Here is a 55,099-nt window from a genome sequence, read left to right on the forward strand (position 1 = left end):
CCGCCCGCCACTCCCGCCGGGGGCCCCGGGTCCCCCACCCCCAACCCCGCGGGGGGGGCGCGGGGGCGGCGGGGGGGGGGGGGGGCGGCGGCCCCCCCCCCCCCCCCCCACCGCCTCACTCAACACCGCCTGACTCAGCCGAGGAGCATGCGCATCTCGGTGATCTCGGCCTGCTGACCGTCGATCACCTTCTGCGCCAACGCTTTCACCTCGGCGTTGCTGCCCTGCCGCAACGCTGTCTTCGCCATCGCGAGCGCGCCCTCGTGATGCTTGACCATCATTTCCAGCCACTGCTTGTCGAACGCGGCGCCCTTGGCTTGGCCGAGTTTCGCGAGATCGTCCTCGGTCATCATGCCGGACATCGAGCCGTGCGCGGAGTGCTCACCCGACGGCGCCACTCCCCAGCCCTTCAGCAATCCGTTCAGCTGCTGGATTTCCGGGTCCTGCGCCTGCTTGATGCGGGCGGCGAGAACGACGACCTTCGCGTCGCGGGTGCGGCCGTCGACGAGTTTCGCCATCGCGAGCGCCTGTTCGTGGTGCGGGATCATCCCTTGCGCGAACGTGACGTCGGCCTGGTTGTGCCCGGCCTGCTGGGGATCCGGTGCCTTCATCGTGGACATGTCGTGCCCGCTGGAAGCGGTGTCGGAACCGGCGCAGCCGGCGAGCACGACGAAGGAGGCCAGGGCGGCGAGGGCCGCCCCGACCAGTTTCCTGCTGGTCATGGTTCTTCCTCAAGTCGTTTCGGGTAGGGCGAGACGTGCTCGCCTGTCACACCCGCGACACGCAGAGGAAGGACAAGTGCCGGAGAACCGGTCTCCAGCGCGGCGGATCACGACCCGGAGCCGAGCCACCGCTCTGCCGCGACTTCCCGGTCCGCACCATCCGCCCTGTCCGGACGAGCAGCCAGGTGACGATCAACAACACGGCCGCGGCGAGCACCGCGAGACACAGATGCAGTCCACTGTGTTCAGTAGGTGCGCCGTCGTCGTGCGAAGGAGTGTCCGCACAACACGGATCCGCCATCGCGACCGCGGCGGTCTCGTGCCCCGCGCCGTGACCGGCCCCGGCGATGACGTGATGCATCCCGACCAGTCCCAGCGCCACCACGCACAACAACAGCCACCGCAGGGCGGCCGGGTACGAGGACTGGGTCACGGCTCCACCGTAGCCGAACCGCTCACGCCCATGAGATCGTCACCGGGTGACGCTGTCCGACGACGACATCCGCGCTGTCCGCGCCCGCGCGCAACTGCTCAGCGCCCCGGCCACGGACGTGCTCGACGTGGCGCGGTCCGTCGCCGCGATCCAGGCACAGTCGAGCCCCGCCGCCAGGCTCGCGATCCGGGCCCGCAGCCGGGGCCTGACCGAGTCGGACGTCGACGTGTCCCGCGAGGTGACGCGCACCTGGCTGATGCGCAAGACCCTCCACCTCGTGCCGTCGGCGGATCTCCGTTGGCTGAACCGGCTGTTCGGTCCGCGCAACGCCCAGGCGGGGCAGGGACGCCGACGGCAACTGGACCTCACCGACGAACTCTGCGAAAGCGCGCTGAAACGCCTCCAGGACCTCTTGCCGGGCAAGGCGCTCACCCGGCGAGAGATCGTCGACGGCTTGGCCGCCGACGGCATCGTGCTCGACGCTAAGTCCCAGGCACCGGCCCATCTCCTGGCGTACGCGGCCAACCGCGGGCTGCTCTGCCGAGGCCAGGACGACGGCGCGGAGCCGACGTACGTACTACTCGACGAGTGGACCACTGAGGAACACACCCCGGACGAGCCGCACGCGGAACTCGCCCATCGCTACCTGACCGCGTATGGCATCGCGACTGGCGAGGACTTCGGTGCCTGGTCCGGACTGCCGCTCGGGCTCTGCCGCGAGGCCTTCGGCAAGCTCGATCTCGTTCCCGCCGGCAGCGGCTTCGCCCTCGCCGAGACCGAGCTTTCCGCTCCCCCGTGTCCCCCGCGCCTGCTCGGCGCCTTCGACACCTTTCTGCTGGGCTACCGCGACCGTGATCTGCTCCTCGATCCGGCCGAGGCGAAACGCGTCAACTCCGGCGGCGGGATGATCGCGCCGACCGTGCTGGTCGACGGCAGGATCGCCGGAACCTGGCACACCAAGCGGACCGCGAAGCAGATGAAGGTCGTCATCGAACCCTTCGCCACGCTTTCGCGGACCGCCATCACCGGGCTGGAGTCCGAAGTGGACGATTACGGCCGGTTCCTCGGGGAAGCGGCCGTGCTCGTCATTTGAGGGACCGGAAGAATTCCCGCACGTCCGCGACCAGGATTTCGGGCTCTTCCATCGCCGCGAAGTGACCACCGCGATCGACGTCGGTCCACCGCACGATCGTGTGCGCCTCCTCCGAGTACCGCCGGATCCCGACGTCGTGCGCGAAGATCAGCGCCGCCGTCGGCACGCCGGAGTTCTTCTCGACGGCTCCCCAGGTCTCCGCCTGCGCGTAGCCGACGTACGCGGACGAAGCCGCCGTGCCGGTGAGCCAGGTGAACATGACGTTGGTCAGCAACCTGTCCCGGCCGATGATCTCCTCGGGCAGCGTCGGGCGCGGATGCGTCCACTCACGGAACTTGTCCATGATCCACGCCAGTTGTGCGACCGGGGAATCCACGAGCCCGTAACCAAGGGTCTGCGGCCGTGTCGACTGGATCGCGATGTACCCGAACTCCTCCTGCATGAAAGCCCCGATCCGCCGGATGCGGTCGCGTTCGATGTCGGTGAGAGAAGCGAGTTCCTCCTCCGAAAGCGACATCGGGGGCATCGGCGTCAGGCCGCCGTTGACGTGCACGCCGATCACCTTGTCCGGCGCGCTCCGGCCCACCGCCGGCGACACGTCGGCACCGAGGTCGCCGCCTTGGACGCCGTAGCGCTCGTACCCGAGCCGCCGCATCAGCTCCGCCCAGGCGCGGCCGATCCTCGGCATGGTCCAGCCGGAATCCGAGACGGGGCCGGAGAACCCGAAGCCGGGCAGCGACGGGATCACGAGGTGGAACGCGTCCGCCGCGTCGCCACCGTGTGCCTTCGGGTCGGTGAGCGGACCGATGACGTCCAGGAACTCCGCCACCGAACCCGGCCAGCCGTGCGTGAGGATCAGCGGGGTCGCGTCGGGCTCGGGCGAGCGGACGTGCAGGAAGTGAATCCGCTGTCCGTCGATGACCGTGGTGAACTGCGGAAAGCGGTTGATCTCACTTTCGGCGGCACGCCAGTCGTAACCGTCGCACCAGTATTCGGCGAGTCCGCGCAGCCAGGACACCGGCACTCCGGTGTCCCACCCGTCCCCGGGGAGCGGAGCGGGCCAGCGCGCGCTGCCGAGCTTCGCGCGCAGTTCGTCCAGCTGCTCCTGGGGGACGTCGAGGCGGAAGGGGCGGATCTCGGTGTTTTCCATGAAGCCCACGCTACGAGGCATTGCGGACAGTTTCTGTCCTCGATCCGAGAAGTGTCCCGAATAGGGGAAGATGCGCTGGTGACGGACAAGTACTTGGCCTACGGCAGGCTCATCCGCGACGGGAAGATCCTGTTCATCCGGCGGCGTCCGGGGTCCTTCCTCGGCGGCCACTGGGAACTGCCGGGCGGCACCGTCGAGCCGGGTGAACAGCCGCGGCAGACCGTGGTCCGCGAGTTCGCCGAGGAGACCGGGCTGACCGTCCGGGTCACCGGCGAACGCGGCACCCACGGCTGGGACGACGTCGAGGGCAGGCCGATGCGGATCCACGCCGCCGTGTACGAGCTCGCCGAAGGGGAACCGGGCGAAGTCGTGCTCAATCCCGAGGAACACGACGCCTTCGCCTGGTACACCCGGGAAGAAGCCGCCGGACTCGACCTCGCCGACCACTTCCGCCAGGCACTCGAGGGCTGATCCCGGGACCAGTCCCGAGTGGACCTTCCTACGCTCTCCGACATGCGTCGACGCCTTCTCCTGCCCCTCGCCGCACTCGCTCTCGTGGCGGGCTGCGGTTCGCCCTCCCCCGCCGAGCCCCCGAAGCCCGCGGACGGCACCGATCTCTCCGCCTGCGCCGACGGTCTCTGCGAGGTGAGCGCACCGGTGGGCGCGAAAGTGGCGCTCCCCGCCCGGACCAACGTCGAATCCGTGAGCGTGCTGTCCGTGGACGGCGAAACCGTCATGCTGATCGCCAGGGGCATCGGGAAGCGGCAGGGCGACTCCTGCGCCGGAAAATGCGAGGCCTCGGGGACGGGCAAGGACTTCAAAGCCAAGCTATGGACGGGCAGCGAGCTGGTCTACAACGACCTTGCGATCAAACTTCTCGGCGTGGGCGACGGTGCCGCCGTCCTCAAGTTCACTCCGCAGTGACCTGGTCCGCTCCGCCCAGCGAACGGCGGGTGTGGTGAGCATGCCCGCGAGCAGGAACAGCCCGCCCAGCACCACCCAGCCCGCCGCGCCGCCCACCAGGATCAGGCCGGTCAGCAGGACCGGGCCGAGCATGCGGGCCACAGCGGTCCCTGCCCCGAAGAGCCCCTGGTACTGGCCTTGCTTGCCGTCGGGAGCGAGCCCGAAGCCGATCTCCCACGAGCCCGCCGCCTGGGCCATCTCCCCCACCACCTGCAACGCGGCCCCCGCGAGCAGGACCAGTGCCGCCGCCCACGCGGAACTGCTCAGGGCGGAGAACGAGAAGATCAAGCAGGAGAGGAAAAGCAGCAAGCCCGCGTACCGGGCGTAGCGCGAGGCACTGCGCAGGCCGGTCACGCCGCGCGCCACGCGGACCTGGAAGACCACCACACTCGCCGTGTTGAGCACCAGCATCGCCGAGACCAGCCAGCCGGGAGCGGCGGTCTTCGTCGAGATCCACAGCGGCAGGACCAGGCTGAACAGCGGCATGTAGAGCAACATGATCATGTTGAGCAACGCCAACAGCGCGTACGGGCGGTCGCGGAGCACGGCCACGGACGGCTCGCCGGTCTTCGCCGGCACCGGTGCCACCGAAGCGACCTCGCGGAGGACGAGAGCCGCGGCGACGAAAGCCAGCGCGTCGATGACGAAGACGGTCAGGAAGGCTTCTCGCGTGCCGAGCGCCAGCGCGATCCCGCCGAGCGCAGCGCCGGTCGCGATCCCCGCGTTGGACATCGCCTGCAGCCGGGCCCGGAACGTCGTGCGCTCGGCCGGGTCGATCAGAGCGGCGAGCAACGCCTGCCTCGCCGCGCCGAGCCCGCATTGGAAGCAGGCGTAGACGCAGGCCGCGAGCACGAACGCGACGACCGAATCGACGAAGAGGAACGCCGTGACCGACGCGGCGGTGCCGAGTCCCAGGAAGACGGCCGTCCCCTTCGGCCCGCGACGGTCGGCCAGATGCCCCAGCGCGACTCCGGCCACCGAGCCCGCCGCCCAGCCCACAGTGAGGCCGAGGCCGACCTGCGCGGGCGAAAGCCCGACGATCAGCGTGAAGTACAGGGCCGAGCTGACGTAGTAGGCGCCGTCGCCGACGGAGCTGATCAGCTGGGCCAAGGCCAGTCTCTTCGTGGACTCCATGGACTCAAGTTAGGCGTCGGATTGGCCACATCCCAGTTCCAATATCCGACATTCTGGTTGGGCCAATATAGGCTCAGGCCGTGCCGTTCCACATCAGCCTCGACGGTCATACCGACCTGGCCGCGCGGATCTACCGTCAGCTCCGCGACGGCATCCTCGACGGGCGCCTGCGCCCCGGGGAACGCCTGCCGCCGACCAGGGAACTGGCCCTCGAACTCGACGTCTCGCGCAACACCGTCGCCGTCGCCTACGAACGGCTCACCGCGGAAGGCTTCCTCAGCAGCCATGTCGGACGCGGGACGTTCGTCAGCGCCGATCCAGTGGCTCGCTCGGAGCGTGCCGCGCCGGCGGGCACCGGAGTACGGCCTATCGAGCGTTGGCGTTCGCTTCCGGCTCCGCTCGGCGCCGACCGGTCCGCCCCCGCCTTCGACTTCCGCGTCGGCGTCCCGGATCCGGCCCTGTTCCCGCTGCGGACCTGGCGACGGCTGGTCAGCCAGGCCCTGCGGCCCTCGTTGCTGCCGCCGTCGGGGTACGCCGACCCGGCCGGTCTCGAAGCGCTACGAGTGGCGATCGCCCGGCACATCGGCGCCGCCCGGTCAGTACAGGCCGGCGGTGAGGACGTCCTGGTCACCCAGGGGGCGCAGCAGGCCCTCGACCTGATCGGCCGGGTCCTGATCGAACCCGGCACGCGGGTCGCCGTCGAAGACCCCGGCTATCCCCCGGCTGAGCGGCTCTTCACCGCTCTCGGCGCCCGGGTCGCGAAGGTGCCGGTGGACGACGAAGGCCTCGACGTCACCGCGCTCGCCAAGGGCACCCGCCTGATCTATACGACGCCATCGCACCAGTTCCCACTCGGCACGCCGATGTCCCTAGCCAGGAGGACGGCGCTGCTGGCGTGGGCGGAGCGGAACGACGCGGTGATCGTCGAGGACGATTACGACAGCGAGTACCGCTTCTCGGAGCGGCCGCTCGAACCGCTCCAGAGCCTGGACCGCGGCGGCAGGGTGCTCTACGTCGGATCGTTCTCGAAGACCCTGCTTCCCTTGCTGCGACTGGGTTTCCTCGTCGCACCGGCGTCACTGCGCCCGGCGTTGCGGCAGGCGAAGCAACTGATGGACTGGCACGGCGACCTCGTCACCCAAGCGGCATTGGCGAGCTTCATCGACGAAGGCCTGCTCTCTCGCCACGTGCGCAAGGCCACCCGGGAGTATTCGGCGCGGCGGGACCGGATCCTGGCCTTCGCGCGCGACGGGTCGCGAGGTGTGCTGGAAGTCGTCCCGTCGAGCGCGGGACTCCATCTGTGCGCGTTGATGAATCCACAAGCGACGGTCACTGTGGACGATGTCGTCGCGAAGGCTTCGCGGGCTGGGGTGGCCGTCGAAAGCTTGTCCTCGTATGGGGGAACGCGCGACGGGCTGGTGGTCGGGTACGGGCTGGTCGGGGTCGATCGGATCGATGAGGGGCTCTCGCGGCTCGGGGAGTGCTTCCGTTGAGGGGTACGGCAAATATGGCGCGACCGAGTCCAGCGCTGAGCAGACCCTCGCCATCGGCTTCACAGCAGGGACTTCACGACGCGGCCTGAACCGACCCACAGGGAGCCGACCGCGACCGTCCACAAAGGACGATTCTTCCTGTTGAAGCGTCCGATTTGAGCACTTTGTGCGACTTTACGGAGGGGTCGTGCGTGGCAATGAGGATTCTATTTGGGCCGAAAGGCGAATGCGACATGTCGCGAAAGCCACTTTCGGGACATCTGATGTCGCGAAAGTGGCTTTCGCGACGTGCCCGGCCCTGCGTCACCGTGGTGCCCCGAATGTGGCATTGGGGACGCTGGATGTCCCCAATGCCACATTGGGGGCACCATTCCTGCCAGGACATCTTTGCCTTTCGGCCCAATAACCCTCATCGCCACTCACGAGACCTGGACCTGCTCGGTTCCGGATCCTTCACGTACTTAGAGGAGGCGTGAAGGTCGAGTTTCCTCGGCTGAGCCGAGGGAAGGGGTCCTTCACGCGGAGCCGCTGTGACTGCCGGTGCGACTGGGGCGCGCGCGGCGATCGCCAAGCCCCGCGACCAACCCGCAGCCAGAACCCAGTAGGTACCTAAGACATCCTTGACCCTAACCCGACCCACCACTCGCGCCCCCTTCACGAAGCCGCGCAAAACGGACACTGCCACCACAGCAAAAGTCCCTTAAGGACGGTCAGGAAGGACCAGGTGCTCCCTGACGACTCCGGCACGCCACCTTTGCCTCACCCCTCAAAACAGGTCGCCGGGATGCCGTGACAGGGAACTTCACGCCACTTTTCGCCCTGAACCGCCCTTTCACGACCCCCGCCCGCCACGGGGCGCCGGAAACTGTCGTACCCCGGTGGTCTCCTCTTCCCAGGCGACAGCGGGCCCCGGCCGGGGCCCGCGCGCGGAAGCTGAGGAGGAAGTCCCATGGCCGGAGAAACGGTGCTCACGGTGATCGGCAACCTGACGACCGACCCGGAGCTGAGGTTCACCCCGTCGGGAGCGGCGGTCGCGAACTTCACGGTCGCGTCGACGCCGCGCGTGCTGGACCGCGAGAGCGGGGAATGGCGCGACGGCGAGCCGCTGTTCCTGCGCTGCTCACTGTGGAAGCAGGCCGCGGAGAACCTGGCCGAATCACTCACCCGCGGCACCAGGGTGATCGTGCAGGGCAGGCTGAAACAGCGCTCGTTCGAGACCAAGGAAGGCGAGAAACGAACGGTGGTGGAACTCGATGTCGACGAGATCGGCCCGTCTCTGCGCTACGCCACGGCGAAGGTGAACAAGGCGGGCCGGAGTTCGGGCGGTACCCCGTCGGACGGCGCGTGGGAGCGACCGCCGGTGACCGCCGGCAGTCCGGAGCCGCCCTTCTGACCCGGCGGTTTCCCTCTCGGGAGGGAGCGATCTCCCCCGCCCGCGCCATGCGGTCGCGCACCTCCGGCTCGGATGCTGGAGGTCGTGAACACGACCACGATCGTCACCGAACTCGGCCTGGACCCGGCCGACGAGCGGCACGCGGAGTTCGCCGCCGGACTCCGCACCGGGTTGTCCCGGGTCGAAGACAGACTTCAGGAGGTGTTGCGCAGCCCCGGTTATCCGGAGCTCACCGAAGCCGCCACCCATCTCGTCCGCGCGGGCGGGAAACGGCTCCGGCCGTTGATGGCGCTGGCCGGAGCGGCGTTCGGCGAGCGCCATCAACGGGCGGAGCGGGACGACGCGATCTCGGCGGCCGTGCTCGTCGAACTCGTCCACGTCGCGACGCTCTACCACGACGACGTCATGGACGAGGCGCCGATGCGACATGGCGTGACGAGTGCGAATTCCTTGTGGGGAAACAAGAAGGCCGTCTTGATCGGCGACTACGTGCTCGCTTGCGCGGCGCGGGTCGGCGCCGGGCTCGGCGACTACGCGTTGCGCTCGCAGGCAAAGACGTTCGGCAGGCTCGTCCGCGGTCAGTTCCTCGAGACGACGGGGCCGTTCGAAGACTGTGGACAGCACGCGCCCTACGAGCATCACATCCAGGTGATGGCCGACAAGTCCGCGTCGCTGATCGCGATGGCGGGACGGCTCGGTGCCCAGGTGTCGGGTGCGGATGAGCGGACGATCGAAACGTTGGGCCAGTACGGCGAACTGATCGGTGTCGCGTTCCAGATCTCCGACGACGTCCTCGACATCGCCGCGTCCACAGCCGACCTCGGCAAGTCCGCGGGCACGGATCTCCGCGAAGGGATCGTCACCCTGCCGATGCTTCACGCGCTCGACGACCGAGGGCCCGGTGCCGCCCGCTTGCGCGAGCTCATCGGGCACGGGCCGGTTCCCGATCCGGCGCTCCGTGAAGAGGCGCTCGGGCTCCTGCGCGAGTCCGCCGGTGTCGATCGCGCCCTCGCCGAAGCCCACGGATTCGCCGCCAAGGCCAGGGACCTCGCGCTCAGCCTCCCGGAGCACCCCGCCAGGGCGCTGCTCGTCGGTCTTTCGGCGTTCGTGGTCGACCGCGGCGAATAGGCCCACGGTGGATGCGGCCGGGGTTAGGGTGGCGGAATGGCCACCGAAACCCTGGAAAATGTCGAAGGCCGCGACATCGGCTCCGGAGTCTCGATCATCCGCGAGCGGACCGATGTCGACGGTTCCGGACCGAGGCTGCACCAGCACCCGTACCGCGAGACGTTCGTCGTCATCCGCGGCCGGGCCAGGTTCACCATCGGGGACGCCGAACGCGAAGGCGGGGCGGGCGACGTCCTGGTGGTGCCCGCGGAAACCCCGCACAAGTTCGCCGTGATCGGACCGGGAACCTACGAAGCCGTCCACATCCACGAGAGCGACCGGTTCATCACCGAGTGGCTCGAATAAATTCTGTCGGCCGCAAGAAAACCCTTTCCCAGGCTAGAATCCCGACGATGTGCCCGTGGCCGGCGGGCACCCGAGGCGACGGGAACCGGGAACTGTGACCGACGTGGCGGACCGCAGCGGTGACGAAACCCGCCGGGTGGACAGATTCGATCAGCGACGTGCGCAGCTGGCGATGTCGGCGCTCGTCACGTTGTCCGAACTGGGCTACGCCCGCACGAGCCTGCGGGAGATCGCGCAGAACTCCGAGTTCTCCCACGGGGTACTGCACTACTACTTCCGGAACAAGGCCGAGCTGATCACCTACTGCGTCAAGCAGTACAAGGCCGAATGCGTCACCAGGTACGACCGGATAGTCGAGACTTCGGAAACGGCAGAAGAGCTGAAGCTGGCCTTCAGCGCCGCGACGGCGGGCACACTGTGCGAGAACGCCCGGCTGCATCGGCTCTGGTACGACCTGCGCAACCAGAGCCTGTTCGAGAAGATGTTCCAGACCGACGTGCTCGCCATCGACGAGACACTCGAACTGATGATCTGGCGGGTCGTGGCCCGGTACGCGGAACTGCTGGGCAAGCCGCTGGATCTCGCGCCGTCGACGACGTATGCGCTCTTCGACGGCCTGTTCCAGCAAGGCCTGCTGAAACACCTCGCCGGCCGGGAAGACGCGGCGAGGTGCCTTCAGGATTCTGTCGGGCAGGTACTGGCGCGGCTTTTCACCACTTGACGGTCGGATACCAGAGGACGCCGGTCCGGCCGAGCACGCGCAGATCCCAGTACAGCAGCGTGAACGTGCCGGCGACCAGCAGCGCGGCCCCGGTCACCACGGCGATCCTGGTGGGTTTCGCGAGCATCCACCGCTGCAGCCGCCCGCCCGTGCCGTTTGTGAGCAGAAGGAACAACAACGCCATCACCACGATGTTGCCGACGGATTGGAGGGCGAACGCGGCGGCGCCGTAGAAGACGTTGTGGCTTTCGGCCGCGCTGCGGAACATCATCCGGAACAGCGGGAACGGCCTGCCGATCAGGAACCCGCCGATGAGCGCGCCCATCAGGACGAGCGGCGCGTGCGGGAACCGGCGGGTGAGGCCGGCGATCGGGTTGCGGACGATACCGACGGAAGCCAGGCCCAGCACGATGAACACGATCCCGATCACGCCGTAGACGATCATCGACTGGATGTTCCGCGGCGTGAGCCCGCTCGGCGACGAAGCGGTCGAGAACTGCGGCATCCGCGTGCCGACGAGCGCGACGATGACGCCGTACACCACCGAGACCGTCAGCATCCCCGCCGCGATCCAGCCCAGCGGCTTCAGGGTGTTGACGAACTTCGGCCGTCCGGCGGTCTCTCCGCCGACAAGCGGGGCGACGGCACCGAAGGCGGCGATGTTGCACGCGGTGAACGTTCCGGCGAGTCCCGAAACGAACGCGAAGAGCGTCCCGGCGAGGACTCCGCCGATCGGGGTCTCCTTCGCGTTGTGCCCGAGGAGGGTGTTGGCCACGCTGTCCCCGATCACACTGTCCACAAAGGGCGCGGACCAGAGCACCGTCAGGGCGAAACCGGCGAGGACGGACCAGAGCACCACCCGCCACCGGTGTTCCGGATACGGTCCGGAGCCGAGGAAATTCGCTTGTGGGGTAACGGGAACGCGTTCGGTGACGGACATTCGTTCCTCCAGCGGCAGACGGCTTCCCCCTGTCGCTCATCGTTGTTCCGCCATCGGGAGGGCGCCACCTCCAAAGTGCCGATCTGTCCTTGGGCCGTCCGGCTCCGGGTATCCCGGGTTTCACCGGTCCGGCGGGTGTTTCCGAGGGATCCGATAGGCTAGGTGCACACGGTGGCCCGGAACGGATCTTCGCCTCTCGGCATCTGCCGCCGAACTCCGCCAATTGCCGTACTGGCGCCGGTCGGTGATGCCTCGAGAGGAATCGTCGGCGGCCTTGATCCGAAACGGAGCCGTGATTCCATGAGTGGTCCGATTCCCAGCGCCGACGCGGTCCGGACGGCGTTGACCCGCCTGAGGACACGAACCGGCCTGAGCGCGGCCAGGCTGCGTTCGACCGAGGTCGGGGTGCGGGCGCTCTTCGACCTTCCCGTCGTCAAACAGGCCACGTCCGCCGACGGCCTGGAGCCGGAGGCGGCGGACAAGGTCATCCGGCGGCTCGCCGGCCAGCTGCCCCTGACCGAACTCGCTATCGTCGACGCCGCGCTTTCCCTCGGCCTGCTCGCGAAACGCCTGCCCGGCCGCCGGGAGATCGCCTCGCTCTACGCCGCCGACGTCGGGGAACGCCGCGAGCGTCTGGTGGACCTGTGGAGCCGGATCCACGAATGGCTCGGGGCGCCACCCCCGGACACCTCGATGACGGTCCGCGGCCTGCGCACGACGCAGGAGGCAGACGCCATCGAGAAGCTCGCCGAACTGTGCGTCCGAGAATCGTGGCCGGATCCGATCCCGGCGGAGGTGGGCAGGTCCCGCGACGGCAGGGCGGGGACGACGATCACGGTGATCGGTTCCGCCGTGACGGACCAGCTCTACGTCACCGACCACATCCCCGAGTCCGGGGCGTCGGCGGCACTGGAGACCTACGAGACCCATCCCGGCGGGAAGGGCCTCGTCCACGCCGTGGCGAGCGCGCGGATGGGCATGAACGTGCACCTCATGACCGCGCTCGGCGACGACGCGCCGGGCCGGGAGCTGACCGGCTACATGGATCGCGAAGGGCTGAACACGGATCTGGTCAAGATCACGCCGAACGCGAGCTCACCGGTCGTCGCGGTGTTCATGACCCCGTCCGGACGGGGCAGGTACCTCTCGTGGATGAACCAGAAGCTGGTCCGCCTGGTCCCCACCGATTTTCACACCGCGAGACCGCGGAGCGCGCTCGAATCGTCGGACGCGGTCGTGATCACCTTCGAACAACCGCTCGACACGACCCGTGCCGCCTTGCGCGCGGTGGGCGAACTGGAGAACGAACCTCTCGTCGTCGTCAGGCCGGCGCCTCCGGTCAAGGATCCGAAAGCGCTTTACGCTCATTTCAAGGACATCGACTTCTTGATCGGTACTCGCTGGGAACTGCAGAAGCTCATGCCGGGCGTCAAGGGAGAGCCGAGTACCGAAGAGCTGGCGAAGGGTTTGCGGGACCTGGGTGCCCGCGGGGTCTGCGTCACCGAGGAATTCGGCTGTGTCTTCCGCTCGGAACGCGCCGACCTGGACATCGCCCGGTTCCCGGCCCGGCTGCGGGACACGCCGGGCGCTCGTGAAGCGTTCAGCGCGGCCTTGATCCACCGGATCCTGACGAAGGGGCGAAAGCCCGACAGCGCCGATCTCGAATGGGCCACCGCTGCCATGAGCGCGTCACAGTCGTTCGGCGGCGTCGCCGATTCGATGCCGGACGTCCACAAAGTCGAGCGGATCGTCGAGGCGCAAGTGGAGCGTGACCGGATAACCCCGAAAAGGTGAAAGCTCCGGATTCTCGTGGGATCATCGTCAGACGCGTGCCGCCGGGGCGAAACGGCGGCATGGCTACCTGCTCAGGCTACTGAATCCTGCGGAGGACGATGGACTTCGACGAGGTCGCGGACGCGCTCTACGCCGGCGATCCGGCCGAGTTCGTATCGGTGCGCAACCAGCGGGCGAAAGAGGCCAAAGCGGCGGGCGAGGCCGCGTTGGCCGAACGTATCCGCGCGCTCCGGAAACCCACGCTGGCGGCCACGATCCTCAATCGCCGCGCGGGGTCTCCCGAGCTGGCGGAACTCGCCCGGCTGGGTGACGATCTGCGAAAGGCGCATTCGGCACTGGCGGGCGCGGAACTGCGCAAGCTCACCCGGCGGCGTCAGGAACTGGTGAACCGGATCCTGCAGGACGAGCGCTCGATGAGCGAGCCTGTCACCCGCGAAGTCGAAGCGACGCTCGAAGCCGTCGTGGCCGATCCCGAGGTGGCGGCCCTCGCCCTGGCCGGGCGGCTGAGCAGTGGCGCCGGCAGTGCCGGCGACCAGTGGCTGACCAGCGGTTTCATCCCGCCGCCGAATCGGGAACCCGTGCCGGACCGGGAAAAGCCTGCCACCGTGTCGCATTTGGACGATCGACGGAAGGCGAAACGGGAGGCCGCTGAGAAGGCCGAGCAGGAGCGGATCGACAAGGCCAGGGAAGAGGCCGAACGCGAACAGAAACGGGTGGCCGAGTTCAACCGGCTCCGGCGCGAAGCGGCCGATCTCGTGAAGGCCTGCAAGCAGGCGGAAATCGAACTCGCCCGAGCCGAACGCCGGACCGAGAAGGCGACGGAGAAGGCGAACGACCTCCGGCGGCGCCTCGCCGACGCCGAACTCGAGGAGGAGGCGGCGAACGACGAGACAGCCGCCGCCCAGACCACCTTGAACGATCTGCGCACCGAGGCCGGTCGGATCGACGAGGCCCTCGAACAGTTCTAGGCGGGCTGGCGAACCCGCGTGGCCGCCACCCGGCGTCCGTAAGCCGTCTTCCCGCCCGGCTTGTACACCGACAGCACGGTCATCGTCAGGTACATCGTCGTGGACACGATGATCGGGTAGAACCCGTCCACGCGACGACCGGCCGGCACGAGCATACCGTCCATAGTGGACTCGGCCGCCGCCGCCAGCTCCCGGAGCCCCGGCAACAAAGAGAACAACGTCAGTCCGGCGGCGATCAGGGTCAGCAGCAGTTTGACCGCGACCCACTTGTACCGGATCAGCCCCCATTTCGTGCCGAGACTGAGCACGATCCCGCTGATCAGGGCGGTCAGGCTCACCGGCAGCAGGAGGTAGCCGCCGATCTGCTCCATCATCAGGATGGCCGCGTGCTGGCGCCGGGCGTCGTCGGTGAACACCGAGGTGAAGGTCAGGACCGTGTTCACCATGGTGATCCCGAGCCAGCCGAGTGACGAGACGACATGGACGACGAGGACGAGCTTCCGCCACCGCGGGGTGAGCGTCATCGGCGGTCGCCGCGCCGTGGAGGTACTCATGCGCCCAGTGTTTCGACGGACTGTGCTCCCGTCGTCCGTCGTGGAGCGGCACCTGGTCTACGTAGCGCGGAGTACGAGCCCCCGGAGGTACGCGGCCTGCCCGGCGTGCTGGAGGTCGTCGGACAGCACGCTGACCAGGCGAACCCCGAGGGTGACGGGTGGATCCCACGCGTCGTCGACGATACGGTCAAGGTCGGCTTCGGCGAGGCCGGCGACCCAAGCCGCCGTCGCCTCGTGCACCGCGTCGTAGTAGCCGGTCAGCAGCTCGGCGGAGCCGACCCGGACGGCGTCGACGTCCTCGGGGCGATGGCCGTACCCGATGTCGGCCGCCGGGAGCGGCAGGGCGAACCGGTCCAGCCAGCCCTGCGACGTCCAGAGCTGCTCGGTGCCCATGAGGTCGGCGACGTGATCGTCCTGGACCCGGGTCAGATGCCAGACCAGCCAGGCGATCGTGTTCGCGCCCGGTGCCGGGCTCGCGACCAGCTGCTCGGCGCTCAAGCCCTCGACGGCCGCGTGCACGACCTCTTGGACACGGCCGAAGCCGTCGGCCATCACCTCGGCCAGTTTCATCGATTCCCCTTCCGGCGTCTCCCGCCCACGATGCCACCACGAGGTGACCCCTGCCTTACAACCTTGACTTATATAAGCCCAGGCCGTGATAGTTGCCGGATGCACGCGTTCGACGTCCTCGGGGATCCGGTGCGCCGCCGGATCCTGGAACTGCTGACGGGCGGGGAACTGAGTTCCGGTGACGTGACCGCGGTGGTGCGCGCCGAATTCGGGATCTCGCAACCCGCGGTCTCCCAGCATCTGCGCGTCCTGCGCGAAAACGGCTTCACCACCGTCCGCGCCGAGGGCACGCGCCGGCTGTACTCGGTGGATCCGGGCCCGCTCAAGGAGATCGACGGCTGGCTGGAGCAGTACCGGCGGTTCTGGACCGGGCCGCTCGACGCGCTCGCCACCGAGATCGCGCGCGGCCGCCGCGAACGGCGGAAGGCCGCCGAGGACTAGGCTCCGCCCATGCGCAAGCAGTGGGGGCGCGCCTTGGTGATCGCCGTCGCGAGTGTCGTCATCGTGCTGGGCCTCGTTTTCGCGGTCACGACGCGGCGCGGGGAAACCGACGCTACTCAGTGGCTCTCGGCCGGGCAGCGCCCGCCGACGACACTGATGACACCGACGACGCCCAATACGCAGTACTACTCCACCCCCGCGCCCACGACGCGGCCGACGTTGACCGTCGACAGCGGCTGCCGCGTCGGCCAGGGGCCCGCCACACTCGACCCGGTCCCCGCGGCCACCACCCGCCGGGTGAACGCCGCCTGGGACCGCGTCGAACGCTGGCTCAAGGCCAAGGCACCGACGACGGCGGCGAGCCTCCGGCCACCCGCGACGCTCGAGCGGATCGCCGAGGCGCAACGACAGGCGGGCGTCGCCTTCCCCGCCGAACTCGTCGCCTTCTTGCTGCGGCACGACGGCGTCTCGGGCATCGGCGACAGCTTCGCCCTCCCCCCGTTCCACCATCCGGCCTCCGCGGAAACCGTCGCGCGCGAAGCGAAGGTCCTGTGCGAAGTGCTGATCTCGAGCGGATCGGACGGCAACGTCGGCGACTGGTGGCACGGACGTTTCGTGCCCGTCGCCATCGACGGCGGCGGCAACGGCCTGTTCCTCGATCAGCGCACCGGGACCGGGCGGCTCGGCGAATGGGACCACGAGGGCTCGGTGAGCTTCGACAGCTGGCCCGCCACCCTGACCGAACTGCTGGAGCAGACCGCGACAGCGCTCGAGACCGGCGGGACGATCATCGGCGGCTACCGGCCGGTCGTCACCGGAAACCGGGCGCTGGACTGGGACTTCCCGCGCTGAGGTGCGCGGGCGCGTCGACTGTCGGACCCCGCCCCTAGAATCGTCCGGGTGGCAGCCCCCGACATCGGTACCTCGGAAGCCCTCGAGACGCTGAATCGCGTTTTCGGCTACGACGACTTCCGCGGCGATCAGCACGCGATCGTCGAACACGTCATCGCAGGCGGTGACGCGCTCGTCCTCATGCCCACCGGCGGCGGCAAGTCGCTGTGCTATCAGATCCCCGCGCTGGTGCGGCCCGGGGTCGGCGTGGTGATCTCACCGCTGATCGCGTTGATGCAGGACCAGGTCGACGCGCTGCGCAACGTCGGCGTACGCGCGGGTTTCCTCAACTCGACGCAGGACTACGCCGAGCGGAACCGGGTCGAGGCCGCGTTCCTCGCCGGTGAGCTGGACCTGCTGTACCTGGCACCGGAACGGCTTTCGGTCGAGGCGACCGTCCGGTTGCTCGACCGCGGCAAGATCTCGCTGTTCGCGATCGACGAGGCGCACTGCGTCTCCCAGTGGGGTCACGATTTCCGGCCCGACTACCTGATGCTGTCCGCGGTGCACGAACGCTGGCCGGACGTGCCGAGGATCGCGCTCACCGCGACGGCCACCAAGACGACGCACGCCGAGATCGCGTCCCGGCTCAACCTCGAAGACGCGCGGCACTTCGTCGCGAGCTTCGACCGGCCGAACATCCAGTACCGGATCGTCGGCAAGAACTCACCGCAGCGCCAGCTGCTGGAACTGCTGCGCACCGAGCACAAGGGCGACGCGGGGATCGTCTACTGCCTGTCGAGGAATTCCGTGGAGAAGACCGCGGACTTCCTGGTGGAGAACGGGATTCCGGCGGTGCCCTACCACGCCGGGCTGGACGCGCGGACACGCGCGAAACACCAGTCGCGGTTCCTGCGCGAAGACGGGCTGACAGTCGTCGCGACGATCGCGTTCGGCATGGGCATCGACAAACCGGACGTACGGTTCGTCGCCCACCTGGACCTGCCGAAGTCCGTCGAGGGCTATTACCAGGAGACAGGGCGCGCCGGCCGTGACGGGCTGCCGTCGACGGCGTGGCTGGCGTACGGCCTCCAGGACGTCGTCCAGCAGCGCAAGATGATCGACATGTCGGAGGGCTCCGAGGCGCACAAGCGGCAGCTGAGCGCCCACCTCAACGCGATGCTGGGACTGTGCGAGACGGTCGAATGCCGCCGGGTGCAGGTGCTGAGCTATTTCGGGCAGAAGAGCGAGCCGTGCGGCAACTGCGACACGTGCCTGGCGCCGCCGGAGACCTGGGACGGCACGGTTCCGGCGCAGAAGATCCTGTCCACCATCGTCCGGCTGCAGAACGAGCGTCGGCAGAAGTTCGGCGCCGGGCAGATCGTCGACATCCTGCTCGGCAAGACGACACCGAAGGTGACCCAGCACGGGCACGATTCGCTGAAGGTGTTCGGGATCGGCACGGAGCTGAAGGAGCCCGAGTGGCGGGGTGTGGTCCGGCAGCTGCTGGCGCAGGGGCTCGCCGCGGTCGAGGGCGACTACGGGTCGCTCGTGCTCACCGAAGGCAGCTCGGAGGTGCTCAGCGGGCAGCGGAAGGTCCAGCTGCGGCGTGAGCCGGAGCGGGCGGCCAAGGCCGCGGCCCGGTCGAGTGCGAAGAAGGCGGCTGTCGCCGACATGCCCGCCGAGGCGGCGCCGGTGTTCGAACTGCTGCGCTCGTGGCGAGCCGCGGCGGCGAAGGAGCAGGGAGTGCCCGCGTACGTGATCTTCCACGACGCGACCCTGCGCCAGATCGCCACCAAACGGCCCGCCACGCTGCAGGAGCTGGGTACGGTCAGCGGCGTCGGCGAGAACAAGCTCGCGAAGTACGGCGAGCAGATCCTCGAGACGCTGGCCGAGGCCTAGGACTCGTAAGGGCGGCGCGGCGGCCGACCGGTCATCCCGTCGACCTTGCGCACCGCGCCGTCGATCTTGCCGTGGTACTTGCCCTTGGTCTTGTGGTCGACGAAGGTCGCGGCCTTGTTCACGGCCTTGGAGACCTTCTCGGGGTTCTTGCGCACGTAGGCGCGCACGGCCCCGGCGGTGCCGGCCAGGGCGGTCAACTTCCGCAGTAGAGCCACGATGGTCCCTTTCCTCGGGGTCGTCTGGTTGCCTGCTCAACGACCGGTGGTGGCCTCTGGGTTCCCCGGAGCGCGCCAAATCACTCATTTCGGATACCGGATGCCGGAAAACGGGGCGCGCGAGCGGGGTCAAGGCCGCTAAGTTCGGGCTCATGCGGGATCTTTCGCTGCTTCCCAAGGCCCATCTGCACGTCCACCTCGAAAGCACCATCCGTCCGGACACGCTCCGTGACATCGGGGAGGCGAACGGCATCGCCGTACCCGCGGAACAACCCGTGTTCGACGGGTTCCGCGCGTTCGGTGACTACAACGGGCTGCTGCGCTCCTGTCTGCGCAAGCCCGAGGACTTCGAACGGGTGGCGCGCGAGTTCTGCGAAGACCAGGTCGCGGACGGCGTCCGCTACGCCGAAGTCACCTTCACGGCGGCGGCGCACGGTGAGCGGCTGGGCGAGCCGGACATGCCACTGGCCTCCGTCCTCAAAGGACTTTCCGCGGGCGGGGCCGAACACGGACTTCACTGGCGGGTGATCCTGGACCATTCGCGCCGCCGGCCGGTCGAACGCGCCCGGCTCACCCTCGACCTCGCCCGCCGGTACACCCGGGACGGCGTGTTCGCGATCGGCCTCGCCGGGGAGGAGAAGTACCCGCTCGCGCCGTTCGCCGGGATCTGCGACGAGGCCGAGGAGGCGGGGCTGCGGCTGATCCACCACGCCGGGGAGGACGCCGGCCCGCCCAGCATCCGCGAAGCGCTCGAGATCGGCCACAGCGAACGGATCGGGCACGGCATCCGGATCCTGGAGGACGTCGCGCTGGTCGCCGAGGTGCGGGAACGCGGCATCGCGCTGGAGGTCTGCCCGTCGTCGAACGTGACGCTCGGGCTCGTGCCGTCGTTCGAAGAGCACCCGCTCCCCCGGCTGGTCGACGCCGGGCTCGTGGTCACCCTCAGCACCGACGTCCCGTCGATCACCGGGACGACGGTGACCGACGAGTTCCTGCGCACGCGGGAGGCGTTCGCCTACGACGACCTCGCGCTCGCCGGCCTCGCCCGGGCGTCCGTCGATGCCTCCTACGCCCCCGCCGACCTGAAGCGCTCCATCCACGCGGAGATCGACGCCTGGCTCGCCTGACGGGTGGTTCAGCTCACCCGGTCGGTGGGCCACACAAGTTCTCCACAACCGTCACGTACCGTGGATCCGGTGACCGCTTCGTCCCCTTCGGCACTGGACCTGATGGACCAGTGGCAGCCCCCGCCCAAGAAACGCGGCCCTCGTGGCTGCGTGATGCTCGCGCTCCTGGTTGTGGGCGCCTTGGTGGCCGGTGCCGTCTGGGTCGTGGTCAGCCTCAACGACCGCGAGCCGGTACCGGCCAAACCGGTGTTCACCGTGCCCGCGCTCAGTCCCGCGCCGCGTTCGGCGATCCCCGGCGACGCCGGACCGCTGCCCGCCGAGCCCGCGAAGGACGCCTGGATCGCGAAGGTGTCGGAGAACACGGACATCCCTTCGCGCGCGCTGCGGGCGTACGTGAACGCGGCCGAGAAGACCGCGAAGACAGCGCCGCGCTGCGAAATCACCTGGGCGACCATCGCCGGGATCGGCCGGACCGAGTCCCAGCACGCCCGCCACGACGGCTCGCGGGCCGGTGAGGACGGCATCGTGACACCGCCGATCATCGGCATCCCGCTCGACGGCTCCCCCGGTGTGATGGCGGTCGTCGACACCGACAAGGGCGCCCTCGACGGTGACGCGAAATGGGACCGCGCGGTCGGACCGATGCAGTTCCTGCCCGCCACCTGGAAGCGGTACGGCGTCCGCGCGAGCGGCGACGGCGTCGCGCCGGACCCGCAGAACATCGACGACGCCGCGATGACGACGGCGCGGTACATGTGCGCGAGGGGCGGCGACCTCGGCCAGCCCTCCGGCTGGTGGACCGCGGTGCTGACCTACAACAACTCCACCCAGTACGGGCAGGAAGTGTTCAGCAACGCCGACGCGTACGGGAAAGCGGCGCTGAAGCCGGAACCGGCGCCGGCGCCGGCGCCGGCGCCGCGCTGAAGCCTCAGGCCGGCAGAAGCCGGGTGACCAGCTTCGTCAGCTGGTGCACGTTCCGGCATTCGTGCATCTCGACGACCTCCGCGTAGGCGTGTGCCTCGGAGTCGCCGGTGGACCACAGCGCCGTCCGCTCGGGGTTGAGCCAGTACGTATGCCTTGCCGCGGAAGCGATCCCGCGCACCGCGGCCAGGTTCGGGTCGCCGCCGTTGGTCCTCGCGTCACCGAGGATGAGCATGGACGTCTTGGGGCCGACGGCGTCCGAGTACCGCTCGACGAATTCGCCGAGCGCGTGCCCGTAGTCGCTGTGCCCGTCCCAGCGCGTCAGCTCGGCGTCGGCGAGGATGCGCGCGCCGAGGTCTTCCGGGTCCGCCGCGCCGGTGTCGACGAGGTGGGTGATCTCGTCGCAGGCGTCGATGAACGCGAACACCCGCACCTTGCTGAACTGGTCGCGCAGGGCCTGCACCAGCAGCATGGTGAAGTTCGCGAATCCGGCAACCGAGCCCGACATGTCGCACAGCAGCACGATTTCCGGCCTCCCCGGCCGGTGCCGCCGGTACGCCGGCCGCATCGGGACGCCGCCGGTGGACAGCGAACGCCGCAACGTCCGGCGCAGGTCGATCTGCCCGCGCGCGTGCCGCCGTCGCCGGGCGGCCAGCCGGGTGGCGAGCTTGCGGGACAACGGTTGCACGACCCGGCGGAGTTCGGCGAGTTGCGCGCGGCTGGCGAGCAGGAAGTCGACGCGATCGGCGGCGGGCGGGACAGCGTGCCGCGAAACCCTTTCCCTGCCACGGACTTCCGCCACCCGGCGACGTGCTTCTGTCCGCACCAGGCCACGGAAGCCTTCGACACGACGCCGGACATCATCGCGCTCCAACCGGTCGGTGAAGTCCTCAGGCACGCCCGCGCGAATCGCTTCGAGCACGCGGACCACGAGCGTCTGCGGCTGAAGCCGTTCCAGCGTCTGGTGCGCCGACCAGCCACCGGCACCCGCCGTGCCGCCGTACTCCCCCAGCATGTCGACGGCGAGCCCGGCCAGCTGTGTCAGGTCGGTCTGGTCGTTCGCGGCGAGCGCGGTGGCGAGCCGATCGCGCAACGCGGCCAGGTCCTCTACCGGGTCCTGCGACGGCGCGCCGACGCCGAGCGGGAAGTAGATGTCGAACGTCGCGTCGAACACGGCGCGCTGGCCGCCGCGCCGGACCAGCGCCGCCGCGAGCCCTTCCCGCATCTGCTCGCGGGAGGCCAGGCCCAGCACTTCGAGTGCCGCGGCGGCGTCGACGGTCTCACTGGGACCCGCCGGGATCCCGTGTTCCCGCAACGCTTCCACGAATTCGACGAGCCTGCCCGGCACGCCGCTCACGAGTCGAGGACCTTGCCGAGTTCCAGCCGCGCGTCCGCTTTCACGATGTCGTCCTGATGCTTGAGGATGACGCCGAGGCTCGCGCGGACGACGTCCTCGCCGAGGCTGTCCGCGCCGAGCGCCAGCAGGGTCCGGGCCCAGTCGATGGTCTCGGCGACCGACGGCGCCTTCCGCAGTTCCATCGCCCGCAGCGCGGTGATCACCTTGACCACCGAGGCCGCGAGCGCGTCGTCGACACCCGGGACCTTGAGCCGCACGATGCGCTGTTCCAGTGCCGCGTCGGGAAAATCGATGTGCAGGAACAGACAGCGCCGTCGCAGCGCCTCGGAAAGTTCCCGCGTCGCGTTCGACGTCAGCACCACGAACGGCTTGCGCCCGGCGGTGATCGTGCCGAGTTCCGGGACGGTGATCTGGAAGTCGCCGAGCACCTCCAGCAGGAGACCCTCGATCTCGACGTCGGCCTTGTCGGTCTCGTCGATGAGCAGGACGGTCGGCTCGTCGCCCTTGATGGCCGTCAGCAGCGGGCGGGCCAGCAGGAACTCTTCACCGAAGATGTCGTTGCGGGCTTCGTCCCATGTCTCGTCCTTGCCGGCTGTGATCCGGAGAAGCTGCTTCGCGTGGTTCCACTCGTACAGCGCGCGAGACTCGTCGACGCCTTCGTAGCACTGCAACCGCACCAGCCGGGAGCCGCTCGCTTCCGCGACCGCCTTCGCCAGCTCGGTCTTGCCGACCCCCGCGGGACCCTCGATCAGCAACGGCTTACCGAGGGCGTCCGCGAGGAACACCGTGGTGGCGACGGCCGCCGAAGCCAGGTAGCCGGTGTCGGCGAGCTTCGCCGTCACGTCTTCGACGGATATGAAGTACCCGGTCCCAGCCACGCGGCCTCCCAGCTCGATCGCCTACCCGGCCGACTCTACGTCGCGGATCCGCTTGGGCAGCAGGAACCCGACCGCGAAGGTGAGCAGCACCATCACCGCGACCACCCAGAACGTCCGCTGGGCGGCGTCGGTCGGGTCGGTGGTCCCGGCGTCGAAGAACACCGTGCCCAGCAGCGCCATCCCCAGCGCGCCGCCGACCTGCTGGAGCGAGGTCAGCGCGCCCGACGCCGATCCGGCCTCCGACGGTTCCACTCCGGACAGCGCGATCTCGAAGTACGGCCCCATGATCAGCCCGGACCCGATCCCGACCACCACCAACGCGGGTGCCAGCAGCCACGGACCGGCCTCCGGGCCGAGGAGCGACAGCAGGGCGACCACGCCGGCGGCCATGATCAGCGCGCCGGTGTGCAGCACCTTGCGGCCGTGTTTGCGCACCACCTGCACCAGGCCCATCCCGACGATCATCCCCAGCGACATCGGCACCCCGGTCAGCCCGGCCTTCAGCGGCGAGAACCCGAGACCGAGCTGCAGGTAGAGCGTGAAGACGAGACCGAAGCCGGAGAAGGCCGCGAAGTAGATCGTGCCGGTCGCCATCCCGGCGAGGAAGCTGCGCTTGCGGAACAGGCTGGGCTCGATCAGCGGGTCACCGCCGCGACGGCTCTTGCGCTTCTCGAACCAGGCGAACACCCCGAACACCACGACCGCGGCGGCCATCATCGCGAACGACCACAGCGGCCAGCCGTACTCACGACCCTGAACCAGCGGGAAGACGATCAGCAGCGCACCGGCCGTGGCGAGCAGCGCGCCCGGGATGTCGAGGGTGAGCGAACCGCCGGGACGGGATTCGGGAAGGAACTTCAGCGCGGCGAGCACGGCCAGCGCACCGATCGGGAGGTTGATCAGGAAGATCATCCGCCAGCCGGTGCCGAAGAGGTCGGCGTCGACCAGCCAGCCCGCGAGGATCGGGCCGCCGACCGCGGCGAGCCCCATCACCGGGCCGAACATGCCGAACGCGGACTGCAGTTCCTTGCCGGTGAACATCTCCTTCATCATGCCAAGGCCCTGCGGGACCATCGCGGCGCCGAACAGGCCCTGCACCACCCGCGCGGCGATGATCATCTCGGGGCTGACCGCGACCGCGCAGAGCAGCGAACCGGCGACGAAACCGATCGCGCCGATCAGGAACATGCGCTTGCGGCCGAAGATGTCGCCGAGCCGTCCGCCGGTGAGCAGGCCGGACACCATCGCGAGGGTGTAGGCGACGCCGAGCCACTGGATCATCGCCGTACCGCCGCCGAGCGAGGCCCGCATGACCGGTCCGGCGATGCTCGTGACCGTCATGTCCAGCAGTTCCATCACCGAGCCGGTCAGGATCACGAACAGCGCGGGCCAGCGCCAGCGGTACGGCTTCTCCGTGAGGGCGTTTTCCGAGGTCACGCCGCTCGGGGTGTCCAGTGTCATCGTCATGGGGACAACGCTAAAGTCAATTCCGGCCACTTTCTGACCGGAATCGGAGCGAATCTGGATTCATGGCGAATACGAGTGCGCGGATGCTGCGGCTGCTGTCCCTGCTGCAGACACACCGCTTCTGGACCGGGATCGAACTGAGCGACAAGCTCGAGGTGAGCGAGCGGACGCTGCGGCGCGACGTCGAACGGCTTCGCGAGCTGGGCTATCCGGTCAACGCGAGCCGCGGCGTCGCGGGCGGCTACCAGCTGCGGTCGGGCACGGTCATGCCGCCGCTGCTGCTGGACGACGAGGAGGCCGTGGCGATCGCGGTCGGCCTGCGGACGGCGGCGGGCGGCTCGGTGGAGGGCATCGAGGAGACGTCGGTCCGGGCGCTGACGAAGGTCGTCCAGGTGATGCCGCCCCGGCTGCGCAGGCGTGTCGACGCGCTCCAGGCGTACGCGACACCGGCCGCCGTCACCGGTCCCCGGGTCAGCGCCGCCGGCCTGACGGTGATCGCGCAGGCGTGCCGGGACGACGAGCGGCTGAAGTTCGACTACGCGGCCCGCGACGGCGAGGAGTCCGCGCGGCTGGTCGAGCCGCATCGGCTCGTCTCGCTCGGACGGCGCTGGTACCTGGTGGCGTGGGACCTCGACAGGGTGGACTGGCGCACCTTCCGCGTGGACAGGCTCAGCGACCCGCGCACCACCGGCGCCCGCTACCGGCCGCGCGAGATCCCCGGCGGGGACGCGGTCGAGTTCGTCGAGGCCCAGATCAAGGCCAGGCCGACCACACACACGCTGGTGGTCCGGGTCGAGGCGCCCAAAGCGCGGGTCGAGGCGGCCGTGCGGTACGTCGGCGGCATGCTCGAAGCGATCGACGAGACGTCCTGCCGCCTGAAGATGAACGTCGACACCTTCGACTGGCCCGTGCTGATCCTGGCCGCCATCGGGGCGCCTTTCGAGGTCGAGAGCCCCTCCGCGTTCAAAGATCACCTCGCGTCCGTCGCCGCCCTCTTCACGGCGGCTAGCATCGGCCCGTGAGCACCTATGTCGCGGCCGAGGGCCGATACGAGAGCATCCCCTACCGCCGCACCGGGCGCAGCGGCCTGAAGCTGCCCGCGATCTCGCTGGGCCTGTGGCACAACTTCGGGAACGACAAACCGCTGGGTACGCAGCGGGACATCGCGCGGCGCGCGTTCGACCTGGGCATCACCCATTTCGACCTCGCCAACAACTACGGCCCGCCCTACGGTTCGGCCGAGGAGAACTTCGGCAGGCTGCTGGCTTCGGACTTCAAGCCGTACCGTGACGAGCTGGTCGTTTCGACGAAGGCGGGCTACGACATGTGGCCGGGCCCGTACGGCGAATGGGGCTCGCGCAAGTACCTGCTGTCCTCTTTGGACCAGTCGCTCGGCCGGATGGGCCTGGACTACGTCGACATCTTCTACTCGCACCGCTTCGACCCCGAGACGCCGCTCGAAGAGACCGTCGGCGCGCTCGACACCGCCGTCCGCTCCGGTCGCGCGCTGTACGTCGGCATCTCGTCGTACTCGTCGGAGAAGACCGCCGAGGCCGCGCGGCTCCTGCGGGAGCTGGGCACGCCGCTGCTGATCCACCAGCCGTCGTACTCGATGTTCAACCGGTGGCTCGAAGGCGACAAGCTGCTCGACACGCTCGAAACCGAAGGCGCGGGCTGCATCGCCTTCTCGCCACTGGCGCAGGGCCTGCTCACCAGCCGCTACCTCGACGGCGTTCCCGACAATTCCCGTGCGGCGCAAGGGAAATCGCTCAACCCGGACACGATCACCGAGAACACCGTCGGCAAGATCCGGGCGCTGAACGAGATCGCCCAGCGCCGTGGCCAGACGCTGGCGCAGCTCGCACTGGCGTGGGGCCTGCGCGACCCGCGGATGACGTCGGTGCTGATCGGCGCGAGCAGCGTCGCCCAGCTGGAGGACAACGTCGGCGCACTGAAGAACCTGCACTTCACCCACGAAGAACTGGCCGAGATCGACCGCTACGCCACCGAGGCCGACATCAACCTGTGGAAGCGTTCGACCGACGCCGGATAGCGTCCATGCCGTGAAGGCCTCCTTACCTATCCTGAAGGCAGGGAAGGGGCCCTTCACCACCCTGCAGTGTGATCTTGGGACGGCGGTGACCAGTCCCGGCCCGAAATCGCGTTGCCCCATCCGGCGGCGGGACCGAGACTGCGGACATGAGTTTCGAAGATCTGCTCGCCGAAGGAGAGGCCGTCCCGGTCGAAGGCTGGGACTTCTCCTGGTTCGAAGGCCGGGCCACGGAGGAACGGCCGCCGTGGGGCTACTCGCGGCTGCTCGGCGAACGGATGGCGGCGGCTTCGGCGGGGCTGGACCTGCAGACCGGCGGCGGTGAGGTGCTCGCGGGCATCCCGAAACCGCCGCCGGTCCTCGCCGCCACCGAAGGCTGGCCGCCGAACGTCGCGGTGGCGAGGAAAACCCTCGCGCCCCTGGGCGGCGAAGTGGCCGAGGCGGAGTACGACGCGCCTTTGCCCTTTCCCGACGAATCCTTCGACGTGGTGAGCAGCCGCCATCCGATCGAGAACCCGTGGCGGGAGATCGCCCGGGTGCTGCGTCCCGGCGGATCCTTTCTGTCGCAACAGATCGGCGCCGGCACCGTCCGCGAGCTGAAGGAGTTCTTCCTCGGCCCGCAGGACTACGGCGACTGGACGCCCGAAGTGCTGCGCGCCGAGGCGGAGGCCGTCGGGCTGCGGGTGGACCGGCTCGAACCGGCGAAACTGCGGATGGAGTTCTTCGACCTCGCCGCGGTCGTCCACTTCCTCCGGAAGGTGATCTGGATCGTGCCGGGGTTCGAGGTGGACAAGTACCGCGACAGGCTCGCGGAACTCCATCGGATGATCGAGACCGACGGGATGTTCGTCGCGCATTCGCGGCGGGTGCTCGTGGAGGCCGTCAAACCCGGCGCCACCGGGCGATGAAGGTGACCGACGGCTACAAAGGATCCGGGAACGTCGTCAGCACCGGCACGCCCAGCTACCTGGTCGAATTCTGGTGCGCCGGCACTGGCACTTGGGACGCCGTGGAACACGAACTCACCGAATGCGACGTCCACGACGCACTGCGCTGGGCGCACGAGAACGCGCCCTCCGGCGGGACCGTCCACACCGTGATCTACGCCTGCTACCGGCAACCGGCGGACTCCACCGAATCCGACGTCCATCTCCTGCTGGCGGGGACCGACCCGAGCACGACACCCACCTCGACCACCACGCTCACCTGGCCGACCGCCTGAACTACTACACGTTCGGGTGATCACCGGCGCGAGATCTTGAGTGGACGCGCTCGTGGGTGCGATACCTGCGGGCGTGTCCAGCTCCGCACCGCGCCAGCTGGCGCTCACCTCCGCCGCCCAGATCCTCGCCATGGGGTTGTGGTTCTCCGCGTCGAGCGTCGTCCCCGCCCTCCGCGCGGAATGGGCGCTCTCCACCCAGGGCACCGTCCTGCTCACCGCTTCGGTGCAGGTCGGCTTCGCGGCGGGCGCGCTGGTGTCTGCCGTCGCCAACCTCGCGGACCGGCTCCGGCCCGAGCGGCTGCTGGCCGCGAGCGCCGCGATAGGCGCCCTGCTGACGGTGCTCTTTCCGTGGTGCGGCAACCAGTTCTGGCTCGCGATCCTGCTGCGGTTCGGCACCGGGGTGGCGCTGGCCGGGATCTATCCGGTCGGGATGAAGATCGTCGTCTCGTGGTTCCCGAACAGCCGGGGTCTCGCGCTCGGTGTACTACTGGCCGCGCTCGCGCTCGGCTCGGCGTCACCCCATCTGCTGGCCGGGAATCTCCCGGACTGGCGGACGGTACTCGTCGTCGCGGCCTTTCTCGCTCTCGGCGCGGCGGCGCTGGCCGTGCTCTTCGTCCGCGTCGGCCCGGCCGCCCGGCGCTCGCCGCCGTGGGAGCCGAGATATCTGCTCACGATGGCGCGCGATCGGCGCCAGCGGCTGATCGCGTTCGGCTACTTCGGCCACATGTGGGAGCTGTACGCGTTCTGGACCTGGATCCCCGCCTACGCGGCCGCAGCGTCGAAGACTTCTCCTGGCACGGTGAGCCTGCTCGCGTTCACCGTCATCGGTGTCGGCGGGGCGATCGGCTGCCTGCTCGGCGGAGCGCTCTCGGACCGGTTCGGACGGATCGACGTCGCGCTCGTGGCGCTGGCCGTCAGCGGGGCGTGCTGTCTGGTCTCGGTCTCCGTCTTCGGCGCTCACCCCGTGGTGCTGGGCACGCTGCTGTTCGTCTGGGGTGTCGCCGCGATCGCCGACTCCGGCCAGTTCTCCGCCGCGTTGAGCGAAGCCGCCGACGCCCGCTACGTCGGCACAGCGCTCACCGCGCAGACCGCGATCGGGTTCCTGCTCAGCGCGCTGACCATCCAGGGCCTGCCGGTGCTCGCCGACGCCGTCGGCTGGCGGGCCGCGGTCCCCGTGCTGGCCGTCGGGCCGCTGCTGGGCGTGGTCGCCATGGCGCGGCTCAGGTCCCCAGCAGCCGTAGGTGTTCGTCCGTCAGCTTGACCTCGGCGGCGGCGAAGTTCTCTTCCAGATGCGGGATCTTCGCCGTCCCCGGGATCGGCAGGATCACCGGCGACCGCGCGAGTAGCCAAGCGAGCCCGACCTGCGCCGTGGTCACCCCGAGTTCCACGGCGACGGCGGCGATCCCGGCGGTGGCGTTGGACGCGGCGCCGAGCACCGGACGCCAAGGCAGGAAAGCGATCCCGGCCGCCTCGCAGGCGTCGAGCACGGCTTCGTGCTCGCGGTCGACGAGGCTGTAGCGGTTCTGCACGCTCGCGATGTCCACGATCTCCCGTGCCCGCGCGAGTTCGTCCACGGAGACCTCGGACAGCCCGATCCGGCCGATCTTGCCTTCGTCACGCAGGTCCCGCAGCGCGCCGAGCTGGTCGGCCAGCGGGGTTTCCGGGTCGATGCGGTGCAGTTGCAGCAGCTCGATCCGCTCGACGCGCAGCCGCCGCAACCCTTCGTCGACCTGCGCACGCAGGGAATCCGGCCGTCCGTCGTACTTCCAGTCGTCCCCTGTCCGCACGACGCCGACCTTCGTGGTGACCACCAGGTCGTCCGGATACGGGTGGAGCGCTTCGGCGAGCAGTTCCTCGTTCGCTCCCCCGCCGTAGAGGTGCGCGGTGTCGATCAGCGTGATGCCGATTTCCACCGCACGCCGGGCCACGGCGATCGCGTTCTCCCGTTCGGGGCCGGTCTCGGTCGGCAGGTGCATGGCGCCGAACCCGAGGCGGCGCACGGTCAGGTCCCCGCCGATGGCGAACTCGTTCATGGGGGAAACCTAGCGCGGCGGATCCCTCGGTGAAGGCAGATGCGAGGTATCGGGGAACATGTGGAGCGCGCGCAGGGCGGCGCCGAGCTCGGCGATGTCGGCCGGGTCGGTCAGCGAACGGCCCAGTTCCTCCGAGATCCGCTTCAGCCGGTGCCGGATCGTGTTGGGGTGGCAGAACATCCGCTCCGACGTCAGTTTCGTGGAGCCCTGGCATTCGAACCACGCGCGCAACGTCAGCAGCAGCACGTTCCGGTCGTCGCCGGGCAGGTCCAGGATCGGCCGCAGCACGTGGTGCGCGAGCTGCACCGACGCTTCCGGCGCGCTGGCAACGAGACCGGCGAGCGGGGATTCGTTGAACTGCACCATTCCCGTCGTCCCCGGCATCATGCTGGAGAGCGCGACCCGCGCCAGGTGCAGGGCGCGGGAGGTGTTCCCGAGACCGGTGAACACCGGGCTGACGCCGATCCGGCCGATCTGGTTCTCCCGCAGCAGCTCGATGATCACCTGGGACGCCGACGGGTCCCGCATGGACACGACGCCGACCTGCAGGTCCGGGGTGAGCCGCCAGGCGGACGCGTGATGCCGGTCGCGGAGCCGGTTTTCGATCTGGGGCAACGGTTCATGCCCGACGCGCGGGGTCTCGGCCGCGACGACGACGTAGGTCCCGTCGAGCGAGAGTTCCAGCACGCGCGCGATGTCCCACAGCGTGCCTTCGGTGGCCGCGCCGCCGGCGAACAGCGCCTCGACCAACGCGGAACGCCTGCTTTGGTGCGCCAGCATGACTTCGGCGGTGGTGTCGCGGTAGGTCGTCGTCAGCGCTTCGGCGTAGTCGTCGATCAGCGCCCAGATCGCCGACGTCGCGGCGACGAGGCCGCGGAGGTCCTGCTGCTCACCCGAAGCGGTCAGTTCGACGAACCGGTTCCACACCTCGGTGAGCCCGATCCGGTACGCCCGCAGGAGTTCCGGCAGCGGCGCGCCCTGCAACGCCCGTGCGCGCCCGGTCGCCCGCGCCTGCGCGAGGTCGGGTTCCTCGGTACCGCGCAGGGTCCGCATGACGTACTCGAGGTTGTTCCGCACCGAAGTCCGCAGTTCGGCGAGGGTGACGAACTGCGCGTCGTGGTACACCGGCATTTCCGCGCGGATCTGCTCGACGGTGGATTCGATGACGCCGGGCAGCTGCTTTTCGACCTCGACGGCCAACTCGGCGACGATGACGGCCGATCCTTCGCGGAGCACGGTTCGGTAGTGCATGGACGTCCTCCGGGCAGGGACACCTCGTCGAGCCCCTGGGGACGTCATCTAACACGACTCACCCGGAAGTGGCCTGTCGAAGCCAGGAGGGCCCGCCGGTGCGGCGAAAAATCGGGATTCTCACCGCACCGGCGGAATTTCACATCTTCGCGGCCGCGCTCTTGATGGCTTCGCGGATCCGGAAGTAGGTACCACACCGGCAGACGTTCTGGATCGCGTCGATCTCGGCGTCCGTCGGGTTCTTCGTCTTCTTCAGCAGCGCCACCGCGGCCATGATCTGCCCCGGCTGACAGTAGCCGCACTGCGCGACGTCCTGCTCCAGCCAGGCCTCCTGCACCGGGTGCAGGTTCTCACCGTCGGCGAGGCCTTCGATGGTGGTGACCTCCTTGCCCGAGCAGTCGGACACCGGCGTCACGCACGGGTTGAACGCCTCGCCGTCGAGGTGGCTGGTGCAGGCCTTGCAGACATTGATCCCGCAGCCGTACTTCGGGCCGCGGACGCCTAGCTTGTCCCGCAGCGCCCACAGCGTGGGCAGATCCGCGGGCGCGTCGACGGTGACGGTCTTCCCGTTCACCGTGAAGGTGTAATTGGGCATCGGAACTCCTTGGCGGGGAAGGAAAGTCAGCGGGGGAAGGGTTCGAAGTCGACCGGGAAGTTGATCGGGAAGCTGCGCGGTTTGATCCCGGTGGCCCGCGCGTAGGCGTTCCCGATCGCGCCGACCGGCGCGGGCACGCCGAGTTCCCCGGCACCGCCGATCTCGCCCGTCTCCGGCATCACGTGCACCTTGACGTCCATCGGCGAGTTCTTCTGCCGCGCGTAGTGGAACTGCGAGTAGCTGCCCTCCAGCGGGAGCCCCTTGTCGATGTGCAGTCCCGCCGTCAGCGTCGTGGAGATGCCGTCGGTCAGGCCGCCGAGCATCTGCGCCTCGATCCCGCGCGGGTTGATCGGCTTGCCGACGTCGACGGCGATGGTCGCCTTGGTGACACGCGGGTTCTTCGGGTCGCGGGCGTCCATTTCGACCAGGCAGGCGGTGTACGACTTGTACTCGCCGTGCACGGCGACACCCTGCGCGAAGCCCTTGGGCATCTTCTTGCCCCACTCGCCGAGTTCGGCGACCTTGTCCAGCACGGCTCGCTGCCGGTCGTTCTTGATGAACTCGCGCCGGAACGCCACCGGGTCCTTGCCGAGCTTCGCGGCGATCTCGTCGACCATGATCTCTTCCGCGCCGCGGGTGCTCGACGAGTACACCGACCGCCAGGCGCCGGTGTGGAAGGCATGCGGGACCTCGTTGAGCAGCTGCGTGGTGACGCCGAAGTTGTACGGCGACTTCACCGTCAGCAGGAACACTGTCTGCGCGAAGCTCAGGTTTCCGCCGACAGGCAGTTGCGCAGCGAAGGCGGTGAGGACCTCGCCGAGCCCGTGGCCCCAGTCGGTCTCGACGCTGGCGACGCGGTGTTCGAAGGTGAGCACCTGGCCGAGCGCGAAGGTGGCGCGGATCTTGTGGTGACTCGCGGCGCGGGCGCGGCCGTGGCGCATGTCGTCGATGCGGCTCCACATCAGCCGCACCGGCCGCTTCATCGCCTTCGAGATCCGCGCGGCTTCGATCGCGCCGTCGGAGAACAGGCGGCGGCCGAACGAGCCACCCGCCTGCTGGACGTGCACGGTGACCTTGTTCGCCGGCAGCCCGAGTTCCTGTGCGATGTTCTGCTTCGCGAGAATCGGGACCTTCATGCCCGACCAGATGGTCGCGCTGTCCTCGCGGACGTCGGCGACAGCGGAGTTGGTCTCCAGCGGCGCGTGGCTCGCGAAGGCGAAGTCGAACTCGCCGTCGACGTACTGCGTCAGCAGCGGCGGCACGACGAACGGCAGCGCCGCGGCCCGCAGCTTCTTCTTGATCGTCGCGTTGTTCTCACCGTCGACGGTGCCGCTGTTCCAGGTGACGTCGAGGGCGTTCTTGCCGTCGAGCGCCTGGCCGAAGGTCTCGGCCAGCACCGCGACCCCGGTCTTGATGACGGCGATGTCGAGGATGCCCGGCATCGCGCGGACGGCGGCCTCGTTGTTGACCTTCTTGACCGTGCCGTTGATCGTCGGCGGACGGCGGACCATGGCCGGCTTCGCACCGGGGATGTCCAGGTCGAGCGTGTACTTCAGCTGCCCGGTGACCATCGCGCGGGCGTCCTTGCGCGACTGCGGCGTGCCGACCAGCTTGTGCGCGGACTCCGCCTTCGGGGTCGCGGTGAACTTGCCGAGGTCGGCGCGGGCGGCGGGCCGGGACAGCGCGCCGTAGTCCACCCGGCGGCCGTCGGGCGCGATCACCGCACCGTCCCTTGTGGACAGCCGATCGGCCTTGGCGCCCCACTGTTGCGCGGCCGTGGCGACCAGACGGGCGCGGGCGGCGGCGGCCGCGGTCCGCACCGGGGTGTAGAGCGAGCGCATCGTGTTGGAGCCACCGGTCAGCTGGTTGAACAGCAGCTCCGGGCGGGCGTCGGAGAGCACGACGTCGACGCGGTCGAGCGGCAGGTCCATCTCTTCGGCGACCAGCATCGCGTTCGCCGTCGTGATGCCCTGGCCGACCTCGGTCCGCGGCAGTTCCAGCCGCACCCGGCCGTCTTCGCGGACCTCCAGGACGAGCAGGCCGGCGGTGGGGGCGTTCGACAGGGTCAGTACATCGCCGAGGTCGAGGATCTCGGCCGGGCCGGGCGGGGTCGGGATGACGGCTTCGGCCTCTTCGGGCGCGACGGTGTCGATACCGATCTTCGTGGCGATCGTGAGGGTGGGCGCCGCGACGAGGAAGGTCAGGAACCGGCGGCGGCCGAGGCCGCCGGGGTCCTGCTCCTGGGTTCCAGCGGTGGGACTGGCCATCGGGAAGATCCCTTCGAGAGCGCGCGGTGAAGGCGGGGACCCTCGCGCGGCCTGGGGTTGGATGGCGACACGCTAGGCATCGGCATTCGGCCTAGTCAACGCGGAGTAGTCGTGTCAGCCCATCTGTGTGACGAGGTGACAGCGAAGGGCCTCAAATGTGTGACGCGCCACAGTGAGGTCAACCAGCGTGGCCTAGATGGAGTCGCGCTCCCGGCCCGCTTCGAGCAGGTCTTCGCGGGCGCGCGCGATCCGTGAACGCACGGTGCCGACCGGGCAGCCGCAGATCTCGGCGGCCTCGGCGTAGGAAAGCCCCAGCACCTGGGTGAGGACGAGGACCTCGCGCCGCTCCGGGTCGAGCCCGTCGAGCAGCATCCGCAGCTCCACCAGGTCCTCGAACCCCGCGACGCCTTCCGCCTGACGAGCGCCGCGACGCTCGGCGGTGGCTTCCCAGTCGACGTCGGCGAGCTTCGGACGGGCCGAAGCCGCCCGGATGCGGTCGACGACCACGCGGCGCGCGATCGACAGAAGCCAGGTCCGCGAGGACGACCGGCCGGCGAACCGGCGCAGGCTGCCGAACGCGCGCAGGTACGTCTCCTGGGTGAGATCGTCGGCGGCGCCGACGTCGGCGAGGTGCGCGACGAAGCGCCAGACGTCGGCCTGAGTGGCACGCACCCAGTCCTCGAGCGCCCGCCTGTCGCCGCGAGCGGCGGCGAGAGCGAGCTCGGTCACCCGCTCGTCGTCGTGGTTGCGCGCCCCGGCCATACGAGAAACGTAGCAGCGTCCCGGGAACCGGGGCAGGCCCGCGCCCGACAAGTGAGACGTGAAGTGCGAGACCTGCCGCGAGGCCCTGTCGGCCCGGCTCGACGGCGAAACCGAACCCGCCCCGCCCGAGGTGGTCGACCGGCACGTGACCGGCTGCGCCGCCTGCCGGTCGTGGCTCGCGCGCGCCGAGCGGCTGCACCGGACGATGCTGTTGCGCCCGGCTCCCCCGGTCCCGGACCTCACCGCCGTCATCCTGGAACGCACCCCCGCCCCGCCGAGCGAGGGCTGGCCCGCCAGGATCGCCCTCGCCGTGGTCGCGATCGCGCAGCTCGGCCTCGCCTTCGCCCAGCTGCTGGGCGTCGAAGACCACACCGCGGGCCACGGCACGGAATCCCTGATCGGGCATCTTTCCCACGAGAGCAGCGCCTGGAACCTCGCCGTCGGCCTCGGGCTCGGCTGGGCGGCCTTCCGCACGAAGGCCGCGGCCGGGCAGCTGCCGGCGCTGACCGGTTTCGTCGCGCTGCTCCTGGCCTTGTCGGCAGGCGACCTCGTCACGGGACAGGTCACCGCCGGGCGCGTGCTCACCCACGGCCTGGTCGTCGTGGGAGTGCTGTTGCTGTACGTGGTCAATCGGCAGCACCGCCTGCGCAACCGCCCGAGCCCCGCGACGACGGCCGACACCTCGGACGGCTACCCCACGGAAGCGGGCCACGAGACCGGCGAAGCCCCCGAGCGGCCCCGCCAGCACAGGGGTTTCCGGCGTCCGGCGAGCCGTCACGTCGCCTGACCCGAACTTCACCGGCTTGGTCTAGACCATTACCGGTCACTGGGAGCACGCGTCCGGATACCGGGTGATTCACCGGATTTCACGCGCGGCGTGCGCGGATCGCGGCCTGGGCGCGGTTATCGTCGCCAGGGAGCCACCGAATGTAAACCTTCTTGCCCTTTTCGGGCCGGACCCGGATAACTTTGGTGGGGACACTTTGGTTCGACAGGAGGCGAAGCTCGTGGTTGGCGCAGAAAGTCCGCCCGTCGGCACCCCCGCCGGGATGCGGAAGATCAATCAGCGCGCCGTGCTGGACCTCCTGCGCCGCAGCGGCCCCGCCACGCGGCCGCAAGTCGCCAAGGACACCGGTCTTTCGAAACCCACGGTGAGCCAAGCGTTACTGGCTCTCGAAGCGGCCGGGCTCGCCAGGGCCACCGGGCACACCTCGACCGGCACCGGCCGGTCCGCCGTCCTCTACGAAGCGGACCCCACGGCCGGATACGTCCTGGGTGTCGACATCGGACGCGAGCACCTCCGCGTCGCCGTCTCGGACCTCGGCCACACCGTGGTCGCCCGCCGTGACGAGCGGAACACCTCGCGTTCGGGCACGGCGCTCGTCAGCGCCGTGGGCGCCCTCGCTGCAGCGACAGTGCGCGAAGCGGGACTGAGCCAGGCCGACATCATCGTGCGCGTCCTCGGCTCGCCCGGCGTCGCGGATCCGGGCAAACGCTGCTTCCGGCACGCGCCGAACCTGCCCGGCTGGGGCAAGGCCGGCCTGCTCGACGAACTCGAAGGCGTCCTCGGCCCGGACCTCATGGTCGAGAACGACGCGAACCTCACCGCCGTCGGCGAATGGGAACGCGGTGCCGCGCGCGGCGCGTCCGTGTTCGGCTGCATCACCATCGGCACCGGGGTCGGCATGGGCGTGATGGTCAACGGCCAGGTCTTCCGCGGCGCGACGGGCGCGGCGGGCGAAATCGGCTACCTGCCCTACGGCCAATCGCACGCGGCGGGCGAGGGCGAAGACTCCCCGCCGGTCCGCGGCCACCTCGAAGAGGCGACAGCGGCGCAGTCCGTCGTCCGCGGCGCGCGCGAACTCGGCCTCGGCACGGCGAAGTCGGCCCGCGAAGTCTTCCGGCTCGCCCGCGACGGCGACGAACTCGCCATGCGCGCCGTCGAGGCGGAGGCGGACAGGCTCGCGTACACGGTGGCTTCGGTGGCGGCCGTGATCGACCCCGAACTGATCGTGCTCGGCGGCGGTATCGGCACCGCGGCCGATCTGCTGCTCGACCCGATCGACCGCGCCCTGCGGTCGTTCACCCCGCTCGTCCCGTCGGTCGTCCAGGGCGAACTGGGCGACGACGGCGTGCTGACCGGCGCGATCAGCGTCGGGCTGCGCGCCGCCGAGGGCCTGGTCTTCGAGCGCAAGGTGGGCGCGGCCTAGGTGTTGATGTACTAAGCGGCCCGCCGCCAGGCCCCGCCACCGGCGCTGACCCGCCACGGCGTCAGCCTCAGCACGGTGATGCCCGGGTCCAGCGGATCGTCGCCGCCCATGACCTTCGGGTCGAAACCCAGTGGCTCCGGCGTTTCCGACGCCAAGCGCCACAGGTGCCGTCGAGTTTCCTCGTCGTCGGCGTAGGCGGCGCCGCATTCGGCGACGGCGACCTCGTGCGCCGGATCCCAGTACGAGCACGAGACGAACGGCGTGCGCGCCAGGTGCGCCTTCTTCAACGGCGTCGGCCGGGTGAACAGGTGTCCGACGAGGTCACCATCGCGCTCTTCCCAGATCGGGTGCACCACCCGGGACCTCGGCCTGCCCTGCCTGTCGACCGTCGCGAGCGTGCACCAGACGACCCGATGGGCGACGCGGACGAACTCCGCCACCAGCTCCGGCGGGGCCGTGCTAGATTCCACAACCATGGTTGTGGATCCTACGCCGTCAAACCTCGACCTGTCACTCGTCTCGCTGTTCGCGGGCTGGGCGCTGGGCGGCGAGGTCCAGCGTCGGCTGACCGCCGACGGGCTCGGCGAACCGCGGTTCAACGACGGTGTCGTGTTCCAGCACGTGCTCGCGGGGCCGCTGTCGATCTCCGCGCTCGCGGAACGGATGGGCGTGACCCAGCAGGCAGCTTCGAAGGCCGTCGCCGATCTGGAACGACGGGGCCTCCTGCGGCGCGAACCCGATCCGGCCGACGCGCGGACCCGGCTGCTGCACCTGACGGAACAAGCGGAAAGCGCCGTCGCGGGGGCACGAAAACACCGGGCCGCGCTGGAAAAGGATCTCACCGCCGAATTCGGCGAAGAACGCGTCTCGGACGCGAAAGCCTTACTGGCCGCGATCCTCGGCCGCTACGGCGAACCGGAAGCGATCCGGGGACGCAGGGTATTACCTCCGCGGTAATCGACGGAGACCGCCCCTCACGGAACGATGACCGTATGACCACAGCCAAGAAGATCGTCCTCGACTGCTTCGAGAACATGTTCGTGCACAAGGACTTTGACGCCGCAGGCGTGAACGTGCATCCGGATTTCGTCACCCACAGCCCGGGTTTCCCGTCCGGCCGCGAGGCTTTCGTCGAAGCGATGCGGAATTCCCCGATGGCCGGGGCGGACGTCTCCGTCAAACGCGTGATCGCCGACGACGACCACGTGGTCGTGCACCTGCACGTCGTCCGGCCGGGTGAGGAACCCGGCGCGGCCGTCGTCGACATCGTCCGCGTGGAGGACGGCCTCATCGTGGAGCACTGGGACGTCAAGCAGCCGGTGCCGCCCGGCGCCGAGATGTTCTAGGGCTTGATGATCAGGCAGGTGCTCGACGCGGTCGCGAGCACCTTGCCCTGCGGATCGCGGATGTCGCCCTCGGCGAACGCGACCCGCGAACCGGCCTTCACGATCCAGCCGTGCGCGCGGATCTCCCCCACCGAGCCGGAAATCGCGCGCAGGAAGTTCACCTTCAGCTCGACCGAGGTGTACCCGACCCCGGCGGGCAGGGTGGAGTGCACCGCGCACGCCACCGCCGAGTCCAGCAGGGTCGCCGCGACCCCGCCGTGCACGGTCCCGATCGGGTTGTACAGCGACTCGTCCGGCGTCGCGGCCAGCACGACGTCGCCCTCGGCCACGCTCACCCAGCGCATGCCGAAATGCGCCGAGATCGGCGCCGGCGGGATCCGCCCCTCCGCGATACCGGTCAGGTAGTCGAGCCCGGACAGCTCGCGGCCGAGCCGGGCGGTGGGCAGCGGATCCTGCCAGGTCACGGTCTTCTGCCTGGTCTCCGCGGTGACGTCGACGGTCATGGCTGCCTCCTAAGACGGTCGTCCTAGACTTTCCTAAGACGATCGTCATAGTCAAGGACTATGCTGGGCGACGTGTCCGACACCACCACCCGCGAGCGGATGATCTCGACCGCGATGACGCTCTTCCGCCGCGAGGGCTACCAGGCGACGTCGTGGCGGCGGCTGGTCGAGCAGGCCGGGACGCCGTGGGGGTCGGCGTACCACCACTTCCCCGGCGGCAAGGAGCAGCTGGCCGTCGCCGCGATCGAACTCGGTACCACCGTCGTGGCGAAGACGGTCCGCCGCGCTTTCGAGCGCAACGAGACCGTCGAGGACGCCGTGAGCTGGTGGTACCGCAAGGCGGGCGAGGCGCTGGCCGCCGACGACTACCGCGGCGGCTGCCCGCTCGCCACGATCACGCTGGAGATGGCGCACGCCTCGCCCGCGATCACCAAGGCGTGCCAGGACGCTTTCGCCGCCTGGCACGGGCTGCTGGTGGAACTGCTCACCGGCCACGGCGCCGCAGACGCCGAAGATCTCGCGACGGCCATCGTGAACAACCTCGAAGGCGCCCTGCTGGTCAGCCGGATCCGCCGGTCGCCCGATCCGCTGGACCGGGCCGCGCGGCACGTCGCACTCGTGGTTCGCGCGGCTTAGCATTTCCGTGTGAGCATCGAGCCGGACCGCGTGGACGCCGCCGTCGCCGGGATGGGCGACCGTGAGGCGATCACCGAATGGGCGCGACAGTTCTCGCTCGTCGCGGATCCGTCGCGGCTCGCGCTGCTGGTCTCCATCCACTACGCGCGTGAGATCAGCGTCACCGATCTCGCCGCCGCGACGGGGATGACCGACACCGCGGTCTCGCAGGCGTTGCGATTGCTGCGCGCGCACGGGCTGGTGACCGCCCGGCGCGAGGGCCGGATCGTCCGCTACAGCCTCGCCGACGCGACCGTTCACGAGCTCATCCACCTGGTGCGCCCGCATCCCGAAAGCCGAGCGGGTACCGGCGAGCGGGGGTAGCGTGCGGAGGCATGATCGGTCTGCCCGACACCATCACGGCCTGCCTCTTCGACCTCGACGGCGTACTGACCGGCACCGCGGCCCAGCACCGCGAAGCGTGGAAACGCACGTTCGACGACTTCTTGCGTGCCCGCGACGGTGACAAGTTCTCTCCGTTCACCGACACCGACTACGCGGCTTACGTCGACGGAAGGCCGAGGGCTGACGGAGTCCGCACTTTCCTCACCTCGCGCGGGATCGAACTGCCCGAGGGAAAGCCGGACGACGGCGTCGACGCCGCCACCGTCAGCGGCGTCGGGAACCGCAAGAACCAGCTGGTGCTGAAGATCATCGACGACGAGGGGGTCACCCCGTATCCGGGTTCCGTGCGCTATCTGGAGGCGGCGAAGGCGGCCGGATTGCGCATCGGCGTAGTCACTTCGTCGGCCAACGGCGCGAAGGTGCTCGACGCGGCTGACCTGACCAGGTTCGTCGAAGCGCGGGTCGACGGCATCGTGCTCGCGGAGAAGGGTTTGCGCGGCAAACCCGCCCCCGACTCGTTCCTCGCCGGCGCCGAGGCGTTCGGTGTCGCGCCGGAGAACGCGGCCGTCTTCGAGGACGCGCTCGCGGGCGTGCAGGCCGGGAAAGACGGCGGATTCGGTTACGTGGTCGGGGTGAACCGCGCGCACCAGGCGGGCGAACTGCTCTCCCACGGCGCCGACGTCGTGGTGGACGACCTCGCCGAGCTCCTGGAGGACCGCAAGTGACCGAATCGTTTCTCCGCGGTTACGAGGTCTCGCCCTGGGAGTTGCGCTGGCGCGGCATGGACGTCGACGCGTTGCAGCGCACCGAATCGGCGTTCGCGGTGTCCAACGGGCACATCGGCCTGCGCGGCACGCTGGAGGAGGCCGAACCCCGCGGCCTGCCGGGCACCTATCTCAACGGTTTCTACGAGGAGCACGACCTTCCTTACGCGGAAACCGGTTACGGCTACCCGGAAGAAGGACAGACCGTCGTCAACGTGACCGACGGCAAGGTCATCCGGCTGCTGGTCGAGGACGAACCGCTCGACATGCGGTACGGGCAGGCGACCGACCACGACCGCGTCCTCGACTTCCGGAAGGGCACCCTCGCGCGCGACACGGTGTGGTCCTCGCCGACCGGGCGACGGGTCAGGGTGAGGACCGAACGCCTGGTCTCCTTCACCCAGCGGGCCGTCGCCGCGATCCGGTACGAGGTCGAACCGCTCGACGACGAGCTCCAGCTGGTGGTGCAGTCGGATCTGCTGGCGAACGAACCGGTCGAATCCGACACGCGTGATCCGCGGGTCGCGGCGGCGCTGGAGTCGCCGCTGGTCGGGGAATACCACCACGCCGAGGCGTACCACGCCGTCCTGGTGCACCAGACCCGCAGATCCGGCTTGCGGATGGCCGCCGCGATGGACCACAAGATCGACGTCTCCGACGGCGTCCGCACGCATATCGAGGCCGAGGACGATCTGGCGCGGCTCACCATCGCCGTCGACGTGCCGAAGGGCGGACGGCTGCGGATCACCAAGTTCCTCGCCTACGGCTGGTCCGCGCAACGTTCGGTGCCCGCCGTGCGCGCCCAGGTCGAGGCCGCGCTGGCGGGAGCACGGCAGACAGGCTGGAAGGGCCTGCTCGCCGAGCAGAAGGAGTTCCTCGACGGCTTCTGGGAGACCTCGGACATCGAGATCGACGGCGATCCGGAACTGCAGCAAGCGGTGCGGTTCGCGCTCTTCCACCTGTTGCAGGCCGGAGCCCGCGGTGAGGCGAGAGCCTTGGCGGGCAAGGGGTTGACCGGCCCCGGGTACGACGGGCACGCGTTCTGGGACACCGAGACCTTCGTTCTGCCCGTGCTCACCTACAGCATGCCGGACGCCGCCAGGGACGCACTGCGCTGGCGGCACTCCACTTTGGACAAAGCTCGGGAAAGGGCGGCACAGCTGGGTTTGCGCGGTGCGGCGTTCCCCTGGCGATCCATCAACGGCGCGGAATGCTCGGCGTACTGGCCGGCCGGCACGGCCGCGTTCCACGTCAGCGCCGACATCTCGGACGCCGTCGTGCGCTATCTCAACGCCACCGGTGACGACGAGTTCATGCGGACCTGCGGCGCGGAACTGCTCCTCGAAACCGCGCGGATGTGGTTGTCACTGGGGCATTTCGACCGGCGCGGCCGATTCCGGATCGACGGTGTCACCGGGCCGGACGAGTACTCCGCGGTGGCGGACAACAACGTCTACACGAACCTGATGGCCCGCCGGAACCTGTTCTACGCCGCCGAAATCTGCGGGGGGCACGCGGACGTGGCGGCCGCGTTCGAGGTCACCGAGGACGAGGTCTCGCAGTGGCGCAAGGCGGCCGACGCGATGCTGGTGCCCTACGACGAGGATCTCGGCGTCCACCCGCAATCCGAAGGTTTCCTCGAGCACGACGAGTGGGATTTCGAGGCCACGGAACCGGATTTCTACCCGCTGCTGCTGAACTTCCCGTACTTCGACCTGTACCGCAAGCAGGTGGTCAAGCAGGCCGACCTGGTGCTCGCGCTGCACCTGTGCGGCGATTCCTTCACCCCGGAAGAGAAGGCGCGCGACTTCGCCTACTACGAGGCGCGGACGGTGCGGGATTCCTCGCTGTCGGCGGGAACGCAGGCCGTGGTGGCGGCCGAGGTCGGGCATCTCGGCCTGGCCTACGACTACCTCGCCGAGGCGGCGCTCACCGACCTGCACGACGTGCACAACAACGTCCGCAACGGCCTGCACCTGGCCTCGCTGGCGGGCGCCTGGCAGGGCACCGTCGCCGGGTTCGGCGGGCTGCGCGACCACGGTGGACGGCTGACCTTCGCGCCGCGACTGCCGCCGCGGCTCCAGCGGATCGCGTTCCGGCTGACCTTCCGCGGCACCCGGTTCCAGGTCGAGTTCGACCACGAGGCCGCGACGTATCACGTGCTCACCGGGGAACCGCTGGAACTGGCGCACCACGGCGAGACCTTCACGGTGACCTCCGAGCCGGTGCGGCTGCCGATCCCGGCGCTCGATCCGGGTCCGGCGCCGGTGCAGCCTGCGGGCCGCGCTCCGGTACGGCGACGGCCGAAGAGCGCTTGACCGGTCACCTGGCGTCGCAGCTCAGTCCGGAGGTTCGACCGGCACTTCGCCGCTGCCAGGAACGCCGTCGACCTCCTCGGTGCCGTGCGGACCGAGGTCGCGGTTGGGCGCGCTCGGCACGTCGGTCTTCGGCTGGATCCCGCGCAGGTCGTCGAGGTCTTCTTCGTCGTCCTGTCCGAAGCTCTTCTTGCTTTCCCTCATATGTCCGGGGTACCCGCTCATGGCCGGATACGCCAGTTTTCAGGCGGCTTTCGCCGGTTTGCCGTCCAGTGTGACCAGCCCGTCGAGCATGCCGAGCAGCAGTCCGTCCCTGGTGGACCACGGGCAGATGGCGACCTGGCCACCGGAAAGCGTCAGCAACGCCTCGGCGACGATCGCGCCCGCGAGCGCCTGATGCGAGCGCTGCCGCGAGATACCCGGTAGTTCGGCGCGACGTTTCGCCGGCAGTTTCGCCAGCCTCGGGATCCACGCGCGAAGGTCGTCGAGGTGCAGTTCCCTGGAGCGGGACGGCCTGTCGCCGGCGAGCCGCGCGAGTTGGCGGAGCACCTTGGAGCAGCCGACGGCGCGGTGATCCCGGATCTCCGGCAGCACGTCCTGCATCGCGTCACGGACCTCGTCGAGGACGTGGTCCCGCATCGCCCGCACGACTTTGGGCGACGGGCACTCGGTGGCGAACCAGTCCCGCGTCAGGGAGCGGGCCCCGAGCGGCAGTGAATGCGCGAATCCGGCCTCTTCGGCGTCCCCCGCGGCGAGTTCGACGGTGCCGCCGCCGATGTCGAGCACCAGCAGCCTGCCCGCCGAGGCGCCGTACCACCGGCGCGCGCCGACGTAGGCCAGTTCGGCCTCGCGGCGGCCGGTGAGGAACCGCAGTTTGACCCCGGTGGCCTTCGCGACGTCGCAGACGACCTGCTTCACGTTCGCCGCGTCCCGGATGGACGAAGTGGCGAGCGGGTACACGTCCTCGACGCCGTGTTTGGCGGCCATGGTCATCCCCGCCTCGACGGCGGACGAGACCGCGTCGATGCCGCGCCGGGTCAGGTTCCCGTCATCGTCGAGTTCCCTGTCGAGCCGCAGTCGTGTCTGGTGGCTCAGCACGGGATCGAGCGGCGAGCCACCCTTGGCCAGAACCACCAGCCGTGCACTGAACGACCCGACATCCAGGACCGCGGCGGACGGCTCGCCGATCTGCTTGCGCACGCGAGGCACCTCACCTTCGTCGCGAACGTATTCCCCCGAGGTCTCGCTTCCACTCCTGATAATGGCGGATTTTCCGGCCGTTCAGGCGTGGTTTACGTTCTCTTTCCACCGGAAGGCCGCTTTTTGATCACGAAGGGGGTACACCGGCGCAGGTCAAGTATACCGTATCGATACAGGTGAGAGGTTCGACTCCTTCGCGCGGCTAACCAACGAGTTCGCGAAGCTTCGAAACCTGCGCGACGCGAGCTTCGCGACCGGGCAGCATCGGATTGACCACCAGCGTGGTCGCGCCCGCCTCGCGGAAAGCGGCCAGCCTCTCCTTGACGTAACCCTCGGGGCCGATCAGCGAGATCGCCTTGATCAGCTCCTTCGGCACCGCCGCGGCGGCCTCGTCCTTCTTGCCGTCCAGGTACAGGTCCTGGATGAGCTTGGCTTCGGCCTCGTAGCCGTACCGCTGGGCGAGACTGTTGTAGAAGTTCTTGCCGCGGGCGCCCATGCCGCCGATGTACAGCGCCAGCATGCCGCGCAGGTGGTCCAGCAGCCCGTCGACGTCGTCCCCGATCGCCAGCGCGGTGCCGACGAAGGTGTCCAGCTCGCCCAGCGACGGGTCGCGTTTCGCCTTGCCCTCGGCCAGCGACGCGCCCCAGACCTCGGAGGCCTTCTCGGGGTGGAAGAAGATCGGCTCCCAGCCCTCGGCGAGTTCGGCGGTGAGCGCGACGTTCTTCGGGCCGATCGAGGCCAGCAGGATCGGGATCCGCTGACGCACCGGGTGGTTGATCAGCTTCAGCGGCTTGCCGAGGCCCGTGCCCTGCTCAGGCGGCAGCGGGATCGTGTAGTGCGTGCCGGAGTGCACGACCTTCTCCCGCCGCCACACCTGACGGCAGATGTCGATGATCTCGCGGGTGCGGCCGAGCGGCGCGTCGTACTTCACACCGTGGAAACCCTCGATGACCTGCGGACCGGACGCGCCGATGCCGAGGGTGAACCGGCCGTCGGAGACGAAGTCGAGCCCGGCTGCGGTCATCGCGGTCAGCGTCGGCGTGCGCGTGTAGATCTGGAAGATGCCGGAGGCGATCTGGACCCGCTCGGTCTTCGCCGCGACGTAGCCGAGCTGGCTGACCGCGTCGAACGAGTAGGCCTCGGGGACGAAGACGATGTCCAGGCCGGCCTTCTCCAGCTCGACGATGTCCGCCACGCTCTCGGCGAAACCACCGGCGTAGTTGATCGCGGTCCCGATCCTCATCCGCATCTCCTCGTAAGTTACTGAGCGTTCGCTTAGCGATAGTATGCCCGGTGCAGGGTCGCCGCGAACTCGAGGACGATGCCGCCTTCTTCGTGCATGTGCCGCGCTCCTTCCAGGAACCGGCGGCGGAACTCCTCACCACGCTCGGGCGGCAGCGCCGGGACCATCTCGGCGAGCCCTCGCGCCATCATCCAGTCCCACAGCGCGTCCGGTCCGGACAGCGGCTTGGGAAGCTCGACGGTTTCCCTGGTCACGCCTTCGAAACCGGCCTCGCCGAGCAAGACGTCCAGCCGGTCGTGGGTCAGCGGCCCGGGCTGGGCGGCCTGCGGCCGGGTGGTCTGTGGCTGGGCGGCCCCGCCGGGCGCGAAGAACTCGATGCTCAGGTCCTGGAACCACGCCAGCCTGCCGACGGACTGCCGTTCGAGGGACAGCGCGATCGTGCCTCCCGGCGCCAGTACCCGCCGGAACTCGGCGAGCGCGGCCGCCGGATCGTCGAGGACCTGCATCACGAACCCGGCGGTGACCAGGTCGAACGACTCGTCCGCGAACCCCGTCCGGTAGAGGTCTCCCTCGCTCGCGGAGATCTCCGGGTGCTCTTCGGCCAGCCGTCGCATCATCAACGGAGACGCGTCGATGGCGGTGACGGCGCAGCCCTTCGCGAGCGCCGCCCGCGCGACCGCCCCGCGCCCGGCCCCGACGTCGAGCAGCCGGGTGCCGGGCGCGGGATCCGCGAAAGCGACGAGGTCCCTCCCCACGTCGGCGACGTAGAAGAAGATGTCCTCGTAGCGGTCCACGAGCTGGTCGTACTTGGCCTTCGCCTGGGCTGCGGTCACCATCGGGCGAGGGTATTTACGGTCTCCGGCGCGGAGATACCGCTATTTGTGTGCGGACACCCAGGCCTTCACCACGTTGTCCAGCACGCGCAGCGGCAGGATCCCGTTGCTCAGCACGACCTCGTGGAAGCCCTTGATGTCGAAGCGGTCGCCGAGGGCGGCCTCCGCCTCGGCCCGGATCCGCTCGATCTCCAGCCGTCCCACCATGTACGACAGCGCCTGCCCGGGGAAGGCGGCGTAGCGGTCGATCTCGGCCTCGATCTCCACCTGGGCCATCGGCGTGTTCTCGGCGAGGTAGTCGACGGCCTGCTGACGGCTCCAGCCGAGCGCGTGCATCCCGGTGTCGACGACCAGCCGACCGGCGCGCATCGAATCCTGGGTGAGCATGCCGAACCTGGTCAGGTCGCTGGAGTACAGGCCCATCTCGTCGGCGAGGCGCTCCGAGTAGAGCCCCCAGCCTTCGACGTAGGCGTTGACGTCGGCGTGACCGCGCAGCATCGGCAGGCCCTTGAGCTTGTGCGCGATGCAGATCTGGAAGTGGTGCCCCGGAACGGCTTCGTGGAAGGCGATCGCTTCGCTCGTGTGCTTCGGGCGCAGCTCGGCCTCGTGGGTGTTCGCGTAGTAGGTGCCCGGCCGCGAGCCGTCCAGCGCCGGCTCGATGTAGTACGCCAGCGTGCCCCCGGGCGCCTCCGCCGGCGGGACCGGCTCGACCCCGCACCGGTCCTCGGGGATCGTCGAGAACCACTGCGGGGCAACGGCTTCGGCGCGGGTGATGGCGTCACGCGCGGCGTCGAGCAGCTCGTCGCCGTCTCGCCAGCGCAGGGCGGGATCGGTGCGGAGCCGTTCGAAGATCTCGCCGAGATCCTTGGTGTCGAAGATCTTCTCGCCCAGCTCGCGGTACTGGTCGGCCAGTTTCGCGATCATGTCGAGCCCGGTGTCGTGCAGATCCTGCGCGGTGCGCTCGGTGGAGGTGTGCGCCCGGATCAGCGCGGCGTACTTCTCCTGCCCGCCGGGAAGCGCGCACAGGCCCGGCTCCTTCTCGGCCCTCGCCACGGGACGCAGCTCGGTGGCGAGGAAGTCGCGATACCGGGTGTAGGCGGGCCGGACGACCTCGGCCAGCAGCCGGTCCCGTTCGGCTTCGTAACCCTCGACGGAAACGGACGCGGTGAGCGCCAGCGGGTCACCCGCCTCGTCACCGAGATAGCGCTCCACGTAGGCGATTCCGCTGTCGACGAGGAAGCCGGGTGGGATCAGCCCTTCGGCCGCCGCCGCCCGCTGCCGCACGATCAGGGCGTCCAGATAGACACCCATACCGCCCAGCCGCTTCAGATAACCCCGGACCCTCTCCTCGTCGTTCAGCGACAGCACCGCGAGTTCGTTGAGCATGAACAACGCGGGCGAGGCCAGCCCGTCGCTGACCGAGAACTCGTCGGCGCGGGCGTCGACCAAGTCGACCATCGCCCTCGCCTGCTGGATCACGACCTCGCGGGTGACCGCCTCGGCCGCGGAAAGTCCTTCGGTGCCCAAAGCTTCGGCCCGCTCGGCGATGGCGATCGCCGACGCGCGCTGGGCGGCCGCGGCCTCCGCGCTCGGGTCCGGCATGGTCCCGTGGTCACCGGGGAGCCCGAGCAGCGAACGCCACAGCGGGAGCTCCTCGAACTTGAGCTCCATCAGCTCTTCGGCGAGGCCGTTCGAGGTGTCGCCGTGACCGGCGACCCAGTCGCGGACCACGCCGTCCAGCACCGAAAGCGGCAGCGACCCCCCGCCGAGCACGACGTCGTGGAAGGCCTTGATGTCGAACCGGCTGCCCAGGGTGAGCTCGGCCTCGGAGCGGATGCGCTGGATCTCCAGCCGTCCCACCATGTACGACAGCGCCTGGCCGGGGAAGGCGATGTACCGGTCCACTTCGGACTCGATCTCGACCAGCGCCATCGGCGTGTTCTCGGTGAGGAAGTCGATGGCCTGGCGGCGGCTCCAGCCCAGCGCGTGCAGCCCGGTGTCGACCACCAGGCGTCCGGCACGCATCGAATCCATGGTCAGCATGCCGAGTTTCGCGACGTCGTCGGAGTACAGGCCCATCTCGTCGGCGAGGCGCTCGGTGTAGAGCCCCCAGCCCTCGGCGTACGCGGTGAAGTCGCCGATGCGGCGCAGCAGCGGGAGTTCGGTGAGGCTCTGCGCGAGGCTCAGCTGGAAGTGGTGGCCGGGGATGGCCTCGTGGAACGCCGTCGCCTCGGCCGCGTGCCGGAACCGCTCCTCCGCCTTGTGGGTGTTGGCGAAGTAGATCCCCGGCCGGGAGCCGTCGACCGCGGGCCACATGTAGTATGCGGCGGGCGCGCCGGGCGCGGATTCGGCGGGGACCGGCTCGACCGTCCACGGCTGCGGCGGGATCCGGCCGAACCACATCGGCGCCTCGGCTTCGGCCCTGGTGATGGCCGCGCGGGCGGAGTCCAGCATCTCCTCGGCGTTGGACCAGCGCAGCGCCGGGTCGGTGCGGAGCTTGGTGAAGATCTCGGCGAGGTCGGTGGTGCCGAAGACACGGGAGCCGTACTCGCGGTACTCGGCGGCGAGGTTCGCGATCACGTCGAGCCCGGTCTGGTGCAGCTCACGCGGAGTGCGGACGGTCGTGGTGTGCATCTCGGCGAGCAGGGCGTAGATGCGCTCGCCGTCGGGCAGCCAGCAGACGCCGGGCTTGTCCTCGGGACGGCCGTGCGGCGCGATCTCCTTCGCGAGCACCTCGCGGTACTCGGCGATCGCGGGCCGGACGACGTCGCGCAGCAGCTCGGCGCGGCGGGTCTCGAAGTCGTCGTCGGGCGCGGGCTGGCGCAGCAGCGGATCGGCCGACGGCTCGGCGAGGTACCGGTCGAGGTACGCGACGGTGGAGTCGACCAGGTAGGCGACCGGGACCAGGCCCTTGGCGACGCCTTCGCGATGGCGCTGCGCGGCCTGCCGCAGGTACTCCGGGATCGCCGCGATCCGCCCGAGGTGGGCCTCGGCCTGGGCACCCGTGCCGACCGACATCATCGGCAGCACGGTGAGCACCTCGGCGGCGGGCGAGATGAACAGGTCGCTGACGGTGAACTCGACGAACCGCGAGTCCAGCAGCGCGATCCTCCCCCGCGCCGTCGCGATCAGGACGTCACGGGTGGTCTTCTCCTCCGCGCTCAGCCCGTCGGTGCCGATGGCCTCGGCCCGCTCGGCGAAACCGGCCAGAGTCGCGCGGAGTGCGTCTCCGGCGGCCTCGCTGAGATCGGTGAGCCCGGTCGATTCCGGACGGAAGCCCTGCAAAGCGGGCGTGACCGGCTCGGCGTCGAAGAGGGCTTCGACGAACTCGTCGGCGAGGGCGGAGACTTCGCTCATGTTTCTTCCCCAGGGGTTCGGTGGAGGCGGTGACCCCGACCCTAATGGAGAGCGCGTCCTACCGAAGCGGGGTTTTGCGGCGCACGGACGGCCTCTCCCGCGGCGCCGGGGGCGAGACGGTAGCGTTCCCGGACGTGGCCGTGACCGATCCCGTGGACATCCGCCTGCTCTCCGCCCTCGCGGACCTGGGCAAGGCGGCCGTGCACGAACTCGCGGCCAAGGTGGGGATGGATCCGCGCGAGGTCGCGTACCGCCTGGTCGCCCTCTCCGGCAGCGGATTGCCGCTGCTCGTGGGCGTGGAGAGCGACCCGAACGGGTTACGGGCCGCCATCGCCGGCTCGCCGCCCTCGTGGGCTCAGCAGCCTCAGCAAGCCCCCCAGCCTCAGCAGTCCCCACAGCCTCAGCGTCCGCCGGGGCAGGGGTCCGGGCCGTACAACGTCCAGGGCACGCCTTCCGGACCGTACAACGTCCAAGGGACGCCGTCGGGGCCGTACAACGTGCACGGCACTCCGTCGGGCCGGTACCCCGGACCGCCGTCGGCCCCGGTGCGACAGCCGATGGCTCCGCCTCAGCAGCGTCCGCCCGCCCCGCCTCAGCAGCAGTTCGCGCCCCCGATGGCGCCCGCCGACCCGGTGATGAGCACCTGGGGTGTCCCGCAGACCGCGTCCTGGGCCCGCGGCGACGAGCAGCAGCCCGCGCCGCGGCCGGTCCCGGAGGGCAAGAAGGGCAAGACCGGCGACGTCATGGAGACCCAGGGCCTGGAGGGTGAGCAGCTCACCGTCCAGCTGCTCGAGGTCCAGGACCCCGCGGACTACCTGTTCAGCGCGGCGGGCTACTCGCTGGAAGCCGGGGAACGGTCGGTCGTGGTGCACACCGAGATCACCAACCGCGGGAACATCCCGTTCGTGTCGCTGCCGGACAACTACCTCGAACTGCTCAGCGCGGACGGCAAGCCGATCACGAAGGCGCCGGTCTCCTTGACCTCGCGACCGCCGCACAAGATCGGCGTCCGGCCGGGCGAGACCCTCGGCGGCCACACCGTCTACGTGCTGCCGGACGCCACCCGCGTGGTCGCCGTGCGCTGGTCGCCGCGGCCGGAACCGGACGAACGCACGCTGACCTGGTCGATCGACGACTAGCGTGTCGCCCGTCCCGCGTTCAGAGGACTAAACGCGGGACTGGCGGCTAGTTCTCGTCCTGCAGGATCCGCAGCGCGTTGGCCAGGTCGTCCGGGTACTCCGACTCGAACTCGACCCAGCGCCCGTCGGACGGATGCGCGAAACCGAGCGTCTTCGCGTGCAGCCACTGCCGGGAAAGCCCGAGCTTGCGCGCGAGCACCGGGTCGGCGCCGTAGGTCAGGTCGCCGACGCACGGGTGCTTGAGCGCCGAGAAGTGCACGCGGATCTGGTGCGTGCGGCCGGTCTCCAGCTTGATGTAGGCCAGCGACGCGGCACGGAAGGCCTCGACGACCTCGTAGTGCGTGACGCTGGGCCGTCCGCCCTGGACGACGGCGAACCGGTAGTCATGCCGCGGGTGCCGGTCGATCGGCGCGTCGATGGTGCCGCGCGTCGGATCCGGGTGGCCCTGGACGATGGCGTGGTAGCCCTTGTCGACGGTGCGTTCCTTGAACGCCCGCTTGAGCACGGTGTACGCGTGCTCGCTCTTCGCCACGACCATCACGCCGGTGGTGCCCGCGTCCAGCCGGTGCACGACACCCTGGCGTTCGGCCGCGCCCGACGTCGCGATCCGCAGCCCGGCGGCGGCGAGACCGGCGACGACGGTCGGCCCGTTCCAGCCGGGGCTCGGGTGCACGGCGACGCCGACCGGCTTCGAGATCACCACGATGTCGTCGTCGTCGTGCAGGATCTTCATGCCCTCGACGGGTTCCGCGATGACCTCGATGGCCGAGACGGGATCGGGCAGCGTCACTTCGAGCAGCCCGCCGGCGGACAGCCGGTCGGACTTCCCGGCGGGCCTGCCGTCGACGAAGATCTCGCCGGATTCGGCCAGTTCCGCCACGACCGTGCGGGAAAGTCCCAGGAGTTTCGCCAGTCCCGCGTCGACGCGCATGCCGTCGAGCCCGTCGGGTACGGGCAACATCCGCGCGCTCATTCGCTTGCCGCCTTCTTCTTGTCCTTTGTAGACGATCCGTCGTAGTCCTTGCCCAGCAAGGAGAGAATCACGATGAGCACACCGCCGACGCAGATCGCGGAGTCGGCGACGTTGAAGATCGCCCAGCCCTGCCCGTTCGGCGCGAACGCGGAGATCATGTCGACCACGTGCCCCTGCAGCGGGCCGGGGGCACGGAAGATCCGGTCGGTCAGGTTGCCGAGCGCGCCCGCCAGCACCAGGCCGAGGCCGATCGCCCAGCCGACCGAGCGCAGCCGCCGGGACAGCCAGACGATGGCGACCACGACGGCGACCGCGACCAGCGCGAGCACCCAGGTCAGCCCGGTCGCCATCGAGAAGGCGGCACCGGGGTTGCGCACCAGCTGGAAGTACACCAGCCCGCCGAGGAACTCGACCGGCTGCTTGCCCTCCAGCGTCGACACGGCGATCTGCTTGGTGAGGAGGTCGATCCCCCACAGCACCGCGGCGACGACGAACACCACGGCGACGCGCTTCTTGGGCAGCGGCGGCGACGGTGGCGCGGTCTCGGCCGGAGCGAGGTCCGGTTCCGCGGAGTCGTTCTGCGACGAGGGGGGCTCTGTACTCACTCCCCTATTGTCCACGGAGCGTGCTCAGGTCTCCTCGGCGGCCGTCTTCGGCCTGCTCAGCAGCGCCGCGAACGCCCCGGCGAGCGCGACCAGCGACGACAGCACCAGCGCGAGCGGTCCTCGCGCGAGCACGACGGCGCAGAGCACGAAAGCCGCGGCCACGACCAGCACGAGCACGCTGCGGTCCAGCCAGGCGAGCACGACCAGGCCCAGGGTCAGCAGGATCGCGCTGCGCGCGTCGCCGTCTATTTCGAATTCCCAGAAACCGACCAGATCCGCCAGCACGATGGCGACGAGCCCGCCGACGGCGATCGCGGCGACCTTCCACCACGGCATGGTCTTCGCCCGAATCGTGTAGAACAGCACCGTGCCGAGGTAGACGGCGAGGACGGCGAACAGCCAGTTGTCCATCCGGCTCATGCCGACGACCGAGACGGCTTCCCCGGCCTCCCTGCTCATCTCCACGCCGTAGAGCGCTTGATACCGCCCCGGGCCGGGGTTGGGCGCGTAGGCGAACCACCCCTCTGATCGGCTCGAACCGACGGACAAGGCCACTACCGCCAGTTGGGCGAATCCCAGTAGTGCCAATGGAAACCAGTAACGCGGTCGCTCGTTCCCCATGCGGGGTGAGGGTAGTGGGTCAGGCGCAGAACGGGGGAAGTTCCCGCGGATCGTTCTCCGGCACCCAGCGGCCTTCCGGCTTCTCGTACTGCCAGCGCGCGCCGCGGGCGACGATCTGGCGCAGCGCCAGGACGAGCCTGTCGACGTGCTCGGCGGTGCTGCCGAGACCGAGGCTGACCCGGACGGCCTGCTGGCCGGTCGAGCCGGCGGCGGAGATCAGCCGCTTGGTCGCGATGTGCGCGCAGAACGCGCCGTCCCGCACGCCGATGCCGTACTCCGCGGACAGGACAGCGGCGAGCCAGCCCGGGTCGAAGCCGTCGACGACGAAGCTGAGCGTGCCGACCCTGTCGACAGGCGCGTCGAACAGCCGCAGTTCGGCGAAACCGGGGATACCGGCGAGACCGCGACGCAGCCGCGCCAGCAGTTCGTCCTCGTGGGCGACGATCGCGTCCCAGTTCCCGGCCAGGGTCTCGCAGGCGACACCGAGCGCGTAGACGCCGACAGTGTTGGGAGAACCGGCTTCGTGCCGCTCGGCGCCGGAATTCCAGACCACGCCGAGGTCTTCGGAGTCGCGGGTGACGAGCTTCGTCGCGCCGCCACCGGCGAGGTACGGCTGGGCGGCGCGCAGCCAGTCGGCGCGGCCGATCAGCGCACCGGCACCGAAGGGCGCGTACAGCTTGTGCCCCGAGATCGCGATGTAGTCGACGTCCAGTTTGCGCACGGAGATCTTGCGGTGCGGCGCGAGCTGCGCCGCGTCGAGCGCGATCCGGGCGCCGTGCCGCCGCGCGACGGCGGCGATCTCCTTGACCGGCAACAGTTCCCCGGTCACGTTGGAGGCACCGGTGATGACGACCAGCCGCGGGCCCTGCGGGCAGTCCGCGAGCGCTTCGTCCACAGCGGACACCGCGGCGAGACGAGTACGCGGCGTCTGGATCCGGCGGACGTTCGGGCCCTTCCACGGCAGCAGCGCGGCGTGGTGGTCGGTGTCGAACACGACGACCGACGTGTGCTTCGGCAGGCTGCGCGCGAGAAGGTTGAAGGAATCGGTGGTGTTGCGGGTGAAGACGACGGAATCGGTCGACCGCGCGTCGACGAAGTCCCGCAGGATTCCGCGCGTGCGCTCGTAAAGCTTGGTGGAGACCTGCGAGGCGAACCCGGCGCCACGGTGGACGCTGGCGTACCAGGGCAGGAACTCGTCGACAGCGTCGCGCACCTTGTCCAGACAGGGAGCGCTGGCCGCGTGATCGAGGTTCGCGTAGCCGATGTCGCCGCCGGTGACCAGCGGAACCCGCAGACCGGCACACGCCACCGTCGGGATTTCGTGCTCCACAACGGTTTCCGCGACAGTGACGGGGGTGCTGGTGCGTTCGAGAGCGAGAGTCATCGTCAATCCTCCGGGCCAGGGGACCCCGACGAGGATCCCGCGCTTGCCCGTCGCACCACGCGACGAGCCTGGTCCTCACCCGGGGCACCCCACCGCGGAAGGAGGGTTGCCGGTCAGCTAGCCGGGGCTTGACGCTGACACTCGTGACCTACGAACGAAGTTAGCGGATAGGCGGCCGATCAAGCCACCCCTTGTCCGCATCTTGAGACGCCGCTCACGTACTCCGCAAGCGAAAAGAACCGTTGCCCGGCGCCGCGCCGCGCCGGGCAACGGGAGGTCAGACGCGGAATCGCCCGGGAAGCGGGACGACGGAACGCGAAGAGACCTCGGTCGCGGAACCCGAGTACTGCTCGGTGCCCGCGGTGAACTGCCAGCCGCCGAAGGTCTTGCCGTCGACGGCCTCGCCGTGGGCATCGGCGACCTTGGTCGAGACCTCGTCGTAGGAGAGGCCGTTCCAGTTGCCCGCGCCGACACCGAAGTCGCGCGAGTCCCCGCCCTTGGCGGCGGCCGCGGGCAGGGTCCACAGGGTGAAGTGCACGTGGGCGCCCGTGCTGCTGCCGCCGCAGGGCAGCGCGTTGCCGGTCCGGCCGAGGAGGTCGCCGGGGGCGACCTTCTGGCCGTCGGTGACCGAAATGTCCTCCATGTGGTAGTACCCGGTCCGCCAGCCGCCGTCGTGGTCGACGGTCACCCAGTCGCCGCCGCCACAGTGCTGGATCCGGACGGTGCCCGCCAGCGGGGCGCGAACCTTCTTGTCGGCGGGGCTGAGGTCGATGGCGTTCTTCACGCCGGAGTTCCCGTTGTCGGAGTGGACCCCCGCCGAGTAGACCGACTGGCCCGCGTCGAAGGGCAATCCGAACGCCGGGAAC

The 55,099-nt window shown here is 69.5% G+C and carries 57 protein-coding genes and 1 riboswitch (1 of these 58 cut by a window edge); of the genes, 29 read left to right on the top strand and 28 right to left on the bottom strand.

Annotated features, from left to right (window positions below; all coding sequences use genetic code 11):
* Positions 1–134: 134 nt before the first annotated feature.
* On the bottom strand, positions 135–722 hold the full coding sequence (locus ACZ6YV_RS28210; protein ID WP_465512475.1) for a DUF305 domain-containing protein: 588 nt from the start codon (positions 720–722) through the stop codon (positions 135–137).
* A 46-nt stretch (positions 723–768) separates the two neighbouring features.
* A complete protein-coding gene (locus ACZ6YV_RS28215) occupies positions 769–1,155 on the bottom strand; it encodes a DUF6153 family protein (RefSeq protein ID WP_465512476.1) in 387 nt (128 codons plus the stop codon).
* 46 nt (positions 1,156–1,201) lie between these two features.
* Here ACZ6YV_RS28215 and ACZ6YV_RS28220 point away from each other — a divergent pair, with 46 nt between their 5' ends.
* Complete coding sequence (locus ACZ6YV_RS28220; protein WP_465512477.1) at positions 1,202–2,248, top strand: winged helix DNA-binding domain-containing protein; 1,047 nt, start codon at positions 1,202–1,204, stop codon at positions 2,246–2,248.
* Here ACZ6YV_RS28220 and ACZ6YV_RS28225 read toward each other — a convergent pair.
* The gene (locus tag ACZ6YV_RS28225; RefSeq protein WP_465512478.1) at positions 2,241–3,398 is read right to left on the bottom strand and encodes an epoxide hydrolase family protein; all 1,158 of its coding nucleotides are present in this window, start codon (positions 3,396–3,398) and stop codon (positions 2,241–2,243) included. The genes ACZ6YV_RS28220 and ACZ6YV_RS28225 overlap by 8 nt on opposite strands.
* Before the next feature lie 78 nt (positions 3,399–3,476).
* Between ACZ6YV_RS28225 and ACZ6YV_RS28230 the strand changes: the two genes are divergently transcribed.
* On the top strand, positions 3,477–3,869 hold the full coding sequence (locus tag ACZ6YV_RS28230; protein ID WP_465512479.1) for an NUDIX hydrolase: 393 nt from the start codon (positions 3,477–3,479) through the stop codon (positions 3,867–3,869).
* Between the two features lie 42 nt (positions 3,870–3,911).
* Complete coding sequence (locus ACZ6YV_RS28235) at positions 3,912–4,322, top strand: hypothetical protein (RefSeq protein ID WP_465512480.1); 411 nt, start codon at positions 3,912–3,914, stop codon at positions 4,320–4,322.
* Here the strand turns inward: ACZ6YV_RS28235 and ACZ6YV_RS28240 are convergent.
* Entirely contained in the window at positions 4,227–5,495 is a 1,269-nt protein-coding gene (locus tag ACZ6YV_RS28240; protein WP_465512481.1) for an MFS transporter, read from the bottom strand. The genes ACZ6YV_RS28235 and ACZ6YV_RS28240 overlap by 96 nt on opposite strands.
* An 80-nt stretch (positions 5,496–5,575) precedes the next feature.
* Here ACZ6YV_RS28240 and pdxR point away from each other — a divergent pair, with 80 nt between their 5' ends.
* From pdxR to ACZ6YV_RS28265, 5 genes are all read left to right on the top strand, one after another.
* Positions 5,576–6,988 (top strand): MocR-like pyridoxine biosynthesis transcription factor PdxR, encoded by a 1,413-nt coding sequence (gene pdxR / locus ACZ6YV_RS28245; protein WP_465512482.1) that lies wholly within the window; start codon positions 5,576–5,578, stop codon positions 6,986–6,988.
* A gap of 949 nt (positions 6,989–7,937) precedes the next feature.
* Positions 7,938–8,381, top strand: a complete 444-nt coding sequence (locus ACZ6YV_RS28250) for a single-stranded DNA-binding protein (protein ID WP_378237629.1) — start codon at positions 7,938–7,940, stop codon at positions 8,379–8,381.
* Positions 8,382–8,465: 84 nt separating this feature from the next.
* Entirely contained in the window at positions 8,466–9,509 is a 1,044-nt protein-coding gene (locus ACZ6YV_RS28255; RefSeq protein ID WP_465512483.1) for a polyprenyl synthetase family protein, read from the top strand.
* Positions 9,510–9,545: 36 nt separating this feature from the next.
* Positions 9,546–9,854, top strand: a complete 309-nt coding sequence (locus tag ACZ6YV_RS28260; protein ID WP_465512484.1) for a cupin domain-containing protein — start codon at positions 9,546–9,548, stop codon at positions 9,852–9,854.
* Between the two features lie 94 nt (positions 9,855–9,948).
* Positions 9,949–10,575 carry a TetR/AcrR family transcriptional regulator gene (locus ACZ6YV_RS28265; protein ID WP_465512485.1) on the top strand — a complete coding sequence of 209 codons (627 nt, stop codon included), beginning with the start codon at positions 9,949–9,951 and terminating at the stop codon, positions 10,573–10,575.
* Here ACZ6YV_RS28265 and ACZ6YV_RS28270 read toward each other — a convergent pair.
* On the bottom strand, positions 10,565–11,515 hold the full coding sequence (locus tag ACZ6YV_RS28270) for a hypothetical protein (RefSeq protein ID WP_465512486.1): 951 nt from the start codon (positions 11,513–11,515) through the stop codon (positions 10,565–10,567). The two genes, ACZ6YV_RS28265 and ACZ6YV_RS28270, sit on opposite strands and share 11 nt — an antisense overlap.
* 300 nt (positions 11,516–11,815) lie before the next feature.
* Here ACZ6YV_RS28270 and ACZ6YV_RS28275 point away from each other — a divergent pair, with 300 nt between their 5' ends.
* Positions 11,816–13,309: a PfkB family carbohydrate kinase gene (locus tag ACZ6YV_RS28275; RefSeq protein ID WP_465512487.1), complete on the top strand. Its 1,494-nt coding sequence runs from the start codon at positions 11,816–11,818 to the stop codon at positions 13,307–13,309.
* A 98-nt stretch (positions 13,310–13,407) separates the two neighbouring features.
* Positions 13,408–14,277: a hypothetical protein gene (locus tag ACZ6YV_RS28280; RefSeq protein WP_465512488.1), complete on the top strand. Its 870-nt coding sequence runs from the start codon at positions 13,408–13,410 to the stop codon at positions 14,275–14,277.
* Here ACZ6YV_RS28280 and ACZ6YV_RS28285 read toward each other — a convergent pair.
* On the bottom strand, positions 14,274–14,831 hold the full coding sequence (locus tag ACZ6YV_RS28285; RefSeq protein WP_465512489.1) for a hypothetical protein: 558 nt from the start codon (positions 14,829–14,831) through the stop codon (positions 14,274–14,276). The genes ACZ6YV_RS28280 and ACZ6YV_RS28285 overlap by 4 nt on opposite strands.
* Before the next feature lie 57 nt (positions 14,832–14,888).
* Positions 14,889–15,401 carry a mycothiol transferase gene (locus tag ACZ6YV_RS28290; protein ID WP_465512490.1) on the bottom strand — a complete coding sequence of 171 codons (513 nt, stop codon included), beginning with the start codon at positions 15,399–15,401 and terminating at the stop codon, positions 14,889–14,891.
* 99 nt (positions 15,402–15,500) lie between these two features.
* Between ACZ6YV_RS28290 and ACZ6YV_RS28295 the strand changes: the two genes are divergently transcribed.
* Genes ACZ6YV_RS28295 through recQ form a run of 3 tightly spaced genes read left to right on the top strand, consistent with a single transcriptional unit; the run spans position 15,501 to position 18,575 of the window.
* On the top strand, positions 15,501–15,842 hold the full coding sequence (locus tag ACZ6YV_RS28295; RefSeq protein WP_378237619.1) for an ArsR/SmtB family transcription factor: 342 nt from the start codon (positions 15,501–15,503) through the stop codon (positions 15,840–15,842).
* A gap of 9 nt (positions 15,843–15,851) precedes the next feature.
* Positions 15,852–16,694 carry an SMI1/KNR4 family protein gene (locus tag ACZ6YV_RS28300; protein WP_465512491.1) on the top strand — a complete coding sequence of 281 codons (843 nt, stop codon included), beginning with the start codon at positions 15,852–15,854 and terminating at the stop codon, positions 16,692–16,694.
* Between the two features lie 48 nt (positions 16,695–16,742).
* Positions 16,743–18,575, top strand: coding sequence for a DNA helicase RecQ (recQ, locus tag ACZ6YV_RS28305; protein ID WP_465512492.1), 1,833 nt, complete (start codon positions 16,743–16,745; stop codon positions 18,573–18,575).
* Here recQ and ACZ6YV_RS28310 read toward each other — a convergent pair.
* Positions 18,572–18,790: an antitoxin gene (locus ACZ6YV_RS28310; protein WP_465512493.1), complete on the bottom strand. Its 219-nt coding sequence runs from the start codon at positions 18,788–18,790 to the stop codon at positions 18,572–18,574. The two genes, recQ and ACZ6YV_RS28310, sit on opposite strands and share 4 nt — an antisense overlap.
* A gap of 152 nt (positions 18,791–18,942) precedes the next feature.
* Between ACZ6YV_RS28310 and add the strand changes: the two genes are divergently transcribed.
* Together add and ACZ6YV_RS28320 are read left to right on the top strand one after the other, a co-directional pair.
* The gene (gene add / locus ACZ6YV_RS28315) at positions 18,943–19,917 is read left to right on the top strand and encodes an adenosine deaminase (protein ID WP_465512494.1); all 975 of its coding nucleotides are present in this window, start codon (positions 18,943–18,945) and stop codon (positions 19,915–19,917) included.
* A gap of 69 nt (positions 19,918–19,986) precedes the next feature.
* Positions 19,987–20,841, top strand: coding sequence for a lytic murein transglycosylase (locus ACZ6YV_RS28320; protein ID WP_465512495.1), 855 nt, complete (start codon positions 19,987–19,989; stop codon positions 20,839–20,841).
* 4 nt (positions 20,842–20,845) lie between these two features.
* Here ACZ6YV_RS28320 and ACZ6YV_RS28325 read toward each other — a convergent pair whose 3' ends face one another.
* From ACZ6YV_RS28325 to ACZ6YV_RS28335, 3 genes are read right to left on the bottom strand one after another with little or no spacing between them, the layout of a single operon-like run.
* Complete coding sequence (locus ACZ6YV_RS28325) at positions 20,846–22,195, bottom strand: vWA domain-containing protein (RefSeq protein WP_465512496.1); 1,350 nt, start codon at positions 22,193–22,195, stop codon at positions 20,846–20,848.
* Positions 22,192–23,073 (bottom strand): AAA family ATPase, encoded by an 882-nt coding sequence (locus ACZ6YV_RS28330; protein WP_465512497.1) that lies wholly within the window; start codon positions 23,071–23,073, stop codon positions 22,192–22,194. Before ACZ6YV_RS28330 ends, ACZ6YV_RS28325 begins: the two co-directional genes overlap by 4 nt.
* Before the next feature lie 21 nt (positions 23,074–23,094).
* On the bottom strand, positions 23,095–24,540 hold the full coding sequence (locus ACZ6YV_RS28335) for an MFS transporter (protein WP_465512498.1): 1,446 nt from the start codon (positions 24,538–24,540) through the stop codon (positions 23,095–23,097).
* A 62-nt stretch (positions 24,541–24,602) separates the two neighbouring features.
* Here ACZ6YV_RS28335 and ACZ6YV_RS28340 point away from each other — a divergent pair, with 62 nt between their 5' ends.
* The 5 genes from ACZ6YV_RS28340 (at position 24,603) to ACZ6YV_RS28360 (ending at position 29,073) form a co-directional block, all read left to right on the top strand.
* Complete coding sequence (locus tag ACZ6YV_RS28340) at positions 24,603–25,562, top strand: helix-turn-helix transcriptional regulator (protein WP_465512499.1); 960 nt, start codon at positions 24,603–24,605, stop codon at positions 25,560–25,562.
* A complete protein-coding gene (gene mgrA, locus ACZ6YV_RS28345; RefSeq protein WP_465512500.1) occupies positions 25,559–26,593 on the top strand; it encodes an L-glyceraldehyde 3-phosphate reductase in 1,035 nt (344 codons plus the stop codon). Before ACZ6YV_RS28340 ends, mgrA begins: the two co-directional genes overlap by 4 nt.
* 146 nt (positions 26,594–26,739) lie before the next feature.
* The gene (locus tag ACZ6YV_RS28350; RefSeq protein WP_465512501.1) at positions 26,740–27,498 is read left to right on the top strand and encodes a class I SAM-dependent methyltransferase; all 759 of its coding nucleotides are present in this window, start codon (positions 26,740–26,742) and stop codon (positions 27,496–27,498) included.
* Entirely contained in the window at positions 27,495–27,812 is a 318-nt protein-coding gene (locus ACZ6YV_RS28355; RefSeq protein ID WP_465512502.1) for a hypothetical protein, read from the top strand. The genes ACZ6YV_RS28350 and ACZ6YV_RS28355 overlap by 4 nt, the downstream gene beginning before the upstream one ends.
* A 52-nt stretch (positions 27,813–27,864) precedes the next feature.
* The gene (locus ACZ6YV_RS28360) at positions 27,865–29,073 is read left to right on the top strand and encodes an MFS transporter (protein WP_465512503.1); all 1,209 of its coding nucleotides are present in this window, start codon (positions 27,865–27,867) and stop codon (positions 29,071–29,073) included.
* On the opposite strand, the gene ACZ6YV_RS28365 is transcribed toward ACZ6YV_RS28360, so the two are convergent.
* The 5 genes from ACZ6YV_RS28365 to sigC form a co-directional block, all read right to left on the bottom strand.
* Positions 29,033–29,845, bottom strand: a complete 813-nt coding sequence (locus ACZ6YV_RS28365; protein WP_465512504.1) for an aldo/keto reductase — start codon at positions 29,843–29,845, stop codon at positions 29,033–29,035. The genes ACZ6YV_RS28360 and ACZ6YV_RS28365 overlap by 41 nt on opposite strands.
* A 9-nt stretch (positions 29,846–29,854) precedes the next feature.
* On the bottom strand, positions 29,855–31,096 hold the full coding sequence (locus ACZ6YV_RS28370) for a PucR family transcriptional regulator (protein WP_465512505.1): 1,242 nt from the start codon (positions 31,094–31,096) through the stop codon (positions 29,855–29,857).
* 139 nt (positions 31,097–31,235) lie between these two features.
* A complete protein-coding gene (locus tag ACZ6YV_RS28375; protein WP_465512506.1) occupies positions 31,236–31,691 on the bottom strand; it encodes a (2Fe-2S)-binding protein in 456 nt (151 codons plus the stop codon).
* Between the two features lie 26 nt (positions 31,692–31,717).
* Positions 31,718–33,958 carry a xanthine dehydrogenase family protein molybdopterin-binding subunit gene (locus ACZ6YV_RS28380; protein WP_465512507.1) on the bottom strand — a complete coding sequence of 747 codons (2,241 nt, stop codon included), beginning with the start codon at positions 33,956–33,958 and terminating at the stop codon, positions 31,718–31,720.
* A gap of 192 nt (positions 33,959–34,150) precedes the next feature.
* Complete coding sequence (gene sigC, locus ACZ6YV_RS28385; RefSeq protein WP_240593837.1) at positions 34,151–34,720, bottom strand: RNA polymerase sigma factor SigC; 570 nt, start codon at positions 34,718–34,720, stop codon at positions 34,151–34,153.
* A gap of 58 nt (positions 34,721–34,778) precedes the next feature.
* On the opposite strand from sigC, the gene ACZ6YV_RS28390 reads away from it, so the two are divergent.
* Together ACZ6YV_RS28390 and ACZ6YV_RS28395 are read left to right on the top strand one after the other, a co-directional pair.
* On the top strand, positions 34,779–35,507 hold the full coding sequence (locus tag ACZ6YV_RS28390; protein WP_465512508.1) for a zf-HC2 domain-containing protein: 729 nt from the start codon (positions 34,779–34,781) through the stop codon (positions 35,505–35,507).
* Between the two features lie 220 nt (positions 35,508–35,727).
* The gene (locus ACZ6YV_RS28395; RefSeq protein ID WP_465512509.1) at positions 35,728–36,930 is read left to right on the top strand and encodes an ROK family transcriptional regulator; all 1,203 of its coding nucleotides are present in this window, start codon (positions 35,728–35,730) and stop codon (positions 36,928–36,930) included.
* An 11-nt stretch (positions 36,931–36,941) separates the two neighbouring features.
* Here the strand turns inward: ACZ6YV_RS28395 and ACZ6YV_RS28400 are convergent, their stop codons facing one another.
* Complete coding sequence (locus ACZ6YV_RS28400; protein WP_465512510.1) at positions 36,942–37,406, bottom strand: pyridoxamine 5'-phosphate oxidase family protein; 465 nt, start codon at positions 37,404–37,406, stop codon at positions 36,942–36,944.
* Here ACZ6YV_RS28400 and ACZ6YV_RS28405 point away from each other — a divergent pair.
* Complete coding sequence (locus ACZ6YV_RS28405; protein WP_465512511.1) at positions 37,405–37,887, top strand: MarR family winged helix-turn-helix transcriptional regulator; 483 nt, start codon at positions 37,405–37,407, stop codon at positions 37,885–37,887. The two genes, ACZ6YV_RS28400 and ACZ6YV_RS28405, sit on opposite strands and share 2 nt — an antisense overlap.
* A 35-nt stretch (positions 37,888–37,922) precedes the next feature.
* On the top strand, positions 37,923–38,276 hold the full coding sequence (locus tag ACZ6YV_RS28410) for a nuclear transport factor 2 family protein (RefSeq protein WP_465512512.1): 354 nt from the start codon (positions 37,923–37,925) through the stop codon (positions 38,274–38,276).
* Here the strand turns inward: ACZ6YV_RS28410 and ACZ6YV_RS28415 are convergent.
* The gene (locus ACZ6YV_RS28415; RefSeq protein WP_465512513.1) at positions 38,273–38,779 is read right to left on the bottom strand and encodes a PaaI family thioesterase; all 507 of its coding nucleotides are present in this window, start codon (positions 38,777–38,779) and stop codon (positions 38,273–38,275) included. The genes ACZ6YV_RS28410 and ACZ6YV_RS28415 overlap by 4 nt on opposite strands.
* A gap of 72 nt (positions 38,780–38,851) precedes the next feature.
* Between ACZ6YV_RS28415 and ACZ6YV_RS28420 the strand changes: the two genes are divergently transcribed.
* The 4 genes from ACZ6YV_RS28420 to ACZ6YV_RS28435 are packed head-to-tail and all read left to right on the top strand — an operon-like array spanning position 38,852 to position 42,881.
* Positions 38,852–39,415: a TetR/AcrR family transcriptional regulator gene (locus ACZ6YV_RS28420; protein WP_465512514.1), complete on the top strand. Its 564-nt coding sequence runs from the start codon at positions 38,852–38,854 to the stop codon at positions 39,413–39,415.
* A gap of 51 nt (positions 39,416–39,466) precedes the next feature.
* The gene (locus ACZ6YV_RS28425; protein WP_465512650.1) at positions 39,467–39,778 is read left to right on the top strand and encodes an ArsR/SmtB family transcription factor; all 312 of its coding nucleotides are present in this window, start codon (positions 39,467–39,469) and stop codon (positions 39,776–39,778) included.
* An 11-nt stretch (positions 39,779–39,789) separates the two neighbouring features.
* The gene (locus ACZ6YV_RS28430; RefSeq protein ID WP_465512515.1) at positions 39,790–40,524 is read left to right on the top strand and encodes an HAD family hydrolase; all 735 of its coding nucleotides are present in this window, start codon (positions 39,790–39,792) and stop codon (positions 40,522–40,524) included.
* Positions 40,525–40,580: 56 nt separating this feature from the next.
* Positions 40,581–42,881, top strand: coding sequence for a glycoside hydrolase family 65 protein (locus ACZ6YV_RS28435; RefSeq protein ID WP_465512651.1), 2,301 nt, complete (start codon positions 40,581–40,583; stop codon positions 42,879–42,881).
* A gap of 21 nt (positions 42,882–42,902) precedes the next feature.
* Here the strand turns inward: ACZ6YV_RS28435 and ACZ6YV_RS28440 are convergent, their stop codons facing one another.
* The 5 genes from ACZ6YV_RS28440 to ACZ6YV_RS28460 form a co-directional block, all read right to left on the bottom strand.
* Positions 42,903–43,082 (bottom strand): hypothetical protein, encoded by a 180-nt coding sequence (locus tag ACZ6YV_RS28440; protein WP_465512516.1) that lies wholly within the window; start codon positions 43,080–43,082, stop codon positions 42,903–42,905.
* A 39-nt stretch (positions 43,083–43,121) separates the two neighbouring features.
* A complete protein-coding gene (locus ACZ6YV_RS28445; protein ID WP_465512517.1) occupies positions 43,122–44,078 on the bottom strand; it encodes a Ppx/GppA phosphatase family protein in 957 nt (318 codons plus the stop codon).
* A 202-nt stretch (positions 44,079–44,280) separates the two neighbouring features.
* On the bottom strand, positions 44,281–45,321 hold the full coding sequence (locus tag ACZ6YV_RS28450; RefSeq protein WP_465512518.1) for an LLM class F420-dependent oxidoreductase: 1,041 nt from the start codon (positions 45,319–45,321) through the stop codon (positions 44,281–44,283).
* A gap of 32 nt (positions 45,322–45,353) precedes the next feature.
* Positions 45,354–46,157 carry a class I SAM-dependent methyltransferase gene (locus tag ACZ6YV_RS28455; protein WP_465512519.1) on the bottom strand — a complete coding sequence of 268 codons (804 nt, stop codon included), beginning with the start codon at positions 46,155–46,157 and terminating at the stop codon, positions 45,354–45,356.
* 39 nt (positions 46,158–46,196) lie between these two features.
* The gene (locus ACZ6YV_RS28460; protein ID WP_465512520.1) at positions 46,197–49,511 is read right to left on the bottom strand and encodes a DUF885 domain-containing protein; all 3,315 of its coding nucleotides are present in this window, start codon (positions 49,509–49,511) and stop codon (positions 46,197–46,199) included.
* A 134-nt stretch (positions 49,512–49,645) separates the two neighbouring features.
* Here ACZ6YV_RS28460 and ACZ6YV_RS28465 point away from each other — a divergent pair, with 134 nt between their 5' ends.
* Positions 49,646–50,650, top strand: a complete 1,005-nt coding sequence (locus ACZ6YV_RS28465; protein ID WP_465512521.1) for an AsnC family protein — start codon at positions 49,646–49,648, stop codon at positions 50,648–50,650.
* A gap of 46 nt (positions 50,651–50,696) precedes the next feature.
* Here ACZ6YV_RS28465 and ACZ6YV_RS28470 read toward each other — a convergent pair whose 3' ends face one another.
* From ACZ6YV_RS28470 to ACZ6YV_RS28490, 5 genes are all read right to left on the bottom strand, one after another.
* Positions 50,697–51,623, bottom strand: coding sequence for an RluA family pseudouridine synthase (locus ACZ6YV_RS28470; RefSeq protein ID WP_465512522.1), 927 nt, complete (start codon positions 51,621–51,623; stop codon positions 50,697–50,699).
* Entirely contained in the window at positions 51,620–52,228 is a 609-nt protein-coding gene (gene lspA / locus ACZ6YV_RS28475; protein ID WP_378237586.1) for a signal peptidase II, read from the bottom strand. Before lspA ends, ACZ6YV_RS28470 begins: the two co-directional genes overlap by 4 nt.
* 24 nt (positions 52,229–52,252) lie before the next feature.
* Positions 52,253–52,849 carry a hypothetical protein gene (locus ACZ6YV_RS28480; RefSeq protein WP_465512523.1) on the bottom strand — a complete coding sequence of 199 codons (597 nt, stop codon included), beginning with the start codon at positions 52,847–52,849 and terminating at the stop codon, positions 52,253–52,255.
* A 19-nt stretch (positions 52,850–52,868) separates the two neighbouring features.
* Positions 52,869–54,233 (bottom strand): aminotransferase class V-fold PLP-dependent enzyme, encoded by a 1,365-nt coding sequence (locus tag ACZ6YV_RS28485; protein WP_465512524.1) that lies wholly within the window; start codon positions 54,231–54,233, stop codon positions 52,869–52,871.
* A gap of 34 nt (positions 54,234–54,267) precedes the next feature.
* A riboswitch (SAM riboswitch) is annotated at positions 54,268–54,382 on the bottom strand.
* 128 nt (positions 54,383–54,510) lie between these two features.
* On the bottom strand, positions 54,511–55,099 hold the 3' portion of the coding sequence (locus tag ACZ6YV_RS28490; RefSeq protein WP_465512525.1) for a M23 family metallopeptidase. Its footprint extends 95 nt past the window's final position; the window shows 589 of its 684 coding nt (coding positions 96–684); its start codon lies beyond the right edge, outside the window — the gene reads right to left on this strand; the stop codon is at positions 54,511–54,513.

It is taken from the genome of Amycolatopsis sp. NPDC102522 (assembly GCF_055584485.1).

Coding starts and splice junctions, on each gene's coding strand:
- ACZ6YV_RS28290 (WP_465512490.1), bottom strand. CDS start 15,401: ATGAAACTGGCCGAGGTGATGGCCGACGGCTTCGGCCGTGTCCAAGAG.
- ACZ6YV_RS28240 (WP_465512481.1), bottom strand. CDS start 5,495: ATGGAGTCCACGAAGAGACTGGCCTTGGCCCAGCTGATCAGCTCCGTC.
- ACZ6YV_RS28300 (WP_465512491.1), top strand. CDS start 15,852: ATGCGCAAGCAGTGGGGGCGCGCCTTGGTGATCGCCGTCGCGAGTGTC.
- ACZ6YV_RS28480 (WP_465512523.1), bottom strand. CDS start 52,849: ATGGGGAACGAGCGACCGCGTTACTGGTTTCCATTGGCACTACTGGGA.
- ACZ6YV_RS28400 (WP_465512510.1), bottom strand. CDS start 37,406: ATGGTTGTGGAATCTAGCACGGCCCCGCCGGAGCTGGTGGCGGAGTTC.
- ACZ6YV_RS28275 (WP_465512487.1), top strand. CDS start 11,816: ATGAGTGGTCCGATTCCCAGCGCCGACGCGGTCCGGACGGCGTTGACC.
- ACZ6YV_RS28285 (WP_465512489.1), bottom strand. CDS start 14,831: ATGAGTACCTCCACGGCGCGGCGACCGCCGATGACGCTCACCCCGCGG.
- ACZ6YV_RS28355 (WP_465512502.1), top strand. CDS start 27,495: ATGAAGGTGACCGACGGCTACAAAGGATCCGGGAACGTCGTCAGCACC.
- ACZ6YV_RS28335 (WP_465512498.1), bottom strand. CDS start 24,540: ATGACGATGACACTGGACACCCCGAGCGGCGTGACCTCGGAAAACGCC.
- ACZ6YV_RS28415 (WP_465512513.1), bottom strand. CDS start 38,779: ATGACCGTCGACGTCACCGCGGAGACCAGGCAGAAGACCGTGACCTGG.
- ACZ6YV_RS28370 (WP_465512505.1), bottom strand. CDS start 31,096: ATGCACTACCGAACCGTGCTCCGCGAAGGATCGGCCGTCATCGTCGCC.
- ACZ6YV_RS28470 (WP_465512522.1), bottom strand. CDS start 51,623: ATGAGCGCGCGGATGTTGCCCGTACCCGACGGGCTCGACGGCATGCGC.
- ACZ6YV_RS28295 (WP_378237619.1), top strand. CDS start 15,501: ATGCACGCGTTCGACGTCCTCGGGGATCCGGTGCGCCGCCGGATCCTG.
- ACZ6YV_RS28455 (WP_465512519.1), bottom strand. CDS start 46,157: ATGGTGACCGCAGCCCAGGCGAAGGCCAAGTACGACCAGCTCGTGGAC.
- ACZ6YV_RS28260 (WP_465512484.1), top strand. CDS start 9,546: ATGGCCACCGAAACCCTGGAAAATGTCGAAGGCCGCGACATCGGCTCC.
- ACZ6YV_RS28280 (WP_465512488.1), top strand. CDS start 13,408: ATGGACTTCGACGAGGTCGCGGACGCGCTCTACGCCGGCGATCCGGCC.
- ACZ6YV_RS28450 (WP_465512518.1), bottom strand. CDS start 45,321: ATGAGGATCGGGACCGCGATCAACTACGCCGGTGGTTTCGCCGAGAGC.
- ACZ6YV_RS28430 (WP_465512515.1), top strand. CDS start 39,790: ATGATCGGTCTGCCCGACACCATCACGGCCTGCCTCTTCGACCTCGAC.
- ACZ6YV_RS28270 (WP_465512486.1), bottom strand. CDS start 11,515: ATGTCCGTCACCGAACGCGTTCCCGTTACCCCACAAGCGAATTTCCTC.
- ACZ6YV_RS28250 (WP_378237629.1), top strand. CDS start 7,938: ATGGCCGGAGAAACGGTGCTCACGGTGATCGGCAACCTGACGACCGAC.
- ACZ6YV_RS28225 (WP_465512478.1), bottom strand. CDS start 3,398: ATGGAAAACACCGAGATCCGCCCCTTCCGCCTCGACGTCCCCCAGGAG.
- ACZ6YV_RS28440 (WP_465512516.1), bottom strand. CDS start 43,082: ATGAGGGAAAGCAAGAAGAGCTTCGGACAGGACGACGAAGAAGACCTC.
- ACZ6YV_RS28380 (WP_465512507.1), bottom strand. CDS start 33,958: ATGGCCAGTCCCACCGCTGGAACCCAGGAGCAGGACCCCGGCGGCCTC.
- sigC (WP_240593837.1), bottom strand. CDS start 34,720: ATGGCCGGGGCGCGCAACCACGACGACGAGCGGGTGACCGAGCTCGCT.
- ACZ6YV_RS28460 (WP_465512520.1), bottom strand. CDS start 49,511: ATGAGCGAAGTCTCCGCCCTCGCCGACGAGTTCGTCGAAGCCCTCTTC.
- ACZ6YV_RS28425 (WP_465512650.1), top strand. CDS start 39,467: ATGGGCGACCGTGAGGCGATCACCGAATGGGCGCGACAGTTCTCGCTC.
- ACZ6YV_RS28435 (WP_465512651.1), top strand. CDS start 40,581: ATGGACGTCGACGCGTTGCAGCGCACCGAATCGGCGTTCGCGGTGTCC.
- add (WP_465512494.1), top strand. CDS start 18,943: ATGCGGGATCTTTCGCTGCTTCCCAAGGCCCATCTGCACGTCCACCTC.
- ACZ6YV_RS28410 (WP_465512512.1), top strand. CDS start 37,923: ATGACCACAGCCAAGAAGATCGTCCTCGACTGCTTCGAGAACATGTTC.
- ACZ6YV_RS28485 (WP_465512524.1), bottom strand. CDS start 54,233: ATGACTCTCGCTCTCGAACGCACCAGCACCCCCGTCACTGTCGCGGAA.
- ACZ6YV_RS28365 (WP_465512504.1), bottom strand. CDS start 29,845: ATGAACGAGTTCGCCATCGGCGGGGACCTGACCGTGCGCCGCCTCGGG.
- ACZ6YV_RS28375 (WP_465512506.1), bottom strand. CDS start 31,691: ATGCCCAATTACACCTTCACGGTGAACGGGAAGACCGTCACCGTCGAC.
- ACZ6YV_RS28235 (WP_465512480.1), top strand. CDS start 3,912: ATGCGTCGACGCCTTCTCCTGCCCCTCGCCGCACTCGCTCTCGTGGCG.
- ACZ6YV_RS28350 (WP_465512501.1), top strand. CDS start 26,740: ATGAGTTTCGAAGATCTGCTCGCCGAAGGAGAGGCCGTCCCGGTCGAA.
- ACZ6YV_RS28405 (WP_465512511.1), top strand. CDS start 37,405: ATGGTTGTGGATCCTACGCCGTCAAACCTCGACCTGTCACTCGTCTCG.
- ACZ6YV_RS28340 (WP_465512499.1), top strand. CDS start 24,603: ATGGCGAATACGAGTGCGCGGATGCTGCGGCTGCTGTCCCTGCTGCAG.
- ACZ6YV_RS28210 (WP_465512475.1), bottom strand. CDS start 722: ATGACCAGCAGGAAACTGGTCGGGGCGGCCCTCGCCGCCCTGGCCTCC.